Origin of the sequence: Burkholderia sp. AU33545, from assembly GCF_020419685.1 — a bacterium.
Taxonomy (GTDB): Bacteria; Pseudomonadota; Gammaproteobacteria; order Burkholderiales; family Burkholderiaceae; genus Burkholderia; species Burkholderia diffusa.
Map to the genome: position 1 here is coordinate 505,915 of NZ_JAIZRQ010000006.1, position 55,551 is coordinate 561,465.

Here is a 55,551-nt window from a genome sequence, read left to right on the forward strand (position 1 = left end):
CGAGCGGGCTGCGCCTTTACCTGACGGTGCTGATCGCCGGCGTGCTCGCGCGGGTCGGCTGGCTCCATCTGCCGGACACGCTCGCGGTCCTGATGTCGCCGTGGGTCATCGGCGCCGCCGCAGTGCTCGCCGTCACCGAATTCCTTGCCGACAAGATTCCCGCGTTCGATTCGCTGTGGGACGCGGTGCACACCTTCATCCGCATTCCGGCCGGCGCGGTGCTGGCCGCCGGTGCGCTCGGCCATGCCGACCCGACCGTGCTCGCGGTCGCCGGGCTGGCCGGCGGTTCGCTCGCCGGTGCCGCCCACGTCGCGAAGGCCGGCACGCGCGCGCTGATCAACCTGTCTCCCGAGCCGATCTCGAACTGGGTCGCGTCGTCCACCGAGGACGGCCTCGTGTTCGGCGGCCTCGCACTCGCGTTCTTCGTTCCGCTCGCGTTCCTCGTCCTGCTCGCGGCGTTCATCGCGGCGTCGGCCTGGGCGCTGCCGCGTTTGTGGCGCGGCGTGTCGGGCGGCTTTCGCGGGATGGCGAACCACATGGTGTCGCGGCTCAATTCGATCGGGGGCAAGCGCGATTGAAGGCGCCGTCACCCGTCGAGCGGCAGCACGCTGACCCGTCGCCGGCCGGGCGGCCCGGCCATGCCGGCCGCTTCGGCTGGCACGATCTGATTCGCCAGGCCGCGCGGATGACCGCGCGCGACTGGCGCGCCGGCGAACTGACGCTGCTCGTGCTCGCGCTGGTGCTCGCGGTCGCCGCGCTGACGAGCGTCGGCTTCCTCGCCGACCGGCTGCGCCAGGGGCTCGAGCGCGACGCGCGCCAGATGCTCGGCGCCGATTTCGTCGTGCGCGCCGACCATCCCGTCGATCCGTCGTTCGACCGCGAGGCGCGCGCACTCGGGCTGCGTACCGCGACGACCGCAATTTTCCCGAGCATGATCGCATCGGCCGCCGGCGGGCAGGCGAGCGACGCGGCGCCGGCGCGCCTCGCGGCCGTGAAGGCCGTCTCGCCGGGGTATCCGCTGCGCGGCGCGGTCGAGATCGTGCCGGCCGGCACGACCGTCGCGCACAAGGCGACCGCGATTCCCGCGCCCGGTACCGTGTGGGCCGATCCCGCGCTGCTCGACGCATTGCATCTGAAGGCGGGGGACACCGTGCGTGTCGGGCTGCGCACGTTCGCGGTGGCCGCGTCGATCTCCCGCGAACTCGATCGCGGTTTCTCGTTCGTCAATTTCTCGCCGCGGCTGATGATGCGCGCGGACGAGCTCGCCGCGACTGGGCTCACCGGTTACGGCAGCCGCGTCACGTACCGGCTGCTCGTGGCCGGCGACACACCGGCCGTCGCGCGCTTCGAGGCCTACGCGCACGTGCGCGTCGACGGCGGCAAGCTGCGCGGCGTCGGTCTCGAATCGTTGCAGGAAGGCCAGCCGCAGGTGCGCCAGACGCTCGATCGCGCACGCCATTTCCTGACCCTCGTCGCGCTCCTCACCGCGCTGCTCGCGGCGGTCGCGATCGCGATGGCCGCGCAGCGCTACATGCGGCGCCATCTGGACGGTTGCGCGACGATGCGCTGCCTCGGCGTGAGCCGTCGCACGCTCGGCGCGCTGTTCGCGCTCGAATTCGCCGGCATCGGCATCGTCTCGGGCGTCGCCGGCGCGGTGCTCGGCTACGCCGGCCACTGGGCGCTCCTCGCGGCGATCGGCGGCCTGATCGACGTCGTGCTGCCGCCGCCCACGCCTTGGCCCGCGCTCGTCGGGATCGGCGCCGCGCTCGTGCTGCTGCTCGGCTTCGCGCTGCCGCCGCTTGCACCGCTCACCCGCGTGCCGCCGGTACGCGTGCTGCGGCGCGACTGGGGCGACGCGTCGCGCACGGCCTGGGCTCTGTACGCGCTCGGCGTCGTGCTGTTCGCGGGGCTGCTGATCGTCGCGGCAGGCAACCTGAAGCTCGGGCTGATCGTCGCGGGCGGGTTCGCGGGCGCCTTGGTCGGCTTCTCGCTGATCGCGCGGCTCGCGCTGTACGCGGCGGCGCGCGCGGTGCGCGATGCGCGCGTGGCAGCGGGCGTCGGCTGGCGCTATGCGCTCGCGTCGCTGCACCGGCGCGGCACGGCCAGCGCGCTGCAGATCACCGCGCTCGCGCTGGGCCTGATGTGCCTGCTGCTGATCGCGATCACGCGCAACGACCTCGTCGCGGGCTGGCGGCAGTCGACGCCGCCCGATGCGCCGAACCAGTTCCTGATCGACATCCAGCCCGACCAGCGCGACGACGTCGCGGCATGGCTCGCCGCGCACGGCGTACGCGACGCGGTGCCCGCGCCGATGGTGCGCGGCCGGCTCGTCGCGATCAACGGCAAGCCGGTGAACCCGGACGCGTATCCGTCGGACGAGGCGCGCCGGCTCGTCGACCGCGAGTTCAACCTGTCGTATACGACCGAGCTGCCGTCGGACAACCGGATCGTCGCCGGCGACTGGTTTGGCCGCTCGGCCAGCCCGCAGATCTCGATCGAGGCCGGGCTCGCGAAGACGCTGAACGTGAAGCCGGGCGACACGCTGCGCTTCGACGTGACGGGGCTGACGGTCGATGCGCCGATCACCAGCGTGCGCAAGCTCGACTGGGGCTCGTTCCGCGTCAACTTTTTCGTGCTGATGCCGCCGCCCGTGCTGAAGGATTTCCCGGCCGTCTACCTGACGAGCTTCCACCTGCCGGCCGAGCAGGCTGCGCTGCTCGATCCGCTGATCGCGCGCTACCCGAACCTGACCGCGATCGACGTTGCACCGATCCTCGCTCAGTTGCAGCGGATGATGCTGCAAGTGGTCGGCGCGGTGCAGTTCCTGTTTGCGTTCACGCTCGCGGCGGGTGTGCTCGTGCTGTACACGGCGCTCGCCGGCTCGCGCGACGAGCGCGTGCGCGAGGCTGCGCTGCTGCGCGCGCTCGGCGCGTCGCGCGCGCAAATCAATGCCGTGCAGCGCGCGGAATTCATCGTCGTCGGCGCGCTGGCCGGCGCGCTGGCGTCGGCCGGTGCGATCGCGGTCGGCTGGGTGCTCGCGTCGCGCGTGTTCGACTTCCGGCTCGCCGTCGATCCGTGGCTCGTGCCGGCCGGCATCGCGGCCGGCGTCGCGTGCGCCGGTGCGGCCGGCTGGCTGAGCCTGCATAATGTGTTGCGGCGCCCGGCGCTGCAGTCGCTGCGCGACGCCTGAGCGTCGCCGGCGGCCCCGACTATCCCGTTTCCGATTATCCGTATGACCGATGTGAATGATGAGGCGCCGTCGCAACCGACGGCGTTCGAACTCGTGGGCGGCGAAGCCCGCGTGCGCGAAATGGTGGACCGCTTTTACGACCTGATGGACCTCGAGCCCGAGTTCGCGGAGATTCGCGCGCTGCATCCGGCGTCGCTCGACGGCTCGCGCGACAAGCTGTTCTGGTTCCTGTGCGGCTGGCTTGGCGGCCCCGATCACTACATCAGCCGGTTCGGCCATCCGCGGCTGCGCGCGCGGCACCTGCCGTTCCCGATCGCGTCGGTCGAGCGCGATCAGTGGCTGCGCTGTATGGCGTGGGCGATGGAGGACATCGGGTTGGCCGAGCCGCTGCGCGAACGGCTCATGCATTCGTTCTACGACACGGCCGACTGGATGCGCAACCGGCCCGGTTGATCGACCGGTACGCCGCTGTCCGGACGCCGGACGATCTGCGTCTGGGCGCCTGGCCCGTGCGGCGCGACACTGACCGCTTCCCCATCGATACGAGGCTCGCCCGATGACGACCCACGCACTGTTTCGTGAAGATGCCTATCTGACGCAATGCGAGGCCGTCGTCGCGGCCGTCGACGATGACGGCATCCGCCTCGACCGCACCGTGTTCTATCCGCTTGGCGGCGGGCAGGCCGGCGACAGCGGCACGCTGACGCTGCCCGACGGCAGCACGATCACGATCGCCGACACGCGCAAGGCGAAGTTCGACGGTGCAACGCCCGACGATGCCGTGCACGTGCCTGCGAAGGGCCAGGAAGCGCGCGTCGCGGCGCTCGCCACCGGCGCGCGCGTGGTCGCGGACATCGACTGGCTGCGCCGCTACCGGCACATGCGGCTGCATACGGCCGCGCACCTGATGTGCGCGGTGCTGCCGTACCCGGTCGACGGCTGCAGCGTGACAGCCGACTACGTGCGGCTCGATTTCGCGACGTCGGACGCGATCGACCGCGTCGACGTCGAGCGCCGTCTCGCGGCGCTGGTCCACGGCGCGCATGCGGTCACCACCGAATGGATCACCGACGCCGAGATGGCCGAGCGGCCCGACCTCGTGCGCACGATGAGCGTGAAGCCGCCGATGGGGCTGGGCCGCGTGCGGCTGCTGCGCATCGAAGGCGTCGATCTGCAGCCGTGCGGCGGCACGCATGTGCGCAATACGTCGGAAATCGGCGACCTGCGGGTCGCCAAACTTGAAAAGAAGAGCGCGCGGACACGGCGCCTCGTACTGGAGTTTGCATGACGGTCGAAAACCTGACGGAAAGTGCCGCGGCGCTCGATCCGCAAGCGCGCGAGATTCTCGATTTCTGGTTCGGCGAGCCGGGTTCGGTCGAGTTCGGCCACGCGCGCAAGGTGTGGTTCAACGGCGGTGCGGCGTTCGACGAGGTACTGCGGACGCGCTACGGCGCCTTGCTCGACGCCGCGTGCGACGGCGCCCACGATCAATGGGCCGACACGCCGCTCGGCGCGCTCGCGCTGATCGTGGTGCTCGACCAGTTCTCGCGCAACATTCATCGCGGCACGCCGCGTGCGTTCGCCGCCGATTCGAAGGCGCTGGCGCTCGCGCGGCGCGTCGTGGCGGCAGGGTGGGACGCGCAATTGCCGAGCGGCCATCACCGTGCCTTTGCGTACCTGCCGTTCGAACATGACGAGTCGGACGAGAGCCAGCGCGAGGCAGTGCGCCTTTGCGCGGGCATTCGCGGCGAGGCCGGGTGCGAGAGCTATCACCACTTCGCGTTGCGTCATGCGGCCGTGGTCGAGCGCTTCGGTCGTTTTCCGCACCGGAACGCGATTCTCGGCCGTGTGTCGACCGATGCGGAGACGGCATTCCTGCGCGAGCCGGGCTCGTCGTTCTGACGTGCGGGGGGCGGCGGCGGGCGTGAAAGCGCGCTTGAGCGCCGCTTGCCTGGCCTCCCGGAAATGACGACGGCGCCGTTTCGCGGCGCCGCCTTGCATTACTGCGTCTCGTGCTCTTCGGGGGTGCGCACGTAGACGCGCAGCAGTTCCTCGTCGTCGCCCGGGCGAGCGCCGGTCCAGAACAGTTTCCAGTCGCTGCCCGGCGCCGGATCGACTGACCGCACGCCCTGGACGATCATCCACGTGCAGCGTGTCGTCTTCGCGTCGTCGATCGGCGTGTGCTGGATACCGGAGAAGTAATACAGCATCGGCGCTTCCGATTCCCCGAGCCCGTGCAGGCTCGCCATGCAGTCGCCGTCGCTCCATTCGAGGGCGATATGCGCATTCAGGTCGTCGAATACCGACCGGTAACTCTTCGCGACGTCGAGCCACGGCAGCAACAGCGTATACACGAGGCCCCACGCAACCACAGCACCCGCGCCCCACGACAGCGCGCCGCGCCAGAGGCCGGTCGTGCGCAGCTTCGGCAGCAGCCACAGCCAGCCGGCCGTCAACACGAGCGCGCCGACCACGAGCCCGGGCACGATCGGCATCGTCCAGTCGAGCGGCAGCCATCGGCCGAGCGGCGCGAGGCCTGCACGCGATGCACCCGGATCGGCCATTACTGCCCAGATCCCCCACGCGAGCGCGACGACGGTGCCGAACAGCAGGCGGCTCAGGTAATCCCATGCAAGATGCAGCCCGCGCGGCAGGCGCTCGATCGCCTGTGCGGCAACCAGCGCGAGCGGCGCGAAGAACGGCAGGATGTAGAGCTGGCGCGAGGTCGCGGACACTTGCAGTACCGCGAGGCCAATCCCGGCGAACAGGACGGGCAGCGCGATGCGCGGCGTGCGCCACTCGCGCCATGCGCCGCGTGCCAGCGCGACGATCGCGAGCGGCGCGACCGGGAAGCCGAGCAGCAGGAACGCACGCAGGATGAAGAACGGCTTGTCGTTTTCCGCGCCGAGTTCCGGCACCGAGAAACCGAAGAAGCGGCCGACGTTGTTGTCCCAGAACCAGGTCATGAACAGCGTCTCGGAACGCAGGAACAGCGCGGTCGGCCAGATGAGCGCGAACGGTGCGAACACGAGCGCGGCGACGCCGAGCGAGCGCGCGAACGCACGTGTACGGCAGGCAGGGTAGAGCACCAGCGCGCCCGTGAGCGTGGCCGCGAACACGAGCGGCACGAACAGCCCCTTTGCCATCAGCGCGATGCCGACGCCCACGCCGAAGATCGGCGCGGCCCAGCGGCCGGACGGCCGCACCGGCAGCCCATGCCGCATCTGGCGCGCGCGCGCGACATGCTGCATCACGAGCTCGAGCAGGCCGCAGAAGCCCATCGCGGTGCCCGCGAACAGCGCGACGTCCGTCATCATGTCGTGCACGTGCTTGACCACGACGAGCGTGCTCGCGCTCAGCACGACGGGGCCGATCACGCGCAGGTCGAGCCAGCTGTCGGCCCGGCTGGCACTGCGTGCCGCGCGTGCGATGAAGCCGAACGCGAGCGCTGCGAACAGCGCGCTCGCGAGCCGTGCCGCGTCGTGCAGCGGCATCACCCGCTGCAGCAGCCACGCGAGGCTCGTCGCGACCCACGCGTAAAGCGGCGGCTTTTCCATGAACGGCTGGCCGGCGTTGGTCGGCACGACGAAGTCGCCCGTCTCGAGCATGTGCTGGATGATGCCGAACGTATAGGTTTCGTCCTGCTTCCACGGATCGTGGCCGAGCACGCCCGGCAGCGTGTACGCGCAGACCAGCGCGGCAACCAGCAGCCAGACGCGCCAGCCGAGCCGGACGACGCGATCGCCGGCCGCATCCGTCGCGGCGGTGCCGGCCACGGCAGGCGTGCCGGCTGCATGGAGCGTCGCGCTGAGGTCGGGATCGGCGGCTGATCGGGCGTGCGTGGCCGAAGCGGGCACGGACGTGCGTCGCCGGCGGCCGGGCGCTGCGGTTCCTGGCATGGAAAAGATCTCGGTCGGGTCAAGCTGGTCCGGCGACATGGGCCGGACCCAGTAAGGGTCGCATCAAGGCGAGATGACAGCCGGATGACCGGCTGTTTTTGGCTTGGCGCTAGTAAAGCACGGAACTGTTACGGATGTTTACTGAAATGGTCACGATATTGTGGAGATTTGTGGTGTCGTGACCACGGACCGCTTCAGCCGGCCCGTTTTCCCGCCTTCTGGGGCGCGATTACCGGCCGCCGCCGACGTCGAGCAGGGCGCCCGTCGTGTATGACGCCGTGTCGCCGAGCAGCCAGACGATCGCTTCCGCGATCTCTTGCGCCTCGCCCGCACGGCCGAGCGGGGTCTGCGCGCCGAGGCGTGCCGCGCGGCCGGGCTGGCCGCCGCTCGCATGGATATCCGTCTCGATGAGGCCGGGCCGCACCGCGTTGACGCGCACGCCGTGCGGCCCGAGTTCCTTCGCGAGGCCGATCGTCAGCGAATCGACCGCGCCCTTCGAGCCCGCGTAGTCGACGTACTCGTTCGGCGAACCGAGCCGCGACGCGATCGACGACACGTTGACGATCGCGCCGCCGTGCCCGCCGCGATCGGTGGACAGCCGGCGCGCGGCTTCGCGCGCACACAGGTAGGCGCCGAGCACGTTGGTATCGAACATCCGCCGCAGCCGGTCGACCGGCATGTCGGCGAGCGGCATCGACGGCGCGACGATCCCTGCATTGTTGACGAGCGCGTCGAAGCGACCGAACGCCGCCACCACGGTGTCGAACATCGCGATGACGTCCGCTTCGTTCGCGACGTCGCCGGCCACGACGCACGCGCGAGCGCCGGCGTCGCGAACGGCTTGCGCGGTCAGTTCGGCTGCCGCCGCGTCGCGTGCGTAGTTGATGCCGACGTCCCAGCCGCGCTCGGCCGCGAGCACGGCGGTCGCGCGGCCGATGCCGCGGCTCGCGCCGGTGATGAGGACGGCCTTGCGCTCGGACGACGGTGCGGGCATCGCGTGCGGCTCCCGATAAACGTTACTTGGCTGCGTCCGGCGCCCACTTGTCGCGGACGGGCGGCTGGTAGCGGCGCAGCTGTTCGATCAGCGCGACCGGTTCGGCGTCGATGCACAACGCGTCGAAGTAAGTCGGGCGCATGAAGCCTTCGTCGACCGTATGGCGCAGCAGCGCGATCAGCGGATCGTAGAACGAATCGATGTTGTACAGCGCGACGGGCTTGCGGTGATAGCCGAGCTGCGCCCAGGTATAGACCTCGAAGAATTCCTCGAGCGTGCCGGCGCCGCCGGGCATTGCGACGAACGCATCCGCGAGGTCGGCCATCATCTTCTTGCGGTGGTGCATGTCGGGCACGACGTGCAGCTCGGACAGCCCGGTGTGGCCGACTTCCTTGTCGACCAGCAACTCGGGGATCACACCGACCACATGGCCGCCGGCCGCCATCACTTCATCGGCGATCACGCCCATCAGGCCGACGCGGCCGCCGCCGTAGACGAGCGTGAGGCCCGCATCGACGAGCGCGCGGCCGAACGCGCGCGCGGCGTCCGCATAGACGGGCCGCACGCCGGACGACGAGCCGCAGTAAACACAGACTGCCTTCATTGTTTCGTATCCTTCGCGGCGGGCTTGGCGGCGACCGGGCTGCCCGCCGGGCGCGGCGAACCGTCGCGCGGCGGCAGGTAGTCGGTGAACTGGCGCTTGGGCAGCTTGCCGGAGACGAGATCGTCGAACAGCTGGCGCGAACGGCCGCGCAGGTACGGGGCCATGACCGAGATCACATGCATGCTCACCTGGTGCAGCTCTTCGCGGATCGCGTCCTGGTCGTTGTATTTGCGCGGGTGCATCACGTACTGATACGACAGCCAGTAAGTCGAGATCACGGCCATGTTGGTGGCGATGACCTCGATCTCGGCGGGCGTCGCGACCATTTCGGCGTCGGACACGAGCAGCTCGCACATGTCGTGCGCGAAGCGCACCTTGTGGCTGATGATCTGCTTGAAGTGCGTCTCGAGCGTGCGGTTGCGCGCGAGCAGGTCGTTGAGGTCGCGATACAGGAACCGGTAGGTCCACATGAAGTCGGCCATGTACTGCAGGTACGACCAGGTTTCGTCGATCGTCGGACGGTGATCTTCGGGAAAGCGCAGCCGCCGTTCGATCTGCTGCTCGAACTGCGCGAAGATGCTGTTGATGATGTCGTCCTTGTTGCGGAAATGGTAGTACAGGTTGCCTGGACTGATTTCCATTTCCTCGGCGATCGTCGTGGTCGTGACGTTCGGCTCGCCGATCTCGTTGAAGAGTTTCAACGACAACTCGAGAATCCGTTCGCGGGTGCGGCGGGGAGGTTTCGCTTCCATGTCGTCCGGCCCTGTGTGTGCCGGACTGGCGGGCGCTGCAATCGATGCTGCGAGATTCGTCCGGCGCGGGTTGCTGTTCTAAGTCTAGCGGACGATTATAAACCGCTGTTTCCTGACAACGGGCGCATTTCGTGATCGCGGCGCGTTCCCCGCGCATGGTGCACCGCCGCACGGCGGCGATGCCGCGGATGCCGCTAGAAGCCGAGCCAGCGTGCGATCACCGGGCCGAGCACGAAGCCCCACGTCGTCACGCACGCGAACAGCGCGACCGTGACCGCCGCGCTGCCGAGATCCTTCGCGCGCTTCGACAATTCGTGGCGCTCGAGCGAGATGCGATCGATCGCGGCCTCGACGCTCGAATTCAGCAGCTCGACGATCAGCACGAGCAGCACCGACGCGATCAGCAGCGCGCGCGATGCGGCGGGGACCGGCGAGAACGCACCGATCGGCAGCATCAGCGCGGCGAGCGTGAGCTCCTGGCGAAACGCGCTCTCCTCGCGGATCGCGACGCGAAACCCGTTCAGCGAATGCTTGAGCGCGTACCACGCACGCGTGATGCCGCGGTGGCGCTTGTACGGGTTCGGCGGCAGCGGCGCGAGCCGATCGTCGGGGCCGAGCGGTTCGTGCGGGTGCACGTCCGCGTCGGCGTGCGGCTCTTCTTCGTCGAACGGACGATGTGGTTGCGCCGTCGTGGCAGGGGGCGGGGTCTTGTCGTTCAGGTCTCGTTTCAAACGGCGGCACCTTCGGCGGGCGAGTACGCAGTCTTCGGCAGCGGTTTCAGATGCGACGCGAACTGCTCGGACGCCGCGCGCCACGAAAAGCGCTCGGCCCACGCGCGGGCAGTCTCGCGTTCGATCTTGAGCGCCTCGAGGCAGGCTTCCTGCAGGTCTTCGTGCATCGCGCCGGCATCGCCCCCGCCGAGCACGTCGATCGGGCCCGTGACCGGGTACGCGGCGACCGGCGTGCCACACGCGAGCGCCTCCAGCAGCACGAGGCCGAACGTGTCGGTGCGACTCGGGAACACGAACACGTCGGCCGCAGCATACACCTTGGCGAGCTCGGCTTGCGACAGGACGCCGAGATAGTTCGCTTCCGGATAGCGCGATTTCAGCTCGGCGAGCGCCGGACCTTCGCCCGCGACCCACTTCGAGCCGGGCAGGTCGAGGCGCAGGAATGCCTCGACGTTCTTCTCGATCGCGACGCGGCCCACGTACAGGAAGATCGGCCGCGCGGTATTGAGCACCTTCGACTCCATCGGCCGGAAGATGTCGAGGTCGACGCCGCGCGTCCACAGCACGACGTTCGTGAAGCCGAACTTCTCGAGGTCCTGCTTCACGACCGGGGTCGGCGCCATCACCGCGAGCGACGGGCCGTGGAACCAGTGCAGGAACTTGTAGGTCGCCGACAGCGGAATGCCGAAGCGCGCCTGCACGTATTCAGGAAAGCGCGTGTGGTACGCGGTCGTGTACGGCAGCTTGCGTGCGCGCGCATAGCGTCGCGCGGCGAGGCCGAGCGGGCCTTCGGTCGCGATGTGCAGCGCGTCGGGTGCGAACGCATCGATCCGGGCGCGCAGCTTGCGGTACGGCAGAATCGACAGGCGGATCTCGGGATAGGTCGGGCAGGGCACCGTGCGGAATTCCAGCGGCGTCAGCATTTCGACCCGGTGGCCGAGCGCGGTGAGTTCGCGGGAGGTGCTCTTCAGCGTGCGCACGACGCCGTTGACCTGCGGTTCCCACGCGTCGGTGACGATCATGATCTTCATCGCGGCATGTGTCCTGTAAGTGGAGTTGTGTCAGGCGGTGGCCTTGGCCTTGCGCGAAGGGGCAGCGGACGGCGCGGTGCGCATCGCCGTCCAGTAGACGATCTTCAGTTCGCCTTCCATCGTTTCGACGAGCGCGGACAGGCTTTCGACCCAGTCGCCGTCGTTGCAGTACAGCACGCCGTCGATGTCGCGGATCTCCGCCTTGTGGATGTGCCCGCACACGACGCCGTCGCAGCCGCGGCGGCGCGCTTCGTCGGTCATCACGGTCTCGAACTGCGAGATGAAGTTCACCGCGTTCTTCACCTGATGCTTCAGGTACTGCGACAGCGACCAGTACTGGAAGCCCAGCCGGCTGCGGATCCGGTTGAACCAGCGGTTCAGCACGAGGATCAGCGTGTAGAGCGTGTCGCCGAGATACGCGAGCCATTTCGCGTGCTGGATCACGCCGTCGAACAGGTCGCCGTGGACAATCCACAGGCGCTTGCCCGCGAGCGTCGTGTGAAATGCCTCGCCCCGCACCTGGATGTCACCGAACGCGAGGTCGCAGAACTGCCGCGCGCCTTCGTCGTGGTTGCCCGGAATGTAGACCACCTGCGTGCCCTTGCGCGCCTTGCGCAGGACCTTCTGCACGACGTCGTTGTGCGCCTGCGGCCAGTACCAGCCCTTCTTCAGCTGCCAGCCGTCGATGATGTCGCCCACGAGGTACAGGTATTCCGAATCGTTGTGGCGCAGGAAGTCGAGCAGATACGGCGCCTGGCATCCGCTCGAGCCGAGATGGATATCGGACAGCCAGATCGTGCGGTAGCGATGGGCGGACGGCTCGGGGTCGTCGTGCTGCCTGGCGTGCGCGGCCGTCGGCTCGTTCGACGAAAGGGCATCGGTTGCGGCCGAGCCGGACAGGAAGGCGGTGACGGCGCGGGCGCCGAGGGGTTGACGGAACAGGGAGGTCGCGGACGTTTTCTGGCCCATGCATGACTCGCGCCGGTTGACATTACCGGCATTGCGCCATGCGGGCGTGACCATGCCGTGACAGTCACGAGACGTTCTTATTACTGTCGTTCCGCCATGTTTAGCAGTGAATGCGGCGGCGTTGCGCAATCTGCCGAACCGACCGCCTTTGCGATGATCGGGCACGCCGAGCGGGGTGGCTGTGACGGTGCCTTCAAGGGATTTCGTCTGACGGATGCGCCGACGCGCGGAACCGGTCGCGCTCGCGCGGACCGCGCGAGCGCGTCAGCGCGTCAGCGCGGAATCGCGACGACGCGCGTGCGGGCGATGCGGTCGTGCGGGAATTGACGATCAGCGTGCAGGCGGGCGGCGCCGGCCCATGCGACGATCCACGCGGCAGCCAGCGCGAGCGTGACGGGCACCGACAGGCCGAGGAGCGGATGCAGCGCGAGCGGCGGCAGGAACCACAGCCACCCGAGCGCGTAGCGGACGAGCGCATGGCCGGCGTTCAGCGGCTGGCCGCTGGACGATTCGAGCCGCAGCCGCCAGGTCTTCATCGGCAGCGTCTGGCCGCCGTGGGTCCAGAACCAGACGAAGTACCCGCCGACGACGAGCGCGATCCACGCGGCGAGGAGGTTGTGATGAACGAGGCCGTTGCGCTGCTGCGTCGCGAGGCTGAATGCGAGGCCGGCGAAGAACACGATGCCGAACAGCAGCACGGCTTCGTACAGCATCGCGGCGAGGCGCCGCCGCACGGACGGCACGGCGAAGACGGCCGGGGCCTGGGGTGCGGGGGCGCTCGCCACGTCGGGTCAGGAACCCTTGAACATCGACGGCGCGTCGGCCGGCGAGACGGGCGTGACGGTCGCGGGTGCGGTGCCGGACGTGGATGATGCCGCCACGGGCGGTGTGCCGGCGCCGGCCGTAGCGGGCGCCGATGCCGGCGCGGCGTTGCTCGCCGGATGCTCGTGCGAATTGACGAGGCGGCGCACATCGCGGTCGGCGACCGTCGGCGGCGCGCTGACGACGCTCGGTCGGCGACGGCGCTCGGTCGCGGCCAGGCGCTCCTTCTGTTCTTCGGGAAGTTGCTGGTAGGCCTTCCACGCACGCTCGCGCGCCTGCGCGGACAGCTCCTTCGCGCTCTGGTAATTCTCACGCGCGACGCGGCGCTGCTCGGGCGTCATCCGCACCCACTCGGACATCCTGTCCTGCAGGTGCTTCTGCTCATCGGGCGTCAATTTCGCGAAACGTGATGCGATCTTCAGCCATTTGCGCTTGCGAGCGTCGCTGAAGCCGTCCCACTGGTCGGCGAACGGCGCGAGTGCCGAGCGTTGCGCAGGCGTCAGGCGCGCCCACGACAGCGGGCCGTTGGCGGCCGGCAGCGGCAGGGGCAGCGGGGCGAGTTCGGTGGTCAGCCCGGCGGCGGCCGAGGTCGGCGCGGGCGCGCTGCTGGCCGCCGCGGAGACCGTCGCGGCGGGCGGGTTGAATCGGGAATAGGTGGCGACGTAGGAAACGGCGATCGCGATCACGCATCCGAAAAATACGGCCAGGCCGCGTTTCTGACTCACCCGTGCGATCCCCTCGTTATTCTCTGTTAGCGTGCGTGCGAAAGATACGCGTTGAACCCGTGATCGAGATACGCGTTGAGCGGCAGGTCGTCGCTGAGCATCGCCGCGTCGATGTCGGCGAGTTCGGCGGTGCGCTGCATGTCTTCCCAGTACGCGATGCCGACGAGCCCCGCGAGCAGCAGCGCGAGCGGCCAGGCGCGCAGCAGGCGGCGCGCGAACGACGTCTGCGGGCGACTCGCAGGCGGCGTGCCGTATGCGGCGGCGGCACCGGCGAAGGCGGGCACGAACACCGGCGCGGTCGCGGGTTCCGGCTTCTTGCGCGCGAGCGCGGCCCCGCGCGCGGCGGCCAGACGGTCAGTGGTCGCGGCAGGCAGCGCCGCGGCACGTTCGTCCAGCGCGCGGCGGACCTTCAGCGCGAATTCGTGTTCTCGATTTACGGGAGCGGAGCTCATAGCGTGATTCCTTTGGCCTTGAGCGCTTGCGCCAGGGTGTGGGTGGCTCGCGAGCAGTGCGTCTTGACGCTGCCTTCGGAGCACCCCATTGCGGCGGCAGTCTCGGCGACATCCATATCTTCCCAATAACGCATCAGGAACGCTTCCCGTTGACGCGTCGGAAGTTTCTGGATTTCTGCGTCGATCAGGGCCAGAACCTGCTCCCGCTCGAGGCGGTGCTCGGTGCTCTCGACGCCCGCGTTGTCGTCCGCGGACTCGAGCGTTTCCAGCGGATCGAAGTCCTCGTCGTCCGTGTTGTTGAGCGACGAAAAGAGCGTGACCCAGGTATTGCGGACCTTTTGCCGGCGGAACCAGTCATGGATCGCGTTCTGCAGGATCCGCTGGAACAGCAGCGGCAGCTCGGCCGCCGGCCGGTCGCCGTACTTCTCCGCCAGCTTGATCATCGCGTCCTGCACGATGTCGAGCGACGCATCGTCGTCGCGCACGGCGTACGCAGCCTGCTTGAACGCGCGCCTTTCGACGCCCGCCAGAAAGTCGGCGAGTTCCTTGTCTGATGCCATTCCGTAAAGGTATGCGCTGCGGACTGCGGCGTGTGAAAGGTCGAAAAATTTCGTAAAACCCGCGGATGCTAACAAATTTTCGCGCGACTTGGCACCGGTGACGGCTCGGTACGTTGCGCGCGAGCAGCGTCCGCGGGCCGCCGGGCGGGGCGCATGATGCGCTGCGGGATATTTTGCTTGACGACCCAATCATGACCCGCTATCGTCAATGATTCGCAACATGAAGTGATGGTCTCATTTGAGGCTGGCCCAAGAAGCCCGCCCTTCAAACTGGACGCGCCGCTTGAACCCGAGCCACAAGCCCGGCAGAGAGCACCCGATCAATTTTTTGCCGAAAATTCGAAAGGTCAAAATGAACATGCCCAGCGCGGAATTCTCCACGTCGGAACCCCTTTCCCCTCCCGATAGCGACTCCATCGGCGCCACCGTGCTCATGAAAGCACTGGCCGACGAGAACGTCGAATTCATCTGGGGCTATCCCGGCGGCTCGGTACTCTACATCTACGACGAGCTTTACAAGCAGGACAAGATTCAGCACGTGCTGGTGCGCCACGAACAGGCGGCCGTGCACGCAGCCGATGCGTATGCGCGTTCCACCGGCAACGTCGGCGTCTGTCTCGTGACGTCCGGCCCCGGTGTCACCAATGCGGTGACCGGCATTGCAACGGCCTACATGGATTCGATCCCGATGGTCGTGATCAGCGGCCAGGTGCCGACTGCCGCGATCGGCCAGGACGCGTTCCAGGAATGCGATACGGTTGGCATCACGCGTCCGTGCGTGAAGCACAACTTCCTCGTGAAGGACGTGCGCGACCTCGCGGAAACCGTCAAGAAGGCGTTCTACATCGCCCGCACCGGCCGTCCGGGCCCGGTGCTGATCGACATCCCGAAGGACATCTCGAAGACGCCGTGCCAGTACGAGCCGGTCAAGAGCGTGTCGCTGCGCTCGTACAACCCCGTCACGAAGGGCCATTCGGGCCAGATCCGCAAGGCCGTGTCGCTGCTGCTGTCGGCGAAGCGTCCCTATATCTACACGGGCGGCGGCATCATCCTCGCCGACGCGGCGCGCGAACTGAACCAGTTCGCCGACCTGCTCGGCTACCCGGTCACGAACACGCTGATGGGCCTCGGCGGCTATCGCGCATCGGACAAGAAATTCCTCGGCATGCTCGGCATGCACGGCACGTACGAAGCGAACATGGCGATGCAGCACTGCGACGTGCTGATCGCGATCGGCGCCCGCTTCGACGACCGCGTGATCGGCGACCCGGCGCACTTCGCGTCGCGTCCCCGCAAGATCATCCACATCGACATCGACCCGTCGTCGATCTCGAAGCGTGTGAAGGTCGACATCCCGATCGTCGGCGACGTGAAGGAAGTGCTGAAGGAGCTGATCGAGCAACTGCAGACGGCCGAGCATGGCCCCGACACCGAGGCGCTCGCGCAATGGTGGAAGGACATCGAGGACTGGCGCTCGAAGGACTGCCTGAAGTTCGACCGCGAAAGCGAGATCATCAAGCCGCAGTACGTGGTGGAGAAGGCGTGGGAGCTGACGGACGGCAACGCGTTCGTGTGCTCGGACGTCGGCCAGCACCAGATGTGGGCGGCGCAGTTCTACCGTTTCAACAAGCCGCGTCGCTGGATCAATTCCGGCGGCCTCGGCACGATGGGCTTCGGCCTGCCGGCAGCGATGGGCGTCAAGATGGCGCACCCGGACGACGACGTGCTGTGCATCACGGGCGAAGGCTCGATCCAGATGTGCATCCAGGAACTGTCGACCTGCCTGCAGTACGACACGCCCGTGAAGATCATTTCGCTGAACAACCGCTATCTCGGCATGGTCCGCCAGTGGCAGCAGATCGAATACAGCAAGCGCTATTCGCATTCGTACATGGATGCGCTGCCCGATTTCGTGAAGCTCGCCGAAGCGTACGGCCATGTCGGCATGCGGATCGAAAAGACCTCGGATGTGGAGCCGGCGCTGAAGGAAGCGCTGCGCCTGAAGGACCGCACCGTGTTTCTCGACTTCCAGACCGATCCGACCGAAAACGTCTGGCCGATGGTACAGGCCGGCAAGGGCATCACCGAGATGCTGCTCGGATCGGAAGATCTGTAACGGCGCGACGCGCGCCGGGGCCGAGGCGGCCGCCTTCACGAAGGGCGGTGCGGCACCGGGCGGCGCGCGGCGCGAGTGAATCGACACGGACACATTCTGGAAGAAGCGAACATGAGACACATCATTTCCGTCCTGCTGGAAAACGAACCGGGCGCGCTGTCGCGCGTGGTCGGTCTGTTTTCCGCACGCGGCTACAACATCGAAACCTTGACGGTGGCGCCGACCGAAGACCAATCGCTGTCGCGGCTGACCATCGTTTCCATTGGCTCTGACGACGTGATCGAACAGATCACGAAGCATCTGAACCGCCTGATCGAGGTGGTGAAAGTGGTGGACCTGACCGACGGTGCACACATCGAACGCGAGCTGATGCTGATCAAGGTACGAGCAGTGGGCAAGGAGCGCGAAGAAATGAAGCGGATGTCGGATATTTTCCGCGGCCGCATCATCGACGTGACCGAAAAGACCTACACGATCGAATTGACGGGCGCGAGCGACAAGCTCGACGCATTCATCCAGGGGCTGGACGCGACCGCGATCCTAGAGACCGTGCGCACCGGCAGCTCCGGCATCGGACGCGGCGAGCGCATCCTGAAGGTGTGATGCCAGACAGGCACGCCGGGTGCGCCGTCATGTCCCGGCCCGCAGTACTCCATCTGAACGAATTGTTGAATTTTTGAATTGGCGAAGGAACCATCATGAACGTTTTCTACGATAAAGACGCTGACCTCTCCCTCATCAAGGGCAAGCAAGTCACGATCATCGGCTACGGCTCGCAAGGCCATGCACACGCACTGAACCTGAAGGACAGCGGCGTGAACGTGACGGTCGGCCTTCGCAAGGGCGGCGCGTCGTGGAGCAAGGCCGAAAACGCAGGCCTGTCGGTCAAGGAAGTCGCGGAAGCGGTGAAGGGCGCGGACGTCGTCATGATGCTGCTGCCGGACGAGCAGATCGCCGACGTGTACGCGAAGGAAGTGCACGCAAACATCAAGCAGGGTGCCGCACTGGCATTCGCACACGGCTTCAACGTCCACTACGGCCAGGTGATCCCGCGCGCCGACCTCGACGTGATCATGATCGCGCCGAAGGCACCGGGCCACACCGTGCGCGGCACGTACTCGCAGGGCGGCGGCGTGCCGCACCTGATCGCGGTTGCGCAGAACAAGTCGGGCGCGGCACGCGACATCGCGCTGTCGTATGCGGCAGCGAACGGTGGCGGCCGTGCCGGCATCATCGAGACGAACTTCCGTGAAGAGACCGAAACCGACTTGTTCGGCGAGCAGGCCGTGCTGTGCGGCGGTACCGTCGAGCTGATCAAGGCAGGTTTCGAGACGCTGGTCGAAGCGGGCTACGCGCCGGAAATGGCGTACTTCGAGTGCCTGCACGAACTGAAGCTGATCGTCGACCTGATCTACGAAGGCGGCATCGCGAACATGAACTACTCGATCTCGAACAACGCCGAGTACGGCGAGTACGTGACGGGCCCGCGCGTCGTCACGGAAGAGACGAAGAAGGCGATGAAGCAGTGCCTGACCGACATCCAGACGGGCGAATACGCGAAGAGCTTCATTCTCGAGAACAAGGCAGGTGCGCCGACGCTGCAGTCGCGCCGCCGCCTGACGGCCGAGCACCAGATCGAGCAGGTCGGCTCGAAGCTGCGCGCGATGATGCCGTGGATCGCGAAGAACAAGCTCGTCGACCAGACGAAGAACTAAGCACCACGTGCTGTTCCGGCCCTTCGAGTGGAGGGTCGGTATCAAAAAGCCGTCCGAAGGCAGCAGTGCCCCGGGCGGCTTTTGCTATCCTACGGGCTTTGCAATTCACCGAACACCGAACGAACCCATGAACTATCCTCATCCGATCATCGCGCGCGAAGGCTGGCCGTTCATCGCGATTGCAGCCGTCATCGCGTTGTTGATCCACGCCGTCGGGGGCTTCGGCTTCGCGTGGCCGTTCTGGCTGCTGCTCGTCTTCGTCGTCCAGTTCTTCCGCGATCCGCAGCGCCCGATCCCGGCGCAGCCGAATGCGGTGCTGTGCCCGGCGGACGGCCGCATCGTCGCGGTCGAGACCACCCAGGATCCGTACGCGAATCGCGAAGCGCTGAAGATCAGCGTGTTCATGAATGTCTTCAACGTCCATTCGCAGCGTTCGCCGGTCGACGGCGCGGTCACCAAGGTCGAATACTTCCCGGGCGCGTTCCTGAACGCGGCGATCGACAAGGCGTCGACCGAGAACGAGCGCAATGCGGTCGTGATCCAGACGGCGAGCGGCAAGACCGTCACCGCCGTGCAGATCGCAGGCCTCGTCGCCCGCCGGATCCTGTGCTACGTGCGTGCCGGCGAGCCGCTGTCGCGCGGTCAGCGCTACGGTTTCATCCGCTTCGGTTCGCGCGTCGACGTGTACCTGCCGCTCGGCAGCCGCGCGAAGGTGTCGATCGGCGAGAAGGTCTACGCGTCGTCGACGATCCTCGCCGAGCTCGAACAGTAAGCGGCGGGACGCACGATGGCCGCATTCAAACCGCGTCGTCCGCGCAACGGCTCCGGCCAGACGCCACGCCCGTTCCGCCGCAACAAGGTGATGGCGCCGGATCAGGCGCCCATTGAGAGCCGCCGCGCCGCGCGCCAGCGGTTCCTGAAGACGCGCGGCATCTACCTGCTGCCGAACGCGTTCACGACCGCCGCGCTGTTCTGCGGCTTCTTCGCGGTCGTGCAGGCGATGAACGTGCGCTTCGAGATCGCCGCGATCGCGATCTTCGTCGCGATGGTGCTCGACGGGATGGACGGGCGAGTCGCGCGGATGACGCATACCCAAAGCGCGTTCGGCGAACAGTTCGACAGCCTGTCGGACATGGTGTCGTTCGGCGTCGCGCCGGCGCTCGTGATGTACGAGTGGGTGCTGAAGGATCTTGGCCGCTGGGGCTGGCTCGCTGCATTCGTCTACTGTTCGGGCGCCGCGCTGCGTCTCGCGCGCTTCAACACGAACATCGGCGTCGTCGACAAGCGCTTCTTCCAGGGGCTGCCGAGCCCGGCCGCCGCCGCGCTGATCGCCGGCTTCGTCTGGCTCGCGACCGACAACCGCGTGCCGATGAAGCTCGGCTGGCTGCCCTGGGTCGCGTTCGCACTGACGATCTATGCAGGCGTGACGATGGTGTCGAACGCGCCGTTCTACAGCGGCAAGGCGCTCGACGTACGGCACCGCGTGCCGTTCGCGGCGATCCTGCTGGTCGTCGTCGCGTTCGTGCTCGTGTCGTCCGATCCGCCGTTGATGCTGTTCTGCCTGTTCGTGCTGTACGGGCTGTCCGGCTACGTGTTTTGGGCCTACATGGCCGTGCGCGGACGGGCGAACCCCGCGCGCTCGTCGCAGCGCGATCACTGACGCGCAACCTGCCCGGCAACGGCGGCCACGAGGCCGCCGTTTTCATTTGCCCCTTTTTCGCGTGGCGCGGTCTGGCATCCCGGGTGCCGTCCGATTGCGCACCCAGCGGAATGCCGCTATAGTCTTCGGCATGACTGCATTTTCCCGCCTCTCCCTCCTTCTAGCCGGTGCGCCGCTACGCGCGCTAGCTTTGGCGCGCCTGCCGCGCTGACCGTTCTCGCCCTCCGTCAAGCCTCGTCTGTTGTTGAGCGTCGCCAGCGGTGGCGCGATCTCATTACGTTTGATTCCCGTATAAAGAGCCCTGGAGCCCCCCATGACAGACAAGCTGATCATTTTCGATACGACGTTGCGTGACGGCGAACAATCGCCCGGTGCGTCGATGACGAAGGAAGAGAAAGTCCGCATCGCGAAGCATCTCGAGCGGATGAAGGTCGACGTGATCGAGGCCGGCTTCGCGGCCAGCTCGAACGGCGACTTCGACGCGATCCACACGATCGCCGGCCTGGTGAAGGAGAGCACGATCTGCTCGCTGGCGCGCGCCAACGACAAGGACATCCAGCGTGCGGCCGACGCCCTGAAGCCGGCCAATAGCTCGCGGATCCACACGTTCATCGCGACGTCGCCGCTGCACATGGAGAAGAAGCTGCGGATGACGCCGGACCAGGTGTTCGAGCAGGCTCGCCTCGCGGTGCGCTTCGCGCGCAAGTTCACCGACAACGTCGAATTTTCGCCTGAAGACGGCAGCCGTTCGGACCTCGACTTCCTGTGCCGCGTGCTGGAAGCCGTGATCGCCGAAGGGGCGACGACGATCAACATCGCCGACACGGTCGGCTACGGCGTGCCGGAACTCTACGGCAACCTCGTGAAGACGCTGCGCGAACGCATTCCGAACTCGGACAAGGCGATCTTCTCCGTGCACTGCCACAACGACCTCGGGATGGCGGTGGCGAACTCGCTCGCCGGCGTGAAGATCGGCGGTGCCCGGCAGGTCGAGTGCACGATCAACGGTCTCGGCGAGCGCGCGGGCAATACGTCGCTCGAGGAAATCGTGATGGCCGTGAAGACCCGCAAGGACTACTTCGGCCTCGACGTCGGCATCGACACCACGCAGATCGTGCCGACGTCGAAGCTCGTGTCGCAGATCACCGGTTTCGTCGTGCAGCCGAACAAGGCCGTGGTCGGCGCGAACGCGTTCGCGCACGCGTCGGGCATCCACCAGGACGGCGTGCTGAAGGCGCGCGACACCTACGAGATCATGCGCGCGGAAGACGTGGGCTGGACCGCGAACAAGATCGTGCTCGGCAAGCTGTCGGGCCGCAACGCGTTCAAGCAGCGCCTGCAGGAGCTCGGCGTGTCGCTCGACAGCGAAGCCGAGCTGAACGCCGCGTTCATGCGGTTCAAGGACCTCGCCGATCGCAAGGCCGAGATCTTCGACGAAGACATCATCGCGATCGTCTCCGAAGAATCGGCGCTCGCGCAGGAGCAGGAGCACTTCAAGTTCGTGTCGCTGTCACAGCATTCTGAGACGGGCGAGCAGCCGCAGGCGAAGATCGTGTTCGCGGTCGAGGGCAAGGAAGTGACCGGCGAGGCGCGCGGTAACGGGCCGGTCGATGCGACGTTCAACGCGATCGAGGGCGAAGTCGGCAGCGGTTCCGAACTGCTCCTGTATTCGGTGAACGCGATCACGACCGGCACGCAGGCGCAGGGCGAAGTGACCGTCCGGCTGTCGAAGAGCGGGCGGATCGTCAACGGCGTTGGCACCGATCCGGACATCGTCGCGGCGTCCGCGAAGGCGTACATTTCGGCGCTGAACAAACTGCATTCGAAGGACGACAAGGTCAACCCGCAGCGCTCGTAAGCGCTGCGCGTCGAGCGCTCGAAGCATACGAAACGCCCCGTGCGGCCTTGCGCCGCCCGGGGCGTTTTTTCATGCGCCATTCATTCGGCCGCCGGCGCGCGGAACAGCCAGCGGCGCGCGGCAGGGCGAGGCGCCGGGCTGCGGCGGCGGAATTCCACCGCGATCCCGCGCCGCGGCGCATCGGCGACGAACGCGTCGAGCAGTTCGAGCACGTCGTGATCGATGTAGTCTGCGCGCGTTGCGTCGATGATCACGGCCGCGCGGTCGGGAATGTGCCGCAGGTGATGCTTGACCTGCACCTTGCCGAGGAACGAGACGTCCTTGCGGAACGACAGCAGGAAGTGGTCGTCGTGCTGCGCGAGCGTGACGGGGCTCTTCAGGTTTGCGACGGCGACCGCCAGCACGCTGCACGCAAGGCCGACGGCAATGCCGAACAGCAGGTCGACCGCGAGCACGCCCGCGATCGTCGCGGCGAACGGCACGAACGCGGCCGGGCCCTGCCTCAGCACCGAGCGGAACAGCGCCGGTTTCGCGAGCTTGAAGCCCGTATGGATCAGGATCGCGGCCAGGCTTGCGAGCGGGATCAGGTTGATGAGCCCGGTGAGCGCGAACACGCTGGCAAGCAGCAGGATCCCGTGCACGATCGCCGACATCCGGCTTTGCGCACCCGCGTTCACGTTCACCGAGCTGCGCACGATCACGGACGTGATCGGCAGCCCGCCGAACGCACCCGCGACGAGATTGCCGACGCCCTGGGCCTTCAGTTCGCGATCGGGCTGCGTCGGCCGGCGCTTCGGGTCGATCTGCTCGACCGCCTCCAGGCTCAGCAGCGTCTCGAGGCTCGCGACGACCGCGAGCGTGATCGCGACGCGCCACACGTCCGGATTGACGAGCTGCGCGAAGTTTGGGCCGAGCTCCGCATGCTTGAGCGAGGCCGCGAACGCCGCGAACGATCCGAGCTCGGGCAGCGTCACGCGATGGGCCGCGCCCGGCGCAACGGCCGGCGCGACGAAGCCCAGCACGAGCGTCGCGCCGATGCCGAGCACGACGACCGCGAGCGGCGCGGGCACCGAGCGCACCAGCGCGAAGCGGCGCAGCGCGGGCGTGTCCCATGCGATCAGCAGCGCGAGCGACGCGAGCGCGATGGCCGTGGCAGCCCATGCGACCGGCAGGCCCGGCCAGTTCGCAAACGATTGCGCGGCCGAGCCGCCGATGCCGAACGCGAACGGAATCTGCTTCACGATGAGCAGCAGGCCGATCGCGGCGAGCATGCCCTTGATGACGGGCGACGGCACGTAGGCGGCGAAGCGGCCGGCGCGCAGCATGCCGAACCCGAACTGCAGCACGCCGGACAGCAGCACCGCGAGCAGGAACGCGGAGAAGCTGCCGAGTTGCGCGATCCCTTCGACGACGATCACGACGAGGCCGGCGGCTGGCCCGCTGACGGATAGCGACGAGCCGCTCAGCAGCGCGACGACGATGCCGCCGACGATGCCGGACACGAGCCCGGCGAACGGTTCGACGCCGGAGGCGTTGGCGATGCCGAGACAGAGCGGCAGCGCGACGAGGAAAACGACGATGCCGGCGACGATGTCGCGCGGCAGGGTGGACAGGCGCTCGTTCAGTTTCATGGTTGGGGCGGTTTCGTGGGCGTTGGGGCGGGGGGATGAATCAGCCGAGCGCGGCGGCGGTCGTGGCCAGCGCGGGTTCGACATCGACGGGCGGTGCCGCGTAGCCGGAATCGAGCTCCAGCAGGCGACCGTCGGCGAGCGAGAATATCCAGCCGTGCACGAGCGGCGGCCGTTCGCGGTCGCGCACGATCGGCGATGCGCGCAGCAGTCGCACCTGCTCGAGCACGTTCAGCTCGGCGAGGCGGTCGGCGGCGGCCGTGTCGTCGAGCCCGTCGAGCGTGTCGCGATGGCGCCGCGCGAGCGCGCAGAGCGGCGCGATGCGGCGCGCGACGTGCGGCAGGGCGGCCGGCGGCGGCAGCAGCGACGCGCGCACGCCGCCGCAGCCGTAGTGGCCGCACACGATCACGTGGTCGACCTTCAGCACGCGCACCGCGTACTCGAGCACGCTGGCGGAATTGTCGTCGTCGGGATGGAACAGGTTCGCGATGTTGCGATGGACAAACAGTTCGCCGGGCGCGCAGTGCGTGATGGTTTCGGCCGGCACACGGCTGTCTGCGCAGCCGATCCACAGCACGCGCGGGTTCTGGCCACGCGCGAGCGCGTCGAAGAAACCGGGCGTGTGTTCACGCGTCTCGCGGGCCCAGGCAATGTTGGCAACCAGCATGCTCTTGGGGCGATTCATGAGGACTCCTTTCTGACAACGGCAAATAAATATCGACGAAATGACGCAACTCCATTCTTTCTAAATTGAAAGGTTGGATTTGGACTGATATTAGGGGTATGCCCTAGCGCTCCGGGGGCATTGAAACAAACTGTTTCAAATTGATTTGGCGCAGTGCATTGCGTGCACCAACCCGACGCATGACATGCATCGCGTATGCCGGTTTCTGCGCAGAGGGCCGCATGACGGGACATTCAGCGGATTGCCATCGGGATGTCATTGACCGGAAAAGTTTTCCGCCATATTCCGTGCATTGAATAATGTGGCGGAAAAAACGAAATGGCCATTCACGCAATAATTCGTGAATGGCCATTGCGAAAATTGCGCGTAAATGCGCAATCGGTCAGAACAGATTACGGCGATCGGGATCGTGCAGCGGGTCCGGTGTTTTCTGCGTGGTGCGCAGGATGCCCTGCGGATCGAAATAGAAGCTGTACATCATGTACCAGACGTTGTCCTCGAGATACCGGTACGTCCACACCTCGCGCTTCATCAGCGGGAAGTAGGACGTCTCGACCGGGCGGCCGAAATTGACGAGCACGTCGGTCTTCGTCCACTTGCCGATCTCCGCGCGATAGAACTCGCTCGGCTGCAGCACCTGGCGCACGTTGACGATCCTGTGGGCTGCGTCGACGTCGGCCGCGATCGTGATTTCGCCCATCGGCTGGGTCGGCCACATCAGCCGCTTGCCGCCGCCGGGCAGGTCGTAGATCTCGCGCGGCGGACCCATGCGCGCGACGATCGCCGACTCGTCCTGGCCGGCCTGGTATTGCTGCCACGGTTGCGCGCAACCGGCCAGCAGTGCGGCGGCACCGGCGACCAGCACCGGCAGGCGCGCGGGAATACGAATGCGCATGGGATCCTCCAGAACACGGAAACAGGCCCCGTTGTATCACGGACGGCGCGCGCCGGTGCATCGCGCGGAAAAAATCGGTGCGGATCGGCGGCGTGGCGAAGCTTGCGGGCGGCGGGCGCGCCGGCCTATGATCCGCGCTTCTCGGGCAGATCGAAGGGCAGGTGGCCGATGCAGGGGTGGAAATGGTGCGCGCTCGCGTTGAGCGCAGGATGGATGCTGGTGTCGTCCGCGTTTGCCGGCGGCGAGCCGGTGCGGATCGCGCTGATCGAGGGGATGTCGGGCCCGTTCGCGAACGCGGGCGCGGCGGTCGAGCGCAACCTGCGCTTCGGCGTCGAGCAGGTCAACGCGGCGGGCGGCGTGAAGCTGCGCGACGGCGCGCACCCGCTCGAACTCGTCGTGCTCGACAGCAAGGGCAGCCCGGAGGAGGCGCTCGTGCAACTGCGCGCGGCCGCGGACCGCCATATCGGCTTCGTTGCGCAAGGCAACAGTTCGGCCGTCGCGGCTGCGCTCGTCGCGGCGCTCGACAAGCTGAACGCGCGCGACCCGGACAACCGGATGCTGTTGCTGAACTATTCGGCCGACGATCCCGCGCTCACCGGCGCGCGCTGCAGCTTCTGGCATTTCCGCTTCGATGCGCACGCGGGCATGCGGATGGCCGCGCTCGCGGACGTGATGGCGCGCGACCGCGCGCTGCGCAAGGTCTACCTGCTGAACCAGGACTATAGCTTCGGTCACGACGTCAGCACGCTCGCGCGGCAGGCGCTGGCCGCGCGGCGCCGGGACGTGACGATCGCCGGCGACGAATTCCACCCGATCGGCCGGATCAAGGATTTCTCGCCGTACATCGCGAAAATCCGCGCGAGCGGCGCGGATGCCGTCGTGACCGGCAACTGGGGCAACGACCTCACGCTGCTCGTGAAGGCGGCGCGCGAGCAGGGGCTGAACGCGAAGTTCTATACGTTCTACGGCAACAGTCTCGGCGCGCCGGCCGCCCTGGGCGATGCCGGGGTCGGGCGCGTCGTGGCCGTGGCCGACTGGCACCCGAACGCGGGCGGCGCGAAATCCGACGCGTTCTACCGCACGTTCCGGACCCGATTCCCGGCCGCGCAGGACGACTATCCGGTGCGGCGGATGAGCCTGATGATCGAGATGCTGGCCGCGGCGATGAACCGGGCGGGGTCGGCCGACCCGGTGGCGGTCGCGCGGTCGCTCGAGGGCCTGTCGTTCGACGACGGTTTCCATGCGTCGCGGATGCGCGCGCAGGATCACCAGCTGATCCAGCCCCTTTACGTGATGGAGATGGACAAGGCCGGCACGCCGGGCGTGCGCTTCGACAACGAGGGGTCGGGCTACGGCTTCCGGACGGTGCTGGCGGTGCCGGCGCAGCGCTCGGAGATGCCGTCGGCGTGCTCGATGACGCGTCCGTGACAGGAGGCGGTAAGAACGGCGGGGAGTTGTGCTACAATGCCCGCCGGTTGTAAGTCACGGCACGGCCATTCTTCCGTGTCCGCCTGTTCAGTTAGAAAGGAAATCACATGTCTGTTGCAGATATCAAGAAGTCGGAAGTCGTTGCTCAGTTCGCCCGCGGTACCAACGACACGGGTTCGCCCGAAGTCCAGGTCGCACTGCTGACCGCACGTATCGTCGAACTGACGGGTCACTTCAAGACCCACGCGAAGGACCACCACAGCCGCCGCGGCCTGCTGCGCATGGTGAGCCGCCGCCGCAAGCTGCTCGACTACCTCAAGGGCAAGGATGCCGACCGTTACCGCGCGCTGATCGAGAAGCTGGGTCTGCGTAAGTAATCGAGGCGATTGCCGCCAGCAAGATGCCTGTGTCAGTCCGCTGATGCAGGCATTTTGTTTTTGCGCGGTGCGTAGCGTCACGCGCACCGCAGGTTGTCCGGCACGAGAGTGCCGGCTGCCGGAACGGCTGATACCGGGGTCGGGATTTGTGTCATTCCAGCGCGTCGCTCGACGAGCGCCGCGCTGGAATGGCATAAAAAACACACCTTGCTCCGGGTGATTCGGTCGGGACGCCGCCGCACGGGATGACCCGGGCGGCGAATGAAATGAATGAATTCAAAGGAGCAACCATGTCCATGTTCAACAAGGTCGTGAAGGAATTCCAGTGGGGCCAGCACAAGGTGCGCCTCGAAACCGGTGAAGTCGCTCGCCAGGCGAGCGGTGCCGTGATCGTCGACGTGGAAGACACCGTCGTGCTGGCAACCGTCGTCGGCGCGAAGTCGGCAAAGCCGGGCCAGGATTTCTTCCCGCTGACCGTCGACTACCTCGAAAAGACCTACTCGGCCGGCAAGATCCCGGGCGGCTTCTTCCGTCGCGAAGGCCGTCCGTCAGAACACGAGACGCTGACGTCGCGCCTGATCGACCGTCCGCTGCGCCCGCTGTTCCCGGAAGGCTTCTACAACGAAGTGCAGGTCGTGATCCACGTGCTGTCCGTGAACCCGGAAATCCCGGCGGACATCCCCGCGCTGATCGGTGCATCGGCTGCGCTCGCCGTGTCGGGCCTGCCGTTCAACGGTCCGGTCGGTGCCGCGCGCGTCGCGTACATCGACAACGCATACGTGCTGAACCCGACGCGTGACCAGATCAAGGCATCGAGCCTCGATCTCGTCGTCGCCGGCACGGAGCGCGCGGTGCTGATGGTCGAATCGGAAGCCGACCAGCTGCCGGAAGACGTGATGCTGGGCGCGGTCGTGTTCGGTCACGAGCAGATGCAGACGGCGATCGACGCGATCCACGAACTCGTGCGCGAAGGTGGCAAGCCCGAGTGGGACTGGCAGCCGGCACCGAAGAACGAGGCGCTGATCGCGCGCGTGACGGAACTGGCGCACGGCGACCTGCTCGCCGCTTACCAGCTGCGCGACAAGCAGGCGCGTTCGACGAAGCTGAAGGAAGTCTACGCGGCGACCTCGGCGAAGCTCGAGGAAGACGCGCTGGCGGCCGGCACGGTCGCGGCCGACAAGGCTACCGTCGGCAACATCCTGTTCGACATCGAAGCGAAGATCGTCCGTTCGCAGATCCTGAACGGCGAGCCGCGCATCGACGGTCGCGACACGCGCACCGTGCGTCCGATCGAGATCCGCACCGGCGTGCTGCCGCGCACCCACGGTTCGGCGTTGTTCACGCGTGGCGAAACGCAGGCGCTCGTCGTCGCGACGCTCGGCACGAAGGGTGACGAGCAGATCATCGACGCGCTCGAAGGCGAATACCGCGAGCGCTTCATGCTCCACTACAACATGCCTCCGTTCGCGACCGGCGAAACGGGGCGCGTCGGCTCGCCGAAGCGTCGTGAAATCGGCCACGGCCGTCTCGCAAAGCGCGCGCTGGTCAAGTGCCTGCCGAGCGCCGACGAATTCGGCTACTCGATCCGCGTCGTGTCGGAAATCACCGAATCGAACGGTTCGTCGTCGATGGCGTCGGTGTGCGGCGGCTGCCTCGCGCTGATGGACGCCGGCGTGCCGATGAAGGCGCACGTCGCGGGTATCGCGATGGGCCTGATCCTCGAAGGCAACAAGTTCGCGGTGCTGACCGACATCCTCGGCGACGAGGATCACCTCGGCGACATGGACTTCAAGGTAGCCGGCACGGAGCAAGGTGTGACGGCGCTGCAGATGGACATCAAGATCCAGGGCATCACTAAGGAAATCATGCAGGTCGCGCTCGCGCAGGCGAAGGAAGGCCGCATGCACATCCTCGGCAAGATGACGTCGGCGGTCTCGGGTGCGAACACGCAACTGTCGGAATTCGCGCCGCGCATGATCACGATCAAGATCAACCCGGAAAAGATCCGCGACGTGATCGGCAAGGGTGGTTCGGTGATCCGCGCGCTGACGGAAGAAACGGGCACGACCATCGACATCTCGGATGACGGCGTCGTGACGATCGCGAGCACGAGCAGCGAAGGCATGGCCGAAGCGAAGAAGCGCATCGAGAACATCACGGCCGAGATCGAAGTCGGCCAGGTGTACGAAGGCACGGTGCTCAAGCTGCTCGATTTCGGCGCGATCGTGAACCTGCTGCCGGGCAAGGACGGCCTGCTGCACATCTCGGAAATCGTCAACGAGCGCGTGAAGGACATCAACGACTACCTGAAGGAAGGTCAGCAGGTGAAGGTCAAGGTGATCCAGACGGACGAGAAGGGTCGCGTGCGTCTGTCGGCGAAGGCGCTGCTGAACGAAGCAGCGGCAGCGTCGCAGTCGGATACGCCGCCGCAGCAGTAAGCGGACGGGCGTAAGAGCGGCCGGCAGTGCGAAAGCGTGCCGGCCGTTTTTTCTGTAGCATCGTTGTGCGGCGCAGCAGCGCCGGCGAGGCGCCCGTGCCGCGCACGGGTGCGCCCCCGACTGATCCTGGAGCGACCACCATGAAAGCCATCGAAATCACCGAATTCGGCGCCCCCGACGTGCTGAAGCTCGCGGAGCGTCCGCGCCCCGAACCGAAGCGCGGCGAAGTGCTGATCAAGGTGGCGGCTTCCGGCGTGAACCGGCCGGACGTATTCCAGCGCAAGGGCGCGTATGCGCCGCCGCCGGGTGCGTCGGATCTGCCCGGCCTCGAGGTCGCGGGCGAGATTGTCGGCGGTGACCTGTCGGATGCGGCGCTGAACCCGTTCGACCTGAAGGTGGGCGATCGCGTCTGCGCGCTGCTCGCGGGCGGAGGTTACGCCGAATATGCGGTCGCGCCGCTGCCGCAATGCCTGCCGGTGCCCGACGGGCTGACTGACATCGAGGCCGCATCGCTGCCCGAAACCTTCTTCACGGTGTGGAGCAACGTGTTCGACCGCGCGCTGCTCGGCGCGGGCGAGGGCGGCGAGCAGGAAACGCTGCTCGTGCAGGGCGGCTCGAGCGGGATCGGCGTGACGGCGATCCAGATCGCGCACGCGCTCGGCTTTCGTGTCTTCGCGACGGCGGGGAGTGCCGATAAATGCCGTGCCTGCGAGGCGCTCGGCGCCGAGCGTGCGATCAACTACAAGACCGAAGACTTCGTCGAGGTCGTCAAGTCGCTGACGCACGATCGCGGCGTCGACGTGATCCTCGACATGGTCGCGGGTTCGTACGTGCCGCGCGAACTGTCCGCGCTCGCGGATGGCGGCCGCCTCGTGCTGATCGCGCTGCTAGGCGGCGCGAAGGCCGAGGTCAACCTGAATGAAATCCTGCGCCGCCGGTTGACGGTGACGGGCTCGACGCTGCGTCCGCGGCCGGTCGAGTTCAAGGCGCGCATCGCCGCGCAGCTGAAGGCGCGTGTCTGGCCGCTGCTCGCGGACGGCCGCATCAAACCCGTCATCTACCGCGTGCTGCCGGCAGGGGAGGCCGCCCAGGCGCATGCGCTGATGGAAAGCGGCGAGCACATCGGCAAGATCGTGCTCGATTGGGGTGCGAACGCGTGACGGCCCGTGCGACGGGCTTGACATGTGTGGTTTGACCGGTTCAAGCCGCGCGCAGTAAAATCGCGGGTTTGCTTCGCCAGATCCAACCTGACGGGCCGGTTTCCGGTGCGTTAATGACAAGATAGTGACGAGACAGACACGATGTCGAAACAACGAACGAAGCGAGTGATCGGCAACTGGAAGATGCACGGCCGGCTGGCCGGCAACCAGGCATTGCTGAACGAAGTGATGCAGGGCGCGGATGCGGTGCCGGCCGAAACGTCGGTCGGCGTGTGCGTGCCGTTCCCGTACCTCGCGCAGGTTCAGGCGCAGCTCGGCGGCGGCCGTGTCGCGTTCGGCGCGCAGGACGTGTCCGCGCACGAGCAGGGTGCGTTCACCGGTGAAGTGGCGGCCGCGATGGTGGCGGAGTTCGGCGCGCGGTATGCGATCGTCGGTCACTCGGAGCGTCGCGCGTATCACGGCGAGCGCAACGAAACCGTCGCCGCGAAGACGCAACGCGCGCTCGCGGCGGGCCTCACGCCCGTCGTGTGCGTCGGTGAAACGCTCGACGAGCGCGAAGCGGGCGCGACCGAGCAGGTAGTCGGTGCGCAGCTCGACGCCGTGCTGGCCGTGCTGACGGCTGACGAAGCCGCCCGCATCGTCGTCGCATACGAGCCGGTCTGGGCGATCGGCACGGGCAAGAGCGCGACGTCGGCGCAGGCGCAGGACGTGCACGCATTCCTGCGGGCGCGTCTCGCGGCGAAGGGGGCGGTGGACGTATCGGTGCTGTACGGCGGCAGCGTGAAGCCGGACAACGCGGAAGAGCTGTTCGCGCAGCCCGACATCGACGGCGGCCTGATCGGCGGCGCGTCGCTGAAGGCGGAAGATTTCCTGGCGATCTGCCGGGCCGCACGTTGAGCGGTCCGGGATCGAATTGAACCATGATGGCGGCCGGTTGGTCCGGTTGCCTGATCCAATCGGGTGGGTGTGATGCTGTTATTCAAGACGCTGATTATTGTCGTGCAGGTGCTGTCTGCACTTGGTGTGATCGGACTCGTGCTGCTGCAGCACGGCAAGGGTGCGGACATGGGCGCTGCATTCGGCAGTGGCGCGTCGGGCAGCCTGTTCGGTGCAACGGGCTCCGCCAACTTCCTGTCGCGCACGACGGGCATTCTCGCGACGATCTTCTTCGTCGCGACGCTCGCGCTGACGTACCTCGGTTCGTACAAGTCGACGCCGTCGGCGGGCGTGCTCGGTGCCGCCGCGACCGCGCCGGCATCGGCGCCCGCAGCGTCGTCGCCGGCCGTCGCGGCGTCCGCTGCCGCAGGTTCGGCAGCAAGCGCGCCCGGCCAGGATGTCCCGAAATAAAAGGTCAAAATTTTTGCGTTTGTGCGTTGAACAAATCTGGAACTCGGGTTAGAATTTAATTCTTGAAGCGATTCGCGGGAAACAAGCAGCACAACCCGAGTTGCATGCAGTGCCGACGTGGTGAAATTGGTAGACACGCTATCTTGAGGGGGTAGTGGCGAAAGCTGTGCGAGTTCGAGTCTCGCCGTCGGCACCAAAGTTACTCAATGCCAGCCGCTTCTAGTGGCTGGCATTTTTCATTTCTGGGGTGTGCCTTGCGATTGTCTTGTGATCGCGAGCACTCCGAAATGATTCCTTCCGCCGGAAGTGGTATTCTCCGGACGCTCAGAACCAACCGATAGAGGATTGCCTTGAACCTCGCAGCCTATTACCCCGTCTTGTTGTTCCTCCTCGTGGGCACTGGTTTAGGTATAGCGCTGGTCAGCATCGGCAAGCTCCTTGGTCCCAACAAGCCGGACGTCGAGAAGAACGCACCGTACGAGTGCGGCTTCGAAGCCTTTGAAGACGCCCGGATGAAATTCGACGTCCGGTACTACCTCGTCGCCATCCTGTTCATCATCTTCGATCTCGAAACCGCATTCCTGTTTCCGTGGGGCGTCGCGCTCCGGGACATCGGCTGGCCGGGTTTCATCGCAATGATGATTTTTCTGCTCGAATTCCTGCTGGGCTTTGCCTATATCTGGAAGAAAGGCGGTCTCGACTGGGAGTGATGGGTTAATCGCCGGTTTGCATGGGCGGCCACGCTGGGCCGCTCGTCTGGAGTGGAAAGCAAATGAGTATCGAAGGGGTCTTGAAGGAAGGGTTTGTCACCACGACGGCTGACAAGCTGATCAACTGGACGCGTACCGGCTCGCTGTGGCCGATGACGTTCGGGCTCGCGTGTTGCGCCGTCGAGATGATGCATGCGGGCGCGGCCCGTTATGACCTGGACCGGTTCGGGGTCGTGTTCCGTCCGAGCCCGCGTCAATCGGACGTGATGATCGTCGCCGGCACACTGTGCAACAAGATGGCGCCCGCACTGCGCCGCGTGTACGACCAGATGGCCGAGCCGCGCTGGGTGATCTCGATGGGGTCGTGCGCGAACGGTGGCGGTTACTACCACTACTCGTACTCGGTGGTTCGCGGTTGCGACCGGATCGTGCCGGTCGACGTCTACGTACCGGGCTGTCCGCCCACGGCCGAGGCGCTGGTCTACGGCGTGATCCAGCTTCAGGCGAAGATCCGCCGCACCAACACCATCGCCCGTCAATAAAGTCCCGAGCGTCCCCCTCAATATGGCAAGCAAAATCGAGACCCTCAAGGCAAACCTCGAAGCAGCGCTCGGCGCGCGCGTGGTGAGCCTCACCGAAGCGATCGGTGAACTGACGCTCGTCGTGAAGGCGAGCGATTACCTCGAAGTCGCAAAGATGCTGCGCGACGATCCGAAGCTCCGTTTCGAGCAACTGATCGACCTCTGCGGCGTCGATTACCAGACCTACGGCGACGGCGCCTACGACGGCCCGCGTTTCGCGGCTGTGTCGCAGCTGCTGTCGGTCACGAATAACTGGCGCCTGCGTCTGCGCGTGTTCGCTCCGGACGACGATCTGCCGATCGTGGCATCGCTCGTCGACATCTGGGCCTCCGCAAACTGGTACGAGCGCGAGGCGTTCGACCTGTACGGCCTCGTGTTCGAGGGTCACCCCGATCTGCGCCGCATCCTCACCGACTACGGTTTCATCGGTCACCCGTTCCGCAAGGACTTCCCGGTGTCGGGTTATGTCGAAATGCGTTACGACCCGGAAGAGAAACGGGTCGTCTACCAGCCGGTGACGATCGAGCCGCGCGAAATCACGCCGCGCGTGATCCGCGAGGATCGCTATGGCGGTCTGAAACATTAAGGGGGCGTCATGGCAGAAATCAAGAACTACACCCTCAACTTCGGCCCGCAGCACCCGGCAGCGCACGGCGTGCTGCGTCTCGTGCTCGAGCTCGACGGCGAAGTCATCCAGCGCGCCGATCCGCACATCGGCTTGCTGCATCGCGCGACTGAAAAGCTCGCGGAAAGCAAGACCTTCATCCAGTCCGTGCCGTACATGGACCGTCTCGACTACGTGTCGATGATGGTCAACGAGCACGGCTACGTGCTCGCAATCGAGCGTCTGCTCGGCATCGACGTGCCTGAGCGCGCGCAGTACATCCGCGTGCTGTTCGACGAGATCACGCGCGTGCTGAACCACCTGATGTGGATCGGCGCGCACGCACTCGACGTCGGCGCGATGGCGGTGTTCCTGTACGCATTCCGCGAGCGTGAAGACCTGATGGACGTGTACGAAGCGGTGTCCGGTGCCCGGATGCACGCGGCGTACTACCGTCCGGGCGGCGTCTACCGCGACCTGCCTGACGCAATGCCGCAATACAAGGCGTCGAAGATTCGCAACGAGAAGGCGCTCGCGAAGATGAACGAAGCGCGCAGCGGCTCGGTGCTCGACTTCATCGACGACTTCTTCACGCGCTTCCCGAAGTGCGTCGACGAATACGAAACGCTGCTGACCGACAACCGGATCTGGAAACAGCGTCTGGTCGGGATCGGCGTCGTCAGCCCGGAGCGTGCGCTGCAGATGGGCCTGACGGGTCCGATGCTGCGCGGCTCGGGTATCGCGTGGGACCTGCGCAAGAAGCAGCCGTACGAAGTGTACGACCGCATGGATTTCGACGTGCCGGTCGGCGTGAACGGCGATTGCTACGACCGCTATCTGGTGCGCGTCGAGGAAATGCGCCAGTCGATCCGCATCGCGAAACAGTGTATTGAGTGGCTCCGCAAGAATCCGGGCCCGGTGATGACGGACAATCACAAGGTTGCACCGCCGTCGCGCGTCGGCATGAAGACCAACATGGAAGACTTGATTCACCACTTCAAGCTCTTCACCGAAGGTTTTCACGTGCCGGAAGGCGAAGCGTACGCGGCGGTCGAGCATCCGAAGGGTGAATTCGGCATCTACCTCGTGTCGGACGGTGCCAACAAGCCGTATCGCCTCAAGATCCGCGCACCGGGCTTCGCGCACCTCGCGTCGCTCGACGAAATGGCGCGCGGCCACATGATTGCCGACGCCGTCACGATCATCGGTACGCAGGACATCGTGTTCGGCGAGATCGATCGCTAATGGTTGCGCCGCCTGCGCGAGCGGGCGGCGAGCAGTAAGTCACACGCGATGCGCGCTGAACCGGCGCGGCTTCGCAAGCTGTCAACAGTGAGCGCCAGGTCTGCCGTCCTTGCACAGCAGTGCGGCAGGTTGTTCGTTCGGTAGGAATTGAAAGAGTCGTGTCTGAAAATGATCTCAGCTGAAGGCCTGAAGGAAATCGATCGAGCGTTGACGAAGTATCCCGCCGATCAGAAACAGTCCGCCGTGATGTCGGCGTTGGCCGTTGCTCAGGAAGAGCACGGCTGGCTGTCGCCCGAACTGATGCAGTTCGTCGCGGACTATCTCGGCATGCCGGCCGTTGCCGTGCAGGAAGTCGCGACGTTCTACACGATGTACGAGCTCAAACCGGTCGGCAAGCACAAGATCACGCTCTGCACGAACCTGCCGTGCCAGCTTGGCCCGCACGGCGGCGCGGAAGCGACTGCCGACTACCTGAAACAGAAGCTGGGCATCGGCTTCGGCGAGACCACGCCCGACGGCAAGTTCACGCTGAAGGAAGGCGAATGCATGGGCTCTTGCGGTGATGCGCCGGTGCTGCTGGTGAACAATCACAGAATGTGCAGCTTCATGAGCCGCGAGAAGATCGACCAGCTGCTTGAGGAGCTCTCGAAATGACGTCCCTCCACGACCGTCACATCAAACCGCTGATCCTCGCTGGTCTGAACGGCGAGAACTGGCATCTCGAAGACTACGTCGCGCGCGGCGGCTACAAGCAACTGCGCCGCATTCTCGAAGAAAAGATTCCGCCGGAGCAGGTGATCGCCGACGTGAAGGCGTCGGGCCTGCGTGGCCGTGGCGGTGCGGGCTTCCCGACCGGCCTGAAGTGGAGCTTCATGCCGCGCCAGTTCCCGGGGCAGAAGTACCTCGTCTGCAACTCGGACGAAGGCGAACCGGGCACGTTCAAGGATCGCGACATCCTGCGCTGGAACCCGCATGCACTGATCGAAGGCATGGCCATCGGCGCGTACGCGATGGGCATCACCGTCGGCTACAACTACATCCACGGGGAAATCTTCGAAGTGTATCGACGCTTCGAGGCCGCGCTCGATGAAGCGCGTGCCGCGGGTTTCCTCGGCGACAACATCATGGGCTCGGAATTCTCGTTCCAGCTGCACGCGCACCACGGTTACGGCGCGTACATCTGCGGCGAGGAAACGGCGCTGCTCGAGTCGCTCGAAGGCAAGAAGGGCCAGCCGCGCTTCAAGCCGCCGTTCCCGGCGAGCTTCGGCGTGTACGGCAAGCCGACCACGATCAACAACACCGAGACGTTCGCGGCGGTGCCGTTCCTGCTGTCCATCGGGCCGCAGAATTACCTCGAGATCGGCAAGCCGAACAATGGCGGCACGAAGATCTTCTCGGTGTCGGGTGACGTCGAGCGTCCGGGCAACTATGAAGTGCCGCTCGGCACGCCGTTCGCGACGCTGATGGAGCTCGCCGGCGGGATGCGCGGCGGTCGCAAGATCAAGGCCGTGATTCCGGGCGGTTCGTCGGCACCGGTGATCCCGGGCGACATCATGATGCAGACCGATCTCGATTACGACTCGATCGCGAAGGCGGGCTCGATGCTCGGCTCCGGCGCGGTGATCGTGATGGACGAGACGCGTTGCATGGTGCGTTCGCTGTTGCGCCTGTCGTACTTCTACTACGAGGAATCGTGCGGCCAGTGCACGCCGTGCCGTGAAGGCACCGGCTGGCTGTATCGCGTTGTGAATCGTATCGAGCACGGCGAAGGCCGCCAGGAAGATCTGGACCTGCTGAACTCGGTTGCCGAGAACATCATGGGCCGCACGATCTGCGCGCTCGGCGATGCGGCGGCGATGCCGGTACGCGGGATGCTGAAGCATTACTGGGACGAATTCGCGTACCACGTCGAGCATAAGCACTGCATGGTCGGCGGCCACGCGCACGCGGCGGCGGCCTGAAGCGAAGCACCGGTTGCGGAATTTGAGCGCACGGTCGGGCGAAGGCGCGAACGGGCGGAAATAGGTTAAGGACCATTCACCATCATGGTTGAACTTGAAATAGACGGCAAGAAGGTCGAGGTGCCCGAAGGCAGCATGGTGATCCAGGCTGCGCACAAGGCGGATACGTACATTCCTCACTTCTGCTATCACAAGAAACTGTCGGTCGCGGCCAACTGCCGGATGTGTCTCGTCGAAGTCGAGAAGATGCCGAAGGCCGTGCCTGCCTGCGCGACGCCCGTGTCGGCCGGCATGATCGTGCGCACGCAGTCCGACAAGGCCGTGAAGGCGCAGCAGTCGGTGATGGAATTCCTCCTCATCAACCATCCGCTCGACTGCCCGATCTGCGATCAGGGCGGCGAATGCCAGCTGCAGGATCTGGCGGTCGGTTACGGCAAGTCGTCGTCGCGCTACTCGGAAGAAAAGCGCGTGGTGTTCCACAAGAACGTGGGCCCGCTGATCTCGATGGAAGAAATGTCGCGCTGCATCCACTGCACGCGCTGCGTCCGCTTCGGCCAGGAAATCGCCGGCGTGATGGAGCTCGGCATGCTGGGTCGCGGCGAGCACTCGGAAATCACGACGTTCGTCGGCAAGACGGTCGACTCCGAACTGTCGGGCAACATGATCGACCTGTGCCCGGTCGGCGCGCTGACCAGCAAGCCGTTCCGCTACAGCGCCCGTACGTGGGAACTGTCGCGCCGCAAGTCGGTGAGTCCGCACGATTCAGTCGGCGCGAACCTCGTCGTGCAGGTGAAGAACAACCGCGTGATGCGCGTGTTGCCGTTCGAGAACGAAGCGATCAACGAATGCTGGATTTCGGACAAGGATCGCTTCTCGTACGAAGGCCTGAACAGTGAAGAGCGCCTGACGAAGCCGATGCTGAAGCAGGGCGGCCAGTGGATCGAGACCGACTGGCAGACCGCGCTCGAATATGTCGCGAAGGGCCTGAAGGGCATCGCCGCGGATCACGGCGCGAACGCGCTGGCGATGCTCGCGAGCGCGCACAGCACCGCTGAAGAGCTGTTCCTCGTTAAGCAGCTTGCCAGCGAACTGAAAACGCCGAACGTCGACTTCCGTCTGCGGCAGCAGGATTTCTCGGCGCCGGTCCAGGGTGCACCGTGGCTCGGCATGCCGATCACCGACCTGTCGAGCGTGGATGCCGCGTTCGTCGTCGGTTCGTTCCTGCGCCGCGACCACCCGCTGTTCGCCGCACGCCTGCGCCAGGCCGCGAAGAACGGCGCGAAGCTGCACTTCCTGCACGCGACCGCCGACGACTCGCTGATCCCGACCGCGCAGCGCATCGTCGCCGCGCCGTCGGCATGGCTCGACGAGCTGGCAGGCATCGCCGCGGCCGTCGCGCAACTGCGCGGCGTCGCGCTGCCCGACACGCTCGCGGGCGTCACGGCATCGCCGGCAGCGCAAGCGGTCGCCCAGTCGCTCGCGAACGGCGAACGCCGCGCGGTGCTGCTCGGCAACGTCGCGGTCCGCCATCCGGAATTCGCGAAGCTGCACGCGGTCGCCCAGTGGATCGCCGATAACACCGGCGCGACGTTCGGCTTCCTCACGGAAGCGGCGAACACGGTCGGTGCGCACGTCGTCGGCGCGCTGCCGGGCGAAGGCGGCCTGAATGCACGCGAAGCGTTCGCACAGCCGCGCAAGGGCTACGTGCTGCTGAACGTCGAACCGGAATTCGACACGGCCGATCCGGCGCAGGCGCTTGCCGCGCTGAACCAGGCTGAAATGGTCGTCGTGATGTCGCCGTTCAAGCACGGCCTCGATTACGCCGACGTGCTGCTGCCGATCGCGCCGTTCACGGAAACGTCCGGCACGTTCGTCAACGCGGAAGGCACCGTGCAGAGCTTCAACGGCGTCGTGCGCCCGCTCGGCGACACGCGTCCGGCATGGAAGGTGCTGCGCGTGCTCGGCAGCCTGCTCGGCCTGCCGAACTTCGAATACGAGACGGCGGAAGAAGTGCGTCTCGCGGCGCTCGGCGACGCAGGCGTCGCGGGCCGCCTGTCGAACCAGACGTCGGTCGCTCCGGCGCGCGTCGCGGCGAATGCCGCGAACGGCGGCTTCGAGCGCCTGGCCGATGTGCCGATCTATCACGCCGACGTGCTGGTGCGCCGCGCAGGTGCGCTGCACCTGACGGCTGCCGCGAAGGCAGCGAATGCCGCAGCCCTGCCGGCCGCGCTGTTCGACAAGCTGGGCTTGAAGGAAGGCGACGCAGTGCGCGTGCGCCAGGGCGAGCGTGCGGTGCAGTTGCCGGCCGTGCGCGACGCGAATCTTGCGGAGACAGTCGTTCGCGTGTCGGCGGCGACGCCTGCCGGCGCAGCGCTCGGCAGCCTGTCCGGTGAACTGGTGGTGGAGAAGGCGTAAATGAGCTTGTTCGATACGATCAACGCGGGCGGAGCCCAGCTTCTCGGCGTCGCGTGGCCGACGGTGTGGGCCGTCGTGCGCATCCTCGTCGTCGCCGTCGTGATCCTGCTGTGCGTCGCGTACCTGATTCTGTGGGAACGCAAGCTGATCGGCTGGATGCACGTGCGTCTCGGCCCGAACCGCGTCGGCCCCGGCGGCCTGCTGCAGCCGATCGCCGACGTGCTGAAGCTGCTGCTGAAGGAAGTGATTCAGCCGAGCGCCGCCAGCCGTTGGCTGTACCTGATCGCACCGGTCATGACCGTTGTGCCCGCGTTCGCCGTGTGGGCGGTGATCCCGTTCCAGGCCGAAGCCGTGCTCGCCAACGTGAACGCAGGCCTGCTGTATGCGATGGCGATCTCGTCGATCGGCGTGTACGCGGTGATTCTCGCCGGCTGGGCGTCGAACTCGAAGTACGCGTTTCTCGGCGCGATGCGCGCTGCGGCGCAGATGGTGTCGTACGAAATCTCGATGGGCTTCGCGCTGGTGCTCGTGCTGATGACGGCCGGCAGCCTGAACCTGTCGGAAATCGTCGGCTCGCAACAGCACGGCTTCTTCGCCGGCCACGGCGTGAACTTCCTGTCGTGGAACTGGCTGCCGCTGCTGCCGGCCTTCGTGGTCTACTTCGTGTCCGGCATCGCCGAAACGAACCGTCACCCGTTCGACGTGGTGGAAGGGGAGTCGGAGATCGTCGCAGGTCACATGATCGATTACTCGGGCATGGCGTTCGCGCTGTTCTTCCTCGCCGAGTACATCAACATGATCGTGATCTCGGCGCTGGCCGCGACGCTGTTCCTCGGCGGCTGGGACGCACCGTTCGAATTCCTGTCGTTCATTCCGGGCATCTTCTGGCTGGTGCTGAAGGTATTCGCGCTGCTGTCGGTGTTCATCTGGGTGCGCGCGACGTTCCCGCGCTACCGTTACGACCAGATCATGCGTCTGGGCTGGAAGGTGTTCCTGCCCGTCACGGTGATCTGGGTGGTCGTGGTCGGCTTCTGGATGATGTCGCCGCTCAACATCTGGGTGAAGTAAAGATCGGACGAAATCATGACGGCAATCCAACACTTCTTTAAGACCTTCTTCCTGACGGAGCTGCTGAAGGGGCTCGCGCTGACCGGTCGTTACACGTTCAAGCGCAAGTTCACCGTGCAGTTCCCGGAAGAAAAGACCCCGATTTCGCCGCGTTTCCGCGGGCTGCATGCGCTGCGCCGCTATGAAAACGGCGAAGAGCGCTGCATCGCGTGCAAACTCTGCGAGGCAGTGTGCCCCGCGATGGCGATCACGATCGAATCGGAAACGCGCGCGGACAACACGCGCCGCACGACGCGCTACGACATCGACCTGACGAAGTGCATCTTCTGTGGTTTCTGCGAGGAAAGCTGCCCGGTCGATTCGATCGTCGAGACGCAGATTCTCGAGTACCACGGCGAAAAGCGCGGCGACCTGTATTTCACGAAGGAAATGCTGCTCGCGGTGGGCGATCGCTACGAGAAGGACATCGCCGCGGCGAAGGCCGCCGACGCGCCGTATCGTTGATTGTGTTTGCAGTGCCGGCCCGGCAGGAACGGGCCGAGCCGCCGCGACGGGTGCGGCACGCGAGAGCGTCCCGCAAGCCGCGCCTGACTATGGCCTAACGATGAACCGGTAATCATGGAATTCACGACCGTACTGTTCTACATCTTCGCGCTGCTCCTGGTGGTATCAGGGCTGAAGGTGATCACTTCGCGCAACCCGGTGGCGTCTGCGCTTTTCCTTGTGCTGGCGTTCTTCAACGCCGCCGCGATCTGGATGCTGCTGGAAGCGGAGTTCCTCGCGATCCTGCTGGTGCTGGTGTACGTGGGCGCCGTGATGGTGCTGTTCCTGTTCGTCGTGATGATGCTGGACATCAACATCGATTACCTGCGCCGCGACTTCAAGCGCTTCGTACCGATGGCGACCGTCGTCGGCGCGATCATCGTGGTCGAGACCGCGCTGATCCTGTGGCGCGGCTACGGCGACACGCACACGGTGCACGCGATGGCGACGGGCGCGATGGCCGACTGGTCGAACACGCGCCTGATCGGCAAGGTGATTTACACCGACTACATCTTCGCGTTTGAAATCGCAGGCCTGGTGCTGCTGGTCGCGATCATCGCCGCGATCGGGCTGACTGAGCGCAAGGGCAAGGACAGCAAGCGGCAGCGCGTGTCGGATCAGGTCAAGGTGCGCCGCGACGACCGCGTGCGCCTCGTGAAGATGGAAGCGGAAAAGCCGCAGCCGGAAACGGCGCAGAGCGAAGCCGGTACGAGCACCAACGGCTAAGCGGAGGAAAAGAAAACCATGCTGACTCTTGCTCATTACCTTGTGCTCGGCGCGATCCTCTTTGCGATCGCGATCGTCGGGATCTTCCTGAACCGCCGCAACATCATCATCATCCTGATGGCGATCGAACTGATGCTGCTGGCGGTGAACACCAACTTCGTCGCTTTTTCGCACTACCTCGGCGATGTGCACGGCCAGATATTCGTGTTCTTCGTGCTGACCGTCGCCGCAGCGGAAGCCGCGATCGGCCTCGCGATTCTGGTGACCCTGTTCCGTAAGCTCGACACGATCAATGTCGAGGATCTCGATCAGCTCAAAGGTTAATTTCAGGCAACGCTGTTATGTCAACGACACTCAATGAAAACCTGCTGCTGGCGATTCCGCTCGCTCCGCTGGCCGGCTCGCTGATTGCGGGGCTGTTCGGGAACGCAGTCGGGCGCAAGGGCGCACACCGGATCACGATCCTCGGCGTATTGATCGCGTTCCTCCTGTCGGCGAAAGTCTTCCTCGACGTGATGGGCGGCGCGAGCTTCAACGCGACCGTCTACGAATGGATGAACGTCGGTTCGCTGAAACTCGAAGTCGGCTTCCTCGTCGATTCGCTGACCGCGATGATGATGGTCGTCGTGACCTTCGTCTCGCTGATGGTGCACGTGTACACGATCGGCTACATGTCGGAAGAAGACGGCTACCAGCGCTTCTTCTCGTACATCTCGCTGTTCACGTTCTCGATGCTGATGCTCGTGATGAGCAACAACTTCCTGCAGCTGTTCTTCGGCTGGGAAGCGGTGGGTCTGGTGTCGTACCTGCTGATCGGCTTCTACTTCACGCGTGAGAGCGCGATCTACGCGAACATGAAGGCGTTCCTCGTGAACCGCGTGGGCGACTTCGGCTTCCTGCTGGGCATCGGCCTGCTGCTGGCGTTCGCGGGTTCGATGAACTACGGCGAAGTGTTCGCGAAGCGTGCCGAGCTCGCAAGCCTGCACTTCCCGGGCACCGACTGGGGCTTGCTGACCGTCGCCTGCATCTGCCTGTTCATCGGCGCGATGGGTAAATCGGCGCAGTTCCCGCTGCACGTCTGGCTGCCCGACTCGATGGAAGGCCCGACCCCGATCTCCGCGCTGATTCACGCGGCGACGATGGTGACGGCCGGCATCTTCATGGTGTCGCGCATGTCGCCGCTGTTCGAGCTGTCGGATACCGCGCTGTCGTTCATCACGGTGATCGGCGCGATCACGGCGCTCTTCATGGGCTTCCTCGGTATCGTCCAGAACGACATCAAGCGCGTGGTTGCGTATTCGACGCTGTCGCAGCTCGGCTACATGACCGTCGCGCTCGGCGTGTCCGCTTACCCGGTCGCCGTGTTCCACCTGATGACGCACGCGTTCTTCAAGGCGCTGCTGTTCCTTGGCGCCGGTTCGGTGATCATGGGCATGCACCACGACCAAGACATGCGCAACATGGGTGGCCTGCGCAAGTACATGCCGATCACGTGGATCACGTCGCTCGTCGGTTCGCTGGCGCTGATCGGTACGCCGTTCTTCTCCGGCTTCTACTCGAAAGACTCGATCATCGACGCGGTGAAGCTGTCGCACCTGCCGGGTTCGGGCTTCGCATACTTCGCGGTTGTCGCGAGCGTGTTCGTCACGGCGCTCTACTCGTTCCGCATGTACTTCCTGGTGTTCCACGGCGAAGAGCGCTTCCGCAAGCCGAAGCATCCTGAATCGCCGATGGGCATGGCGGCCGCGCACGGCCACGACGATCACGGCCATGGCCACGGTCATGACGACCACGCGCACGAGCCGCACGAGACCCCGTGGGTCGTGTGGGTGCCGCTGGTCCTGCTGGCCATTCCGTCGGTGATCATCGGTGCGATCGCGATTGGCCCGATGCTGTTCGGCGACTTCTTCCAGCACGGCGTCGCGTTCGACAAGGTGATCTTCATCGGTGAAAACCATCCGGCCCTGGCCGAGATGGCCGAAGAGTTCCACGGCTGGGTGGGCATGGGCCTGCACTCGGTGTCGGGCCTGCCGGTATGGCTGGCGCTCGCCGGTGTCGTCGTTGCGTGGTTCCTGTACCTGAAGCGTCCGGAGCTGCCGGCGTCGATCCGCCGCGCGTTCGGTCCGATCTACACGCTGCTGGACAACAAGTACTACATGGACAAGATCAACGAAGTGGTGTTCGCCCGTGGTTCGGTGGCGATCGGCCGCGGCCTGTGGAAGGAAGGCGACGTCGTCGTGATCGACGGTCTCGTCAACGGCAGCGCGCGGTTCATCGGCTGGTTCGCCGGCGTGATCCGCTTCCTCCAATCCGGTTACATCTATCACTACGCGTTCGCCATGATCATCGGCATGCTGGGGCTCCTGACCCTGTTTGTAACGCTCGGCGGCAAATAAGGCGGGGGGACAACACTAATGCACGCTTTTCCGATTCTCAGTACCGCGATCTGGTTGCCGATCGTTTTCGGCCTCCTCGTGCTCGCGGTGGGTAACGACAAAAATCCGGGGACGGCCCGCTGGGTCGCGCTGATCGGTTCGCTGCTCGGTCTCGCGGTCACGATTCCGCTGATCACGGGCTTCGACTCGAGCACGGCTGCGCTGCAGTTCGTCGAACAGTCGACCTGGATCGAGCGCTTCAACATCGCGTATCACCTCGGCGTCGACGGCATCTCGATGTGGTTCGTCGTGCTGACCGCGCTGATCACGGTGATCGTCGTGATCGCCGCGTGGGAAGTGATCACCGAGAACGTCGCGCAGTACCTCGCGGCGTTCCTGATCCTGTCCGGGATCATGATCGGCGTGTTCTCGGCGGCCGACGGCCTGCTGTTCTACGTGTTCTTCGAGGCGACCCTGATCCCGATGTACATCATCATCGGCGTGTGGGGCGGCCCGAACCGCGTGTACGCGGCGTTCAAGTTCTTCCTGTACACGCTGGCCGGCTCGCTGCTGATGCTGGTCGCGCTGATCTACCTGTACACGCAGACGCATTCGTTCGACCTCGCGACGTGGCAGAACGCCAAGATCGCGATGACACCGCAGATCCTGTTGTTCATTGCATTCTTCCTCGCGTTCGCGGTGAAGGTGCCGATGTGGCCGGTGCACACCTGGCTGCCGGACGCGCACGTGGAAGCGCCGACGGGCGGCTCGGTCGTGCTGGCGGCAATCATGCTGAAGCTCGGCGCGTACGGTTTCCTGCGTTTCTCGCTGCCGATCACGCCTGACGCAAGCCACTTCCTGGCACCGGTCGTGATCACGTTGTCGCTGATCGCGGTGATCTATATCGGCCTCGTCGCGATGGTGCAGGCCGACATGAAGAAGCTGGTCGCGTATTCGTCGATCGCGCACATGGGCTTCGTCACGCTCGGCTTCTTCATCTTCAACCAGCTCGGCGTCGAAGGCGCGATCGTCCAGATGATCTCGCACGGCTTCGTGTCGGGCGCGATGTTCCTGTGCATCGGCGTGCTGTACGACCGCGTGCACTCGCGCCAGATCGCCGATTACGGCGGCGTCGTGAACGTGATGCCGAAGTTCGCGGCATTTGCGATGCTGTTCTCGATGGCCAACTGCGGCCTGCCGGGTACCTCGGGTTTCGTCGGCGAGTTCATGGTGATTCTCGCGGCTGTCCAGTACAACTTCTGGATCGCATTCGGCGCGGCATTCACGCTGATCCTCGGCGCCGCCTACACGCTGTGGATGTACAAGCGCGTGTACTTCGGCGCGGTCGCGAACGATCACGTTGCAAAGCTGAAGGACATCGGCCGTCGCGAATTCGTGATGCTGGCCGTGCTCGCCGCGTTCACGCTGCTGATGGGTCTGTATCCGAAGCCTTTCACCGACGTGATGCACGTTTCCGTGGAAAACCTCCTCTCCCACGTCGCGCAGTCCAAGCTGCCGCTGGCCCAGTAATCGCGAGCGGAGGAAATCAAGATCATGAACGCTCCTATGAATGTCCTGTTGCCTGACGCGCTGGTGATGGTCGCCATCGTCGTCGCATGGCTGAACGACACCTTTACCGGTGCTGCTGGCCGCCGCCTGACCTATCTGATCGCGGTGGTTTCGTCGGTCGTTGCCGGCGTGTGGTTCGCGGTACAGGCGCTGGACCCGCAGCAGTATTACTTCTTCTCGCGGATGGTCGTCGTCGACTCGTTCGCGAGCATGATGAAGGCCGTCGTGTCGCTCGGCTTCGCGGTCTCGCTCGTCTATTCGCGCAAGTACCTCGAAGACCGCGACATGTTCCGCGGCGACGTGTTCCTGCTGGGCATGTTCTCGCTGCTCGGTCAACTGGTGATGGTGTCGGGCAACAACTTCCTGACGCTGTACCTCGGCCTCGAACTGATGTCGCTGTCGCTGTACGCCGTCATCGCGCTGCGCCGCGATGTCGCTCAGTCGAGCGAAGCCGCGATGAAGTACTACGTGCTGGGCGCGCTCGCGTCGGGCTTCGTGCTGTACGGCATTTCGATGCTCTACGGCGCGACCGGCTCGCTTGAGCTGGGCGAGGTGTACAAGGCGGTCGGCGGCAACACCGACGCGGCCGTGCTGATGTTCGGCGTGGTCTTCATCGTCGCCGGTATCGCGTTCAAGCTCGGCGCCGTGCCGTTCCACATGTGGGTGCCGGATGTCTACCAGGGCGCACCGACCGCGATGACGCTGTTCGTCGGCGGCGGCCCGAAGGTTGCCGCGTTCGCGTGGGGCCTGCGCTTCCTGGTGATGGGCCTGCTGCCGCTCGCTCAGAACTGGCAGACCGCGCTCGTGATCCTCGCCGCGCTGTCGCTGATCGTGGGTAACATCACCGGTATCGTCCAGCGCAACATCAAGCGGATGCTCGCGTACTCGGCGATCTCGAACATGGGCTTCGTGCTGCTTGGCCTGCTCGCCGGCATCGTGAAGGGCGACGCGGCCGCACCGGCGAACGCGTACAGCTCGGCGATGTTCTACGCGATCGTCTACCTGATCACGACGCTCGGCTCGTTCGGCGTGGTGATGCTGCTCGCACGCCGCGATTTCGAAGCGGAAACGATCGACGACTTCAAGGGCCTGAACAAGCGCAGCCCGGTGTTCGCGTTCGTGATGATGGTCATGATGTTCTCGCTGGCCGGTATCCCGCCGACCGTTGGCTTCTACGCGAAGCTCGCGGTGCTCGAGGCGACCGTCAACGCGGGTCTCACGTGGCTGGCCGTGCTGGCCGTGATCACGTCGCTGTTCGGCGCGTTCTACTACCTGCGCATCGTCAAGCTGATGTACTTCGATGCACCGCAGGACGCGACTCCGGTCACCGGCGATTTCTGCAAGCGCACGATCCTCGTGCTGAACGGTGTTGCAGTCGTGGTGCTCGGCCTGATCCCGAGCCCGCTGCTGACGGCCTGCCTGCAGGCGATCCGTCACACGCTGCCGCTGTAATGTCGGCAGCCGGCTGGTTCATCGTGCTGTTGGCGCTCGCATGCGCCAACGTACCGTTCCTGAACCAACGCCTTTTCGCCGTCGTGCCGATCGGTGCGACGAAGAAGAACGCGTGGGTTCGGATCGGCGAACTGATCGTGCTGTATTTCGTCGTCGGTGCGCTCGGCTTCTGGCTCGAGTCGCGCGCCGGCAACCGCTTCGAACAGGGCTGGCAGTTCTACGCGATCACGTTCAGTCTCTTCGTTGTATTCGCGTTTCCCGGCTTCACGTTCCAGTATCTCGTCAAACGACGCTGACGGCTTCGGCCGTCGCGTGCTCATTCCTCCGGAGCCCGCCGATGGCCGAACTACCCAATCACGACGCCGCACTGACCGAAACCTGCCTCGAGAGCGAGGCGATTTTCGACGGCTCGTTCCTCAAGCTGAAGCGCGATACCGTTCGTTTGCCCGACGGCAAGCAGGCCACGCGCGAATACGTCCAGCACCCCGGCGCTGTGATGGTGATCCCGCTGTTCGACGACGGCCGCGTGCTGATGGAAAGCCAGTATCGCTATCCGATCGGCAAGGTCATGGCCGAATTCCCTGCCGGCAAACTTGATCCGAACGAGGGCGCGCTCGCCTGCGCGGTGCGCGAACTGCGCGAGGAAACCGGCTACACGGCGCGCGAATACGTGTTCCTGGCCCGGATTCACCCGATCATTTCCTATTCGACCGAATTCATCGACCTGTATCTCGCGCGTGGCCTGACGGCCGGCGAGCGTAAGCTCGACGAAGGCGAATTCCTCGAAACCTTCACGGCGACGCTGCCCGACCTGCAGGAGTGGGTGCGCACAGGCCAGATCACTGACGTGAAGACGATCATCGGCACGATGTGGCTCGACAAGGTTCTGTCTGGCACCTGGCCGCTCGGCCCGGTCGAGAAGCCCTGACGGCGCGTCAGCGGCGGGTGGGGCGCCGCGTTACAATTGTGTGATGCGGCCGCTGTCCGGCCGTGCGATCCTCGTTTAGCACGATCGTTCACAAAAGCGCGTTTTGCGCTACACTCGCCACACGCCCTGATTCAGCATGAAGGTCCTCGATTTACAGTGCCCGCACGGTCATCGGTTCGAAGGCTGGTTCGCTTCCGCCGATGAGTTCGAAGCGCAGTTGTCCCGCAAGCTGGTCGAATGTCCGGTGTGCGGGACGACCGAGATCAACCGGATGCCGTCGGCGCCGCGCCTGAACCTGTCGGGTGCGACGCAGGCGCAGCCGACCGATCCGCGTGCGTTGCAGGCGCAGGTGATGCGCGCACTGCGCGAGGTGCTGGAGAAGACCGAGAACGTGGGCGAGCGCTTCGCCGAGGAAGCGCGGCGCATTCATTACAACGAGGCGCCGGCGCGCAGCATTCGTGGCGTCACGACGCCGGAGGATGCGCAATCCTTGGTCGAAGAAGGCATCGACGTGATGCCGCTACCGATTCCTGCCGCGCTGAAAGAACCGCTGCAATGACGTACGCAGTGTGTCCTTGCCGGGCCGGACGGCCGCGGCCAGGAGACACTGCGCATGGATCTGGATTACTCCCCCGCCGACGACGCGTTCCGCGTCGACGTCCGCGTCTGGCTCGAGGCCAACCTGCCTCATGCACTGCGCGCCAAGGTACTCGATCACAAACGACTGGACCGCGAGGATTTCGCGAGCTGGCACCGGATTCTCGGCCAGCGCGGCTGGTCCGCGCCCGCGTGGCCGGCCGAATATGGCGGTCCGGAATGGAACGCGACGCAGCGCCACATCTGGGATGAGGAGTGCGCACGCATCGGCGCGCCGACCGTGCTGCCGTTCGGCGTATCGATGGTCGCGCCGGTGCTGATGAAATACGGCAGCGAAGCGCAGAAGCGCCACTATCTGCCGCGCATTCTCGACGGTACCGACTGGTGGTGCCAGGGCTATTCGGAGCCGGGCTCCGGGTCGGATCTCGCATCGCTGCGCACGCGTGCCGAACGTCATGGCGACCACTACGTCGTCAACGGCCAGAAGACCTGGACGACGCTGGGTCAGTACGCGGACATGATGTTCTGTCTCGTGCGCACCGATCCGGCGGCGAAGAAACAGGAGGGCATCTCGTTCCTGCTGATCGACATGAAGACGCCTGGCATCACGGTGCGCCCGATCATCACGCTCGACGAGGATCACGAAGTCAACGAGGTGTTCTTCGAGGACGTGAAGGTGCCCGTCGAGAATCTCGTCGGCGATGAAAACCGCGGCTGGACTTACGCGAAATACCTGTTGGGCCACGAGCGCACCGGCATCGCACGCGTCGGCGCGTCGAAGCGCGAGCTCGCATTCCTGAAACGCGTGGCGTCGAACCAGCGCAAGAACGGCAAGCCGTTGCTCGCCGATCCCGTGTTTGCCGCGAAGGTTGCCGCGCTCGAAGTTGAGCTGATGGCGCTGGAGGTGACGGTGCTGCGTGTCGTGAGCCGCGAGACGAGCGGCAAGGGGCCGGGCCCCGAGGCATCAATGTTGAAGATCAAGGGCACCGAGGTGCAGCAGGCGCTTACCGAGCTGATGTTCGAGGCGATCGGGCCGCTCGCCGCGCCGTTCGACGTTCCGTTCCTCGAGGGCGAACGTGAACACAGCAGCGCGGGCGACGATGATGCCGCGCCGCTCGCGGCCTACTACTTCAATTACCGGAAGACGTCGATCTACGGTGGTTCGAACGAGATTCAGAAGAACATCATCGCGCAGATGATCCTGGGGCTGTGATCAGGGAACGGAGACAACCATGGATTTCAGCTTTACCGATGAGCAGCAACAGTTTGCCGACGCGCTGCGTCGTTATCTCGGCGAGCAATACGGTTTCGACGCACGCCAGGCCATCGTGCGAAGCGATGCCGGCGTGTCGGACGTGCAATGGAGCGCATTCGCGGAGCTGGGCCTGACCGCGCTGCCCGTGCCGGATGCACAGGGCGGTTTCGGCGGCGGCCCGGTCGACATGCTGGTCGCGATGCAGGAGCTCGGCCGTGCACTCGTGGTCGAGCCGTACTGGGCGACGGCGGTCGGCATCGAGGCGCTGCGTGTCGCCGGGTCCGGCACGGGTGACGATGCCGCGCTGCTGGAAGCGGTCGCACAAGGGCAGAAGCGCCTGGCCGTTGCATTCCACGAACCGCGGGCGCGCTACGACCTGTACGCGCTCGATACACACGCGCGTGAGCAGGGCGGCACGTACCGACTGACCGGAACCAAGTCGGTCGTTCAGCACGGCGCCCAGGCGCATGCGTGGATCGTACCCGCTCGGGTAGACGGCGGCGGCATCGGCCTGTTCGTCGTCGAGCGCGATGCCGCGGGGGCGAAACTCGTCGACTACCGGACGATCGACGGCCAGCGCGCTGCGACGATCGAACTGCGTGACACGCCTGCGCGGCAGCTGACGGGCGGCGCACGCGATGCGGCCGCACTCGAGCAGATTGCCGATTACGCGACCTTCCTGCTTTGCGCGGAAGCCGTCGGCGCACTCGACGAGCTGAACCGCGCGACGGTCGAATACACGAAGACGCGCGAACAGTTCGGCGTACCGATTGCACGTTTTCAGGCACTGCAGCACCGGATGGTCGACATGCTGATTCATGCAGAGCAGGCGCGCTCGCTGACTTACCTGGCTGCGGTGCGTTACGCGGGCGGCGATGCCGATGCCCGTCGCAAGGCGGTGTCGGCCGCGAAGGCGCGGGTCGGCGCGGCCGCACGCTTCGTCGGGCAGCAGGCGGTGCAACTGCACGGCGGCATGGGCGTGACCAATGAGGTAGCCGCCGCACACCTGTTCAAGCGGCTGTCGATCATCGAGACGACACTCGGCGACACCGATCATCATCTTGCGCGCATTGCGGCCCTGCCGGATTTCGCGCAAACCGACGCGGCATGACGGCGGCGCGTGAGCGCGCCAGAGGAGATAGACAGTGGGTATCAGTTACGAAGATCTGGAAGTCGGCAGTACGACCGAAATCGGCCGCTATACGTTCGAATCGGACGACATCAAGGCGTTCGCGCTACGCTACGATCCGCAACCGTTCCACCTCGACGAAGCGGCCGGCAAGGCATCGCCGTTCGGTGGACTGGTTGCGAGCGGCTGGCATACGTGTTCGGTGTTCATGAGCCTGCTCATCAAGAAGCTGGGGCCGGATTCGACCAGCATGGGCTCGCCCGGCATCGACTCTATCCGCTGGCTCAAGCCCGTGCGTGTCGGCGACACGATCACGATGTACCAGAAGGTCCACGACAAGCGCGTGTCGGCGAGCAAGCCCGATCGCGGCATCGTGTCGACGGAGTGGATCGGCGTCAACGGTGCCGGCGACACGGTGATCACCGTGCATACCAAGGTGATCTTCGGACTGCGTCATCCGCAAGGAGTAGGCGCATGACGGACGTGACAGTGCCGCTTATCGCGTCGGCGCAAGCGCTGCACGAGCGGGTCGGCGCGGAGCCGCTGGCGAGCGGCTGGGTCGAGATCGACCATCGTCGCGTCGATGGTTTTGCCGACGCCACCGGCGATCATCAGTGGATTCACGTCGATCCCGAGCGGGCGCGGCGCGAGTCGCCGTTCGGCGGCCCGATCGCGCACGGATTCCTGACGCTGTCGCTGATTCCCGCGCTGATGACCGATGCGATGCGCTTCGAGCAGAAGATGGGCGTGAACTACGGACTGAACCGCGTGCGATTCCTGAAGCCGGTGCCGGTCGGCGCACGCGTGCGCGCGCTGTTCGCGGTGAAGGAAGCCGCAGAGGCCGCTCAGGGCGGCGTGCAGGTGACGTGGTCTGTGTCGATGCAGGTCGACCGTCCGGACGTGCCGTTGCTCGTTTGCGCGGCGGAATTCATTACGCTGCACTATTTCTGATGCGCGCGGCGGCGTCGATGGATGCCGCCGCGTCTCTTGTTGCGTGGTTCGTCAGTGCTTTGCGTATTGCGTCGCACCGAACAGCATTTCGCGCGCCTTGTCGTCCTGCAGCGGCTTGCGCAGCGATGCAAGTACTTCGACGCCGCGCTGCACGGCCGGACGCGCGGCAATCGTTTCGTGCCAGCGCTTCACGTTTGGCAGTTCGTCGAGCGCGATGCCCTGATTCTGCCACGAGCGCGTCCACGGGAACGTCGCAATGTCCGCGATCGTGTACGTGTCGCCGGCGAGAAATTCGGATTCGCCGAGACGCTTTTCCATCACGTTGTACAGGCGCTTCGCTTCGTTCGTGTAGCGATTGACCGCGTACTCGATCTTCTCCGGCGCATACAGCCGGAAGTGATGCGCCTGCCCGAGCATCGGGCCGACGCCGCCCATCTGAAACATCAGCCATTCGAGCGTCGCGTAGCGCTCGGCCGGCTCGGTCGGCAGGAACTTGCCGGTCTTTTCCGCCAGGTACACGAGGATCGCGCCCGATTCGAACAGCGAGATCGGCTTGCCGCCGGGGCCGTCCGAGTCGACGATCGCGGGGATCTTGTTGTTCGGGCTGATCTTCAGGAATTCGGGCTTGAACTGGTCGCCCGCACCGATATCGACCGGATGCGCACGATACGCGAGGCCCGTTTCCTCGAGCATGATGTGTACCTTGTGGCCGTTCGGGGTCGCCCAGCTGTAGACGTCGATCATCGTCAACTCCTTTATTGCATGCGCGAAAACGGCGCCGGCGGGGCGCCGCGACAGGCGGTCATTAGAGCATGGATCGATGCGGACTGCAGGCGACGGAAACGTGCGGCCGCGCGCCTGCGCGTGCATGTCGTTGTGACGACCAAAACGCCGCTGGAACGGCGATGGCTTGCGTATCAGCGCTTGTAGCGCGGTTGGCGTTTCTCGAGGAATGCGGTAATCCCTTCGAATGCGTCCGCATGATGCAACGATGCGACGAAGTGATCGCGCTCGGTGTCCAGATGCGCATCGAGCGGCTGTGCGGTCGCATCGTCGAGCAGCGACTTGATGCGCGTGAGCGCGTTCGGCGAGATGCCGGCAAGCGAGTCGGCCCACGCGAGCGCGTCGGACAGCGCGGCACCGGGCACGGCGAGCCGATTGACGACGCCGAGCGCATGCAGTCGGTCGGCCGCGACGGGCTTGCCCTCGAACAGGATTTCGGCGGCGAGCGCACGCGGCAGTGCGCGCGAGAGGAACCACGAGCCGCCGCCGTCGGGCGTGAGGCCGACACGCGCGTACGACATCACGAACTTCGCGTCGTGCGCGGCAACGACCAGGTCGCACGCGAGCGCGAGCGAAAAGCCCGCGCCGGCCGCCGCACCTTCGACTGCCGCGATCACGGGCTTGGTCGCTGCGCGGATCGCCGTGATCCACGCGGCGAGTTGATCGATGCTGTCGGCCTGATAGGACGGATCCTTCGAGCGGTTATCGAGCAGCCGGTTCAGGTTGCCGCCCGCGCAAAAGAAGCGATCGGCACCCGTGAGCACGACCGCGCGAATGGCGGGGTCGCGCTCGGCGGTGGCGAGCGCCTCGACGCCGGCCGCATACATGTCGGGATGCAGCGCGTTGCGTGCGCCGGGATTGGACAGCGTGAGGACGAGCGTCGATTCGCTCTCGGGCGGACGCGAGGCCAGCAGTTCAGCACTCATGCGAGTGTATCTCCATCGGATGGCGAGGCTGCGGCACCGCATGCTACGCGGGCGCATGCGCATACCCGTGAGGGTGCTGCCGCAGCGGATGCGTTGTTGTCGTGACAGACGCGAAACTGCTTTAGACTAGCACGAACGTGCTTTTCAGCGCGACGCATCCCGATGCCGCCGGCATCGCCGCGGCCGCGCTTCAGCAACGAAGGAGACTCCGATGCTACAGCTGTGCGGTATTCCGTTGTCCAACTATTACAACAAGGTGAAGTTCGTCCTGCTCGAACATGACATCCCGTTCGAGGAAATGGCATGCAGCCTGCCGATCAGCGATCCGGCACTGCTCGCCGATTCGCCGCTCGGCAAGATTCCGTTCTTGAAGACGGAAGAGGGCGCGCTGTTCGAATCGCAGGTGATCATCGAATATCTGGCGGCGCGTTATCCCGACAAGGCCATTTTCCCGGCCGGACCGTTCGCGGCCGCGAAGGTGCGTGAACTCGTCGAGACGCTCGAGCTGTATCTCGAATGGACCACGCGCGAGGTCTATACGGAAGCGTTTTTCGGCGGCAAGGTCAGCGACGGGACGAAGGCGCACGTCGAGAAGCGCCTGCCGCGCTCGATCAATGCGTTCAAGCGGATGACGCAGTTCTCGCCCTACGTGCTCGGCGACACGTTCAGTCTTGCGGACATTGCCGCGACGATTCATCTGCCGGTGATCGGCATGGCGACGAAGGCCATCTTCGGTCGCGATTTCCTGCTTGATGCCGGCATTGACTGGAAGGCGCACGCGAAGCTGGTCGGCGAGCGGCCGGCCGCGCAGCGCGTGGCGGCTGATCGCAAGGCCTACGTCGAGGCGACGAGCGCTGCGCGTTCGTAAGCGCGGCGTGGGCGCGGTGTCGTACCGCGCCCGGCCGCCCATGCAGGACTTACAGGCGTGCGAGCCGTTCGAGTGCGGATGACAGCGTGCTTTCCTGTTTCGCGAAGCAGAAGCGCACGACGCCCGATTCGCGCGGTTCGTGATAGAACGCCGACACCGGAATCGCCGCCACGCCGATCTCCGACGTGAGCCACTTCGAGAATTCCGCTTCGGGCAGGTCGCTGATCGCCGAATAGTCGACGCACTGGAAGTACGTGCCGGGGCATGGCAGCAGCTTGAAGCGCGTGCGCTCGAGGCCGGCGCGGAAGAAGTCGCGCTTCTTCTGGTAGAAGTCGGGCAGTGTCAGGTACGGTGCCGGATCGCGCAGGTAGTCGGCGAGCCCGACCTGCATCGGTGTATTCACCGTGAACACGTTGAACTGATGGACCTTGCGGAACTCCGCGGTCAGCGCGGCAGGCGCCGCGACGTAGCCAACCTTCCAACCCGTCACATGGTAGGTCTTCCCGAAGCTCGACACGATGAAGCTGCGCGCGGCCAGTTCCGGGTAGCGCGCGACGCTTTCATGGCGCGCGCCGTCGTAGACCATGTGTTCGTACACTTCATCCGACAGGATCAGCACGTTGGTGCCGCGCACGATCTCCTCGAGTTTGCGCATGTCGGCCTCGCGCCACACGGTGCCGGTCGGATTGTGCGGCGTGTTGATCATGATCATTCGCGTTTTCGGCGTGATGGCGGCGGCCAGGCGATCGAACGGAATCGCATAGTCGGGCGCTTCCAGCGTGACGAACACGGGCTTGCCGCCGGCGAGCTCGATCGACGGCAGATAGCT

The 55,551-nt window shown here is 65.5% G+C and carries 56 protein-coding genes and 1 tRNA gene (2 of these 57 cut by a window edge); 40 read left to right on the forward strand and 17 right to left on the reverse strand.

Features of this window, described 5'->3' with window-relative positions; all coding sequences use genetic code 11:
- The 5 genes from LGM71_RS22520 to LGM71_RS22540 all read left to right on the forward strand — a co-directional run.
- On the forward strand, positions 1-578 hold the 3' portion of the coding sequence (locus LGM71_RS22520; RefSeq protein ID WP_059600405.1) for a DUF4126 domain-containing protein. Its footprint begins 40 nt before the window's first position; the window shows 578 of its 618 coding nt (coding positions 41-618); its start codon lies beyond the left edge, outside the window; it ends in the stop codon at positions 576-578.
- A gap of 107 nt (positions 579-685) precedes the next feature.
- Positions 686-3,190, forward strand: coding sequence for an ABC transporter permease (locus tag LGM71_RS22525; protein ID WP_226116476.1), 2,505 nt, complete (start codon positions 686-688; stop codon positions 3,188-3,190).
- A gap of 42 nt (positions 3,191-3,232) precedes the next feature.
- Positions 3,233-3,643 (forward strand): group II truncated hemoglobin, encoded by a 411-nt coding sequence (locus LGM71_RS22530; RefSeq protein WP_059533253.1) that lies wholly within the window; start codon positions 3,233-3,235, stop codon positions 3,641-3,643.
- A 103-nt stretch (positions 3,644-3,746) separates the two neighbouring features.
- The gene (locus LGM71_RS22535) at positions 3,747-4,478 is read left to right on the forward strand and encodes an alanyl-tRNA editing protein (protein ID WP_151051550.1); all 732 of its coding nucleotides are present in this window, start codon (positions 3,747-3,749) and stop codon (positions 4,476-4,478) included.
- Positions 4,475-5,092 (forward strand): DUF924 family protein, encoded by a 618-nt coding sequence (locus tag LGM71_RS22540; protein ID WP_226116445.1) that lies wholly within the window; start codon positions 4,475-4,477, stop codon positions 5,090-5,092. Before LGM71_RS22535 ends, LGM71_RS22540 begins: the two co-directional genes overlap by 4 nt.
- 98 nt (positions 5,093-5,190) lie before the next feature.
- Here LGM71_RS22540 and LGM71_RS22545 read toward each other — a convergent pair whose 3' ends face one another.
- From LGM71_RS22545 to LGM71_RS22595, 11 genes are all read right to left on the reverse strand, one after another.
- Entirely contained in the window at positions 5,191-7,089 is a 1,899-nt protein-coding gene (locus tag LGM71_RS22545; RefSeq protein ID WP_226116447.1) for an ArnT family glycosyltransferase, read from the reverse strand.
- A gap of 229 nt (positions 7,090-7,318) precedes the next feature.
- Entirely contained in the window at positions 7,319-8,083 is a 765-nt protein-coding gene (locus LGM71_RS22550) for an SDR family oxidoreductase (RefSeq protein ID WP_226116449.1), read from the reverse strand.
- 22 nt (positions 8,084-8,105) lie between these two features.
- Positions 8,106-8,687, reverse strand: coding sequence for a TIGR00730 family Rossman fold protein (locus tag LGM71_RS22555; RefSeq protein WP_059600411.1), 582 nt, complete (start codon positions 8,685-8,687; stop codon positions 8,106-8,108).
- Entirely contained in the window at positions 8,684-9,439 is a 756-nt protein-coding gene (locus LGM71_RS22560) for a TetR/AcrR family transcriptional regulator (RefSeq protein WP_059600412.1), read from the reverse strand. The genes LGM71_RS22555 and LGM71_RS22560 overlap by 4 nt, the downstream gene beginning before the upstream one ends.
- A gap of 194 nt (positions 9,440-9,633) precedes the next feature.
- Entirely contained in the window at positions 9,634-10,170 is a 537-nt protein-coding gene (locus LGM71_RS22565) for a diacylglycerol kinase (RefSeq protein ID WP_059600413.1), read from the reverse strand.
- On the reverse strand, positions 10,167-11,201 hold the full coding sequence (locus LGM71_RS22570) for a glycosyltransferase family 4 protein (protein ID WP_059533238.1): 1,035 nt from the start codon (positions 11,199-11,201) through the stop codon (positions 10,167-10,169). The genes LGM71_RS22565 and LGM71_RS22570 overlap by 4 nt, the downstream gene beginning before the upstream one ends.
- Before the next feature lie 30 nt (positions 11,202-11,231).
- Positions 11,232-12,170 (reverse strand): UDP-2,3-diacylglucosamine diphosphatase, encoded by a 939-nt coding sequence (locus tag LGM71_RS22575; RefSeq protein ID WP_124626855.1) that lies wholly within the window; start codon positions 12,168-12,170, stop codon positions 11,232-11,234.
- A gap of 272 nt (positions 12,171-12,442) precedes the next feature.
- Positions 12,443-12,883 carry an RDD family protein gene (locus tag LGM71_RS22580; RefSeq protein WP_409360403.1) on the reverse strand — a complete coding sequence of 147 codons (441 nt, stop codon included), beginning with the start codon at positions 12,881-12,883 and terminating at the stop codon, positions 12,443-12,445.
- 78 nt (positions 12,884-12,961) lie between these two features.
- Positions 12,962-13,717, reverse strand: coding sequence for a DUF3106 domain-containing protein (locus LGM71_RS22585; protein WP_124626859.1), 756 nt, complete (start codon positions 13,715-13,717; stop codon positions 12,962-12,964).
- A 26-nt stretch (positions 13,718-13,743) separates the two neighbouring features.
- On the reverse strand, positions 13,744-14,169 hold the full coding sequence (locus LGM71_RS22590; RefSeq protein ID WP_124903381.1) for a DUF3619 family protein: 426 nt from the start codon (positions 14,167-14,169) through the stop codon (positions 13,744-13,746).
- Positions 14,166-14,729: an RNA polymerase sigma factor gene (locus LGM71_RS22595; RefSeq protein ID WP_124626863.1), complete on the reverse strand. Its 564-nt coding sequence runs from the start codon at positions 14,727-14,729 to the stop codon at positions 14,166-14,168. The genes LGM71_RS22590 and LGM71_RS22595 overlap by 4 nt, the downstream gene beginning before the upstream one ends.
- Positions 14,730-15,081: 352 nt before the next feature.
- Between LGM71_RS22595 and LGM71_RS22600 the strand changes: the two genes are divergently transcribed.
- The 6 genes from LGM71_RS22600 to LGM71_RS22625 all read left to right on the forward strand — a co-directional run bounded on the left by LGM71_RS22600 (position 15,082) and on the right by LGM71_RS22625 (position 22,078).
- On the forward strand, positions 15,082-16,845 hold the full coding sequence (locus LGM71_RS22600; protein WP_124626865.1) for an acetolactate synthase 3 catalytic subunit: 1,764 nt from the start codon (positions 15,082-15,084) through the stop codon (positions 16,843-16,845).
- 111 nt (positions 16,846-16,956) lie between these two features.
- Entirely contained in the window at positions 16,957-17,448 is a 492-nt protein-coding gene (gene ilvN / locus LGM71_RS22605; protein ID WP_034207977.1) for an acetolactate synthase small subunit, read from the forward strand.
- Positions 17,449-17,543: 95 nt separating this feature from the next.
- A complete protein-coding gene (gene ilvC / locus LGM71_RS22610; protein ID WP_059533228.1) occupies positions 17,544-18,560 on the forward strand; it encodes a ketol-acid reductoisomerase in 1,017 nt (338 codons plus the stop codon).
- A gap of 127 nt (positions 18,561-18,687) precedes the next feature.
- Positions 18,688-19,332 (forward strand): phosphatidylserine decarboxylase, encoded by a 645-nt coding sequence (locus LGM71_RS22615; RefSeq protein WP_059468119.1) that lies wholly within the window; start codon positions 18,688-18,690, stop codon positions 19,330-19,332.
- Between the two features lie 15 nt (positions 19,333-19,347).
- On the forward strand, positions 19,348-20,220 hold the full coding sequence (pssA, locus tag LGM71_RS22620) for a CDP-diacylglycerol--serine O-phosphatidyltransferase (protein ID WP_059600421.1): 873 nt from the start codon (positions 19,348-19,350) through the stop codon (positions 20,218-20,220).
- A gap of 313 nt (positions 20,221-20,533) precedes the next feature.
- A complete protein-coding gene (locus LGM71_RS22625) occupies positions 20,534-22,078 on the forward strand; it encodes a 2-isopropylmalate synthase (RefSeq protein ID WP_059600422.1) in 1,545 nt (514 codons plus the stop codon).
- Between the two features lie 80 nt (positions 22,079-22,158).
- On the opposite strand, the gene LGM71_RS22630 is transcribed toward LGM71_RS22625, so the two are convergent.
- The 3 genes from LGM71_RS22630 to LGM71_RS22640 form a co-directional block, all read right to left on the reverse strand.
- On the reverse strand, positions 22,159-23,709 hold the full coding sequence (locus tag LGM71_RS22630; protein WP_124903385.1) for a SulP family inorganic anion transporter: 1,551 nt from the start codon (positions 23,707-23,709) through the stop codon (positions 22,159-22,161).
- Between the two features lie 40 nt (positions 23,710-23,749).
- The gene (locus LGM71_RS22635; RefSeq protein ID WP_226116450.1) at positions 23,750-24,391 is read right to left on the reverse strand and encodes a carbonic anhydrase; all 642 of its coding nucleotides are present in this window, start codon (positions 24,389-24,391) and stop codon (positions 23,750-23,752) included.
- Between the two features lie 382 nt (positions 24,392-24,773).
- Positions 24,774-25,286, reverse strand: coding sequence for a hypothetical protein (locus tag LGM71_RS22640; protein WP_124626871.1), 513 nt, complete (start codon positions 25,284-25,286; stop codon positions 24,774-24,776).
- Positions 25,287-25,454: 168 nt separating this feature from the next.
- On the opposite strand from LGM71_RS22640, the gene LGM71_RS22645 reads away from it, so the two are divergent.
- The 28 genes from LGM71_RS22645 to LGM71_RS22780 all read left to right on the forward strand — a co-directional run bounded on the left by LGM71_RS22645 (position 25,455) and on the right by LGM71_RS22780 (position 52,145).
- Positions 25,455-26,714, forward strand: a complete 1,260-nt coding sequence (locus LGM71_RS22645) for a branched-chain amino acid ABC transporter substrate-binding protein (RefSeq protein ID WP_226116451.1) — start codon at positions 25,455-25,457, stop codon at positions 26,712-26,714.
- A gap of 107 nt (positions 26,715-26,821) precedes the next feature.
- Positions 26,822-27,091, forward strand: coding sequence for a 30S ribosomal protein S15 (gene rpsO, locus LGM71_RS22650; protein WP_006398792.1), 270 nt, complete (start codon positions 26,822-26,824; stop codon positions 27,089-27,091).
- A 290-nt stretch (positions 27,092-27,381) separates the two neighbouring features.
- Complete coding sequence (gene pnp / locus LGM71_RS22655) at positions 27,382-29,529, forward strand: polyribonucleotide nucleotidyltransferase (RefSeq protein ID WP_059600427.1); 2,148 nt, start codon at positions 27,382-27,384, stop codon at positions 29,527-29,529.
- A 140-nt stretch (positions 29,530-29,669) separates the two neighbouring features.
- Positions 29,670-30,689 carry an NAD(P)H-quinone oxidoreductase gene (locus tag LGM71_RS22660; protein ID WP_059600428.1) on the forward strand — a complete coding sequence of 340 codons (1,020 nt, stop codon included), beginning with the start codon at positions 29,670-29,672 and terminating at the stop codon, positions 30,687-30,689.
- 141 nt (positions 30,690-30,830) lie between these two features.
- Positions 30,831-31,586: a triose-phosphate isomerase gene (tpiA, locus tag LGM71_RS22665; RefSeq protein WP_226116452.1), complete on the forward strand. Its 756-nt coding sequence runs from the start codon at positions 30,831-30,833 to the stop codon at positions 31,584-31,586.
- Positions 31,587-31,658: 72 nt separating this feature from the next.
- A complete protein-coding gene (gene secG / locus LGM71_RS22670) occupies positions 31,659-32,036 on the forward strand; it encodes a preprotein translocase subunit SecG (protein ID WP_226116455.1) in 378 nt (125 codons plus the stop codon).
- 111 nt (positions 32,037-32,147) lie between these two features.
- Positions 32,148-32,232, forward strand: a tRNA-Leu gene (locus LGM71_RS22675).
- Positions 32,233-32,386: 154 nt separating this feature from the next.
- Positions 32,387-32,746: an NADH-quinone oxidoreductase subunit A gene (locus tag LGM71_RS22680; protein ID WP_006398798.1), complete on the forward strand. Its 360-nt coding sequence runs from the start codon at positions 32,387-32,389 to the stop codon at positions 32,744-32,746.
- A gap of 62 nt (positions 32,747-32,808) precedes the next feature.
- Positions 32,809-33,288, forward strand: coding sequence for a NuoB/complex I 20 kDa subunit family protein (locus LGM71_RS22685; RefSeq protein WP_006398799.1), 480 nt, complete (start codon positions 32,809-32,811; stop codon positions 33,286-33,288).
- A 22-nt stretch (positions 33,289-33,310) separates the two neighbouring features.
- Entirely contained in the window at positions 33,311-33,913 is a 603-nt protein-coding gene (locus LGM71_RS22690) for an NADH-quinone oxidoreductase subunit C (protein WP_059600431.1), read from the forward strand.
- A gap of 9 nt (positions 33,914-33,922) precedes the next feature.
- Positions 33,923-35,176, forward strand: a complete 1,254-nt coding sequence (locus LGM71_RS22695) for an NADH-quinone oxidoreductase subunit D (protein ID WP_006750459.1) — start codon at positions 33,923-33,925, stop codon at positions 35,174-35,176.
- Positions 35,177-35,344: 168 nt separating this feature from the next.
- Positions 35,345-35,830 carry an NADH-quinone oxidoreductase subunit NuoE gene (nuoE, locus tag LGM71_RS22700; protein ID WP_006478266.1) on the forward strand — a complete coding sequence of 162 codons (486 nt, stop codon included), beginning with the start codon at positions 35,345-35,347 and terminating at the stop codon, positions 35,828-35,830.
- A complete protein-coding gene (nuoF, locus tag LGM71_RS22705; protein WP_006756904.1) occupies positions 35,827-37,137 on the forward strand; it encodes an NADH-quinone oxidoreductase subunit NuoF in 1,311 nt (436 codons plus the stop codon). The genes nuoE and nuoF overlap by 4 nt, the downstream gene beginning before the upstream one ends.
- 84 nt (positions 37,138-37,221) lie before the next feature.
- Positions 37,222-39,552: an NADH-quinone oxidoreductase subunit NuoG gene (nuoG, locus tag LGM71_RS22710; protein WP_059600432.1), complete on the forward strand. Its 2,331-nt coding sequence runs from the start codon at positions 37,222-37,224 to the stop codon at positions 39,550-39,552.
- A complete protein-coding gene (nuoH, locus tag LGM71_RS22715) occupies positions 39,553-40,620 on the forward strand; it encodes an NADH-quinone oxidoreductase subunit NuoH (RefSeq protein ID WP_059533202.1) in 1,068 nt (355 codons plus the stop codon).
- Positions 40,621-40,635: 15 nt separating this feature from the next.
- Positions 40,636-41,124: an NADH-quinone oxidoreductase subunit NuoI gene (nuoI, locus tag LGM71_RS22720; protein ID WP_009691265.1), complete on the forward strand. Its 489-nt coding sequence runs from the start codon at positions 40,636-40,638 to the stop codon at positions 41,122-41,124.
- A gap of 114 nt (positions 41,125-41,238) precedes the next feature.
- A complete protein-coding gene (locus tag LGM71_RS22725; RefSeq protein ID WP_059600433.1) occupies positions 41,239-41,889 on the forward strand; it encodes an NADH-quinone oxidoreductase subunit J in 651 nt (216 codons plus the stop codon).
- A gap of 18 nt (positions 41,890-41,907) precedes the next feature.
- Entirely contained in the window at positions 41,908-42,213 is a 306-nt protein-coding gene (nuoK, locus tag LGM71_RS22730; RefSeq protein ID WP_004185739.1) for an NADH-quinone oxidoreductase subunit NuoK, read from the forward strand.
- A gap of 17 nt (positions 42,214-42,230) precedes the next feature.
- Complete coding sequence (nuoL, locus tag LGM71_RS22735) at positions 42,231-44,285, forward strand: NADH-quinone oxidoreductase subunit L (protein WP_059533198.1); 2,055 nt, start codon at positions 42,231-42,233, stop codon at positions 44,283-44,285.
- An 18-nt stretch (positions 44,286-44,303) separates the two neighbouring features.
- Positions 44,304-45,794, forward strand: coding sequence for an NADH-quinone oxidoreductase subunit M (locus LGM71_RS22740; RefSeq protein WP_059600434.1), 1,491 nt, complete (start codon positions 44,304-44,306; stop codon positions 45,792-45,794).
- 36 nt (positions 45,795-45,830) lie between these two features.
- Positions 45,831-47,285, forward strand: a complete 1,455-nt coding sequence (nuoN, locus tag LGM71_RS22745) for an NADH-quinone oxidoreductase subunit NuoN (RefSeq protein WP_226116478.1) — start codon at positions 45,831-45,833, stop codon at positions 47,283-47,285.
- Complete coding sequence (locus LGM71_RS22750; protein WP_226116456.1) at positions 47,285-47,581, forward strand: DUF2818 family protein; 297 nt, start codon at positions 47,285-47,287, stop codon at positions 47,579-47,581. The genes nuoN and LGM71_RS22750 overlap by 1 nt, the downstream gene beginning before the upstream one ends.
- Before the next feature lie 41 nt (positions 47,582-47,622).
- A complete protein-coding gene (locus tag LGM71_RS22755; RefSeq protein WP_124903399.1) occupies positions 47,623-48,213 on the forward strand; it encodes an NUDIX domain-containing protein in 591 nt (196 codons plus the stop codon).
- A 136-nt stretch (positions 48,214-48,349) separates the two neighbouring features.
- Positions 48,350-48,772 (forward strand): DUF1178 family protein, encoded by a 423-nt coding sequence (locus tag LGM71_RS22760; protein ID WP_059600436.1) that lies wholly within the window; start codon positions 48,350-48,352, stop codon positions 48,770-48,772.
- A 54-nt stretch (positions 48,773-48,826) separates the two neighbouring features.
- Positions 48,827-50,023, forward strand: coding sequence for an acyl-CoA dehydrogenase family protein (locus tag LGM71_RS22765; protein ID WP_124626884.1), 1,197 nt, complete (start codon positions 48,827-48,829; stop codon positions 50,021-50,023).
- A 19-nt stretch (positions 50,024-50,042) separates the two neighbouring features.
- Complete coding sequence (locus LGM71_RS22770) at positions 50,043-51,176, forward strand: acyl-CoA dehydrogenase family protein (protein ID WP_226116457.1); 1,134 nt, start codon at positions 50,043-50,045, stop codon at positions 51,174-51,176.
- Between the two features lie 34 nt (positions 51,177-51,210).
- Positions 51,211-51,672 carry a MaoC family dehydratase gene (locus LGM71_RS22775; RefSeq protein WP_226116458.1) on the forward strand — a complete coding sequence of 154 codons (462 nt, stop codon included), beginning with the start codon at positions 51,211-51,213 and terminating at the stop codon, positions 51,670-51,672.
- Positions 51,669-52,145 (forward strand): MaoC family dehydratase, encoded by a 477-nt coding sequence (locus LGM71_RS22780; RefSeq protein WP_226116459.1) that lies wholly within the window; start codon positions 51,669-51,671, stop codon positions 52,143-52,145. The genes LGM71_RS22775 and LGM71_RS22780 overlap by 4 nt, the downstream gene beginning before the upstream one ends.
- Positions 52,146-52,196: 51 nt before the next feature.
- On the opposite strand, the gene LGM71_RS22785 is transcribed toward LGM71_RS22780, so the two are convergent.
- Both LGM71_RS22785 and LGM71_RS22790 read right to left on the reverse strand, forming a co-directional pair.
- Positions 52,197-52,889: a glutathione binding-like protein gene (locus LGM71_RS22785; protein WP_059600441.1), complete on the reverse strand. Its 693-nt coding sequence runs from the start codon at positions 52,887-52,889 to the stop codon at positions 52,197-52,199.
- A gap of 173 nt (positions 52,890-53,062) precedes the next feature.
- Positions 53,063-53,854, reverse strand: coding sequence for an oxepin-CoA hydrolase, alternative type (locus LGM71_RS22790; protein ID WP_124626890.1), 792 nt, complete (start codon positions 53,852-53,854; stop codon positions 53,063-53,065).
- Between the two features lie 211 nt (positions 53,855-54,065).
- Between LGM71_RS22790 and LGM71_RS22795 the strand changes: the two genes are divergently transcribed.
- Entirely contained in the window at positions 54,066-54,722 is a 657-nt protein-coding gene (locus LGM71_RS22795) for a glutathione S-transferase (protein ID WP_174911840.1), read from the forward strand.
- 49 nt (positions 54,723-54,771) lie between these two features.
- Here LGM71_RS22795 and LGM71_RS22800 read toward each other — a convergent pair whose 3' ends face one another.
- A protein-coding gene (locus LGM71_RS22800) for a pyridoxal phosphate-dependent aminotransferase (RefSeq protein WP_226116461.1) crosses the window boundary here: on the reverse strand, positions 54,772-55,551 show its 3' portion. It continues 393 nt past the right edge of the window; only the last 780 of its 1,173 coding nucleotides appear in the window; its start codon lies off the right edge, out of view; the stop codon is at positions 54,772-54,774.

Excerpts from the sequence above, each read along its gene's own strand:
- LGM71_RS22525 (WP_226116476.1), top strand. The coding sequence starts at position 686 with ATGACCGCGCGCGACTGGCGCGCCGGCGAACTGACGCTGCTCGTGCTC.
- LGM71_RS22530 (WP_059533253.1), top strand. The coding sequence starts at position 3,233 with ATGACCGATGTGAATGATGAGGCGCCGTCGCAACCGACGGCGTTCGAA.
- LGM71_RS22535 (WP_151051550.1), top strand. The coding sequence starts at position 3,747 with ATGACGACCCACGCACTGTTTCGTGAAGATGCCTATCTGACGCAATGC.
- LGM71_RS22540 (WP_226116445.1), top strand. The coding sequence starts at position 4,475 with ATGACGGTCGAAAACCTGACGGAAAGTGCCGCGGCGCTCGATCCGCAA.
- LGM71_RS22545 (WP_226116447.1), bottom strand. The coding sequence starts at position 7,089 with ATGCCAGGAACCGCAGCGCCCGGCCGCCGGCGACGCACGTCCGTGCCC.
- LGM71_RS22550 (WP_226116449.1), bottom strand. The coding sequence starts at position 8,083 with ATGCCCGCACCGTCGTCCGAGCGCAAGGCCGTCCTCATCACCGGCGCG.
- LGM71_RS22555 (WP_059600411.1), bottom strand. The coding sequence starts at position 8,687 with ATGAAGGCAGTCTGTGTTTACTGCGGCTCGTCGTCCGGCGTGCGGCCC.
- LGM71_RS22560 (WP_059600412.1), bottom strand. The coding sequence starts at position 9,439 with ATGGAAGCGAAACCTCCCCGCCGCACCCGCGAACGGATTCTCGAGTTG.
- LGM71_RS22570 (WP_059533238.1), bottom strand. The coding sequence starts at position 11,201 with ATGAAGATCATGATCGTCACCGACGCGTGGGAACCGCAGGTCAACGGC.
- LGM71_RS22575 (WP_124626855.1), bottom strand. The coding sequence starts at position 12,170 with ATGGGCCAGAAAACGTCCGCGACCTCCCTGTTCCGTCAACCCCTCGGC.
- LGM71_RS22580 (WP_409360403.1), bottom strand. The coding sequence starts at position 12,883 with ATGCTGTACGAAGCCGTGCTGCTGTTCGGCATCGTGTTCTTCGCCGGC.
- LGM71_RS22590 (WP_124903381.1), bottom strand. The coding sequence starts at position 14,169 with ATGAGCTCCGCTCCCGTAAATCGAGAACACGAATTCGCGCTGAAGGTC.
- LGM71_RS22595 (WP_124626863.1), bottom strand. The coding sequence starts at position 14,729 with ATGGCATCAGACAAGGAACTCGCCGACTTTCTGGCGGGCGTCGAAAGG.
- LGM71_RS22600 (WP_124626865.1), top strand. The coding sequence starts at position 15,082 with ATGAACATGCCCAGCGCGGAATTCTCCACGTCGGAACCCCTTTCCCCT.
- ilvN (WP_034207977.1), top strand. The coding sequence starts at position 16,957 with ATGAGACACATCATTTCCGTCCTGCTGGAAAACGAACCGGGCGCGCTG.
- ilvC (WP_059533228.1), top strand. The coding sequence starts at position 17,544 with ATGAACGTTTTCTACGATAAAGACGCTGACCTCTCCCTCATCAAGGGC.
- LGM71_RS22615 (WP_059468119.1), top strand. The coding sequence starts at position 18,688 with ATGAACTATCCTCATCCGATCATCGCGCGCGAAGGCTGGCCGTTCATC.
- pssA (WP_059600421.1), top strand. The coding sequence starts at position 19,348 with ATGGCCGCATTCAAACCGCGTCGTCCGCGCAACGGCTCCGGCCAGACG.
- LGM71_RS22625 (WP_059600422.1), top strand. The coding sequence starts at position 20,534 with ATGACAGACAAGCTGATCATTTTCGATACGACGTTGCGTGACGGCGAA.
- LGM71_RS22630 (WP_124903385.1), bottom strand. The coding sequence starts at position 23,709 with ATGAAACTGAACGAGCGCCTGTCCACCCTGCCGCGCGACATCGTCGCC.
- LGM71_RS22635 (WP_226116450.1), bottom strand. The coding sequence starts at position 24,391 with ATGAATCGCCCCAAGAGCATGCTGGTTGCCAACATTGCCTGGGCCCGC.
- LGM71_RS22640 (WP_124626871.1), bottom strand. The coding sequence starts at position 25,286 with ATGCGCATTCGTATTCCCGCGCGCCTGCCGGTGCTGGTCGCCGGTGCC.
- LGM71_RS22645 (WP_226116451.1), top strand. The coding sequence starts at position 25,455 with ATGCAGGGGTGGAAATGGTGCGCGCTCGCGTTGAGCGCAGGATGGATG.
- rpsO (WP_006398792.1), top strand. The coding sequence starts at position 26,822 with ATGTCTGTTGCAGATATCAAGAAGTCGGAAGTCGTTGCTCAGTTCGCC.
- pnp (WP_059600427.1), top strand. The coding sequence starts at position 27,382 with ATGTCCATGTTCAACAAGGTCGTGAAGGAATTCCAGTGGGGCCAGCAC.
- LGM71_RS22660 (WP_059600428.1), top strand. The coding sequence starts at position 29,670 with ATGAAAGCCATCGAAATCACCGAATTCGGCGCCCCCGACGTGCTGAAG.
- tpiA (WP_226116452.1), top strand. The coding sequence starts at position 30,831 with ATGTCGAAACAACGAACGAAGCGAGTGATCGGCAACTGGAAGATGCAC.
- secG (WP_226116455.1), top strand. The coding sequence starts at position 31,659 with ATGCTGTTATTCAAGACGCTGATTATTGTCGTGCAGGTGCTGTCTGCA.
- LGM71_RS22685 (WP_006398799.1), top strand. The coding sequence starts at position 32,809 with ATGAGTATCGAAGGGGTCTTGAAGGAAGGGTTTGTCACCACGACGGCT.
- LGM71_RS22690 (WP_059600431.1), top strand. The coding sequence starts at position 33,311 with ATGGCAAGCAAAATCGAGACCCTCAAGGCAAACCTCGAAGCAGCGCTC.
- LGM71_RS22695 (WP_006750459.1), top strand. The coding sequence starts at position 33,923 with ATGGCAGAAATCAAGAACTACACCCTCAACTTCGGCCCGCAGCACCCG.
- nuoE (WP_006478266.1), top strand. The coding sequence starts at position 35,345 with ATGATCTCAGCTGAAGGCCTGAAGGAAATCGATCGAGCGTTGACGAAG.
- nuoF (WP_006756904.1), top strand. The coding sequence starts at position 35,827 with ATGACGTCCCTCCACGACCGTCACATCAAACCGCTGATCCTCGCTGGT.
- nuoG (WP_059600432.1), top strand. The coding sequence starts at position 37,222 with ATGGTTGAACTTGAAATAGACGGCAAGAAGGTCGAGGTGCCCGAAGGC.
- nuoH (WP_059533202.1), top strand. The coding sequence starts at position 39,553 with ATGAGCTTGTTCGATACGATCAACGCGGGCGGAGCCCAGCTTCTCGGC.
- nuoI (WP_009691265.1), top strand. The coding sequence starts at position 40,636 with ATGACGGCAATCCAACACTTCTTTAAGACCTTCTTCCTGACGGAGCTG.
- LGM71_RS22725 (WP_059600433.1), top strand. The coding sequence starts at position 41,239 with ATGGAATTCACGACCGTACTGTTCTACATCTTCGCGCTGCTCCTGGTG.
- nuoK (WP_004185739.1), top strand. The coding sequence starts at position 41,908 with ATGCTGACTCTTGCTCATTACCTTGTGCTCGGCGCGATCCTCTTTGCG.
- nuoL (WP_059533198.1), top strand. The coding sequence starts at position 42,231 with ATGTCAACGACACTCAATGAAAACCTGCTGCTGGCGATTCCGCTCGCT.
- LGM71_RS22740 (WP_059600434.1), top strand. The coding sequence starts at position 44,304 with ATGCACGCTTTTCCGATTCTCAGTACCGCGATCTGGTTGCCGATCGTT.
- nuoN (WP_226116478.1), top strand. The coding sequence starts at position 45,831 with ATGAATGTCCTGTTGCCTGACGCGCTGGTGATGGTCGCCATCGTCGTC.
- LGM71_RS22750 (WP_226116456.1), top strand. The coding sequence starts at position 47,285 with ATGTCGGCAGCCGGCTGGTTCATCGTGCTGTTGGCGCTCGCATGCGCC.
- LGM71_RS22755 (WP_124903399.1), top strand. The coding sequence starts at position 47,623 with ATGGCCGAACTACCCAATCACGACGCCGCACTGACCGAAACCTGCCTC.
- LGM71_RS22760 (WP_059600436.1), top strand. The coding sequence starts at position 48,350 with ATGAAGGTCCTCGATTTACAGTGCCCGCACGGTCATCGGTTCGAAGGC.
- LGM71_RS22765 (WP_124626884.1), top strand. The coding sequence starts at position 48,827 with ATGGATCTGGATTACTCCCCCGCCGACGACGCGTTCCGCGTCGACGTC.
- LGM71_RS22770 (WP_226116457.1), top strand. The coding sequence starts at position 50,043 with ATGGATTTCAGCTTTACCGATGAGCAGCAACAGTTTGCCGACGCGCTG.
- LGM71_RS22780 (WP_226116459.1), top strand. The coding sequence starts at position 51,669 with ATGACGGACGTGACAGTGCCGCTTATCGCGTCGGCGCAAGCGCTGCAC.
- LGM71_RS22785 (WP_059600441.1), bottom strand. The coding sequence starts at position 52,889 with ATGATCGACGTCTACAGCTGGGCGACCCCGAACGGCCACAAGGTACAC.
- LGM71_RS22790 (WP_124626890.1), bottom strand. The coding sequence starts at position 53,854 with ATGAGTGCTGAACTGCTGGCCTCGCGTCCGCCCGAGAGCGAATCGACG.
- LGM71_RS22795 (WP_174911840.1), top strand. The coding sequence starts at position 54,066 with ATGCTACAGCTGTGCGGTATTCCGTTGTCCAACTATTACAACAAGGTG.